Annotated in this window: 40 protein-coding genes, 1 pseudogene and 1 riboswitch (1 of these 42 cut by a window edge); of the genes and pseudogenes, 7 read left to right on the top strand and 34 right to left on the bottom strand. The window is 67.4% G+C overall.

The annotated features are described in order from the left end of the window. Positions 1–140, top strand: a pseudogene (locus tag VGU65_RS09000) (IS481 family transposase); the annotation flags it as partial. Here the strand turns inward: VGU65_RS09000 and VGU65_RS08995 are convergent. The 15 genes from VGU65_RS08995 to VGU65_RS08925 all read right to left on the bottom strand — a co-directional run bounded on the left by VGU65_RS08995 (position 129) and on the right by VGU65_RS08925 (position 13,593). Beyond that, the gene (locus VGU65_RS08995) at positions 129–536 is read right to left on the bottom strand and encodes a DUF418 domain-containing protein (protein WP_327474888.1); all 408 of its coding nucleotides are present in this window, start codon (positions 534–536) and stop codon (positions 129–131) included. The pseudogene VGU65_RS09000 and the gene VGU65_RS08995 overlap by 12 nt on opposite strands. A gap of 282 nt (positions 537–818) precedes the next feature. Further along, complete coding sequence (lpxK, locus tag VGU65_RS08990) at positions 819–1,802, bottom strand: tetraacyldisaccharide 4'-kinase (RefSeq protein ID WP_327474886.1); 984 nt, start codon at positions 1,800–1,802, stop codon at positions 819–821. 7 nt (positions 1,803–1,809) lie between these two features. Further along, complete coding sequence (gene msbA / locus VGU65_RS08985) at positions 1,810–3,582, bottom strand: lipid A export permease/ATP-binding protein MsbA (protein WP_327474884.1); 1,773 nt, start codon at positions 3,580–3,582, stop codon at positions 1,810–1,812. Beyond that, positions 3,579–4,007: an ExbD/TolR family protein gene (locus tag VGU65_RS08980; protein WP_327474882.1), complete on the bottom strand. Its 429-nt coding sequence runs from the start codon at positions 4,005–4,007 to the stop codon at positions 3,579–3,581. The genes msbA and VGU65_RS08980 overlap by 4 nt, the downstream gene beginning before the upstream one ends. A gap of 8 nt (positions 4,008–4,015) precedes the next feature. Next, entirely contained in the window at positions 4,016–4,657 is a 642-nt protein-coding gene (locus VGU65_RS08975) for a MotA/TolQ/ExbB proton channel family protein (protein WP_327474902.1), read from the bottom strand. A 112-nt stretch (positions 4,658–4,769) separates the two neighbouring features. Then, positions 4,770–7,061: a DNA internalization-related competence protein ComEC/Rec2 gene (locus VGU65_RS08970; RefSeq protein ID WP_327474900.1), complete on the bottom strand. Its 2,292-nt coding sequence runs from the start codon at positions 7,059–7,061 to the stop codon at positions 4,770–4,772. 117 nt (positions 7,062–7,178) lie between these two features. Further along, positions 7,179–7,883: a lipoprotein-releasing ABC transporter ATP-binding protein LolD gene (lolD, locus tag VGU65_RS08965; RefSeq protein ID WP_327474880.1), complete on the bottom strand. Its 705-nt coding sequence runs from the start codon at positions 7,881–7,883 to the stop codon at positions 7,179–7,181. After that, positions 7,876–9,120, bottom strand: coding sequence for a lipoprotein-releasing ABC transporter permease subunit (locus tag VGU65_RS08960; protein ID WP_327474878.1), 1,245 nt, complete (start codon positions 9,118–9,120; stop codon positions 7,876–7,878). Before VGU65_RS08960 ends, lolD begins: the two co-directional genes overlap by 8 nt. 114 nt (positions 9,121–9,234) lie before the next feature. Beyond that, on the bottom strand, positions 9,235–9,666 hold the full coding sequence (locus VGU65_RS08955) for a protein YgfX (RefSeq protein WP_327474875.1): 432 nt from the start codon (positions 9,664–9,666) through the stop codon (positions 9,235–9,237). Next, positions 9,638–9,877 (bottom strand): FAD assembly factor SdhE, encoded by a 240-nt coding sequence (locus VGU65_RS08950; protein ID WP_327474873.1) that lies wholly within the window; start codon positions 9,875–9,877, stop codon positions 9,638–9,640. Before VGU65_RS08950 ends, VGU65_RS08955 begins: the two co-directional genes overlap by 29 nt. A gap of 28 nt (positions 9,878–9,905) precedes the next feature. Further along, the gene (sdhB, locus tag VGU65_RS08945; protein ID WP_327474871.1) at positions 9,906–10,685 is read right to left on the bottom strand and encodes a succinate dehydrogenase iron-sulfur subunit; all 780 of its coding nucleotides are present in this window, start codon (positions 10,683–10,685) and stop codon (positions 9,906–9,908) included. Positions 10,686–10,762: 77 nt separating this feature from the next. After that, positions 10,763–12,550 carry a succinate dehydrogenase flavoprotein subunit gene (sdhA, locus tag VGU65_RS08940; protein WP_327474869.1) on the bottom strand — a complete coding sequence of 596 codons (1,788 nt, stop codon included), beginning with the start codon at positions 12,548–12,550 and terminating at the stop codon, positions 10,763–10,765. 5 nt (positions 12,551–12,555) lie between these two features. Beyond that, entirely contained in the window at positions 12,556–12,951 is a 396-nt protein-coding gene (sdhD, locus tag VGU65_RS08935; RefSeq protein WP_327474867.1) for a succinate dehydrogenase, hydrophobic membrane anchor protein, read from the bottom strand. Further along, complete coding sequence (gene sdhC, locus VGU65_RS08930; RefSeq protein ID WP_327474865.1) at positions 12,948–13,343, bottom strand: succinate dehydrogenase, cytochrome b556 subunit; 396 nt, start codon at positions 13,341–13,343, stop codon at positions 12,948–12,950. The genes sdhD and sdhC overlap by 4 nt, the downstream gene beginning before the upstream one ends. An 82-nt stretch (positions 13,344–13,425) precedes the next feature. Continuing rightward, positions 13,426–13,593 (bottom strand): DUF1674 domain-containing protein, encoded by a 168-nt coding sequence (locus VGU65_RS08925; RefSeq protein WP_327474863.1) that lies wholly within the window; start codon positions 13,591–13,593, stop codon positions 13,426–13,428. Positions 13,594–13,699: 106 nt separating this feature from the next. Between VGU65_RS08925 and ygfZ the strand changes: the two genes are divergently transcribed. Continuing rightward, on the top strand, positions 13,700–14,497 hold the full coding sequence (gene ygfZ / locus VGU65_RS08920; protein ID WP_327474861.1) for a CAF17-like 4Fe-4S cluster assembly/insertion protein YgfZ: 798 nt from the start codon (positions 13,700–13,702) through the stop codon (positions 14,495–14,497). A gap of 63 nt (positions 14,498–14,560) precedes the next feature. Here the strand turns inward: ygfZ and VGU65_RS08915 are convergent, their stop codons facing one another. The 11 genes from VGU65_RS08915 to cmk form a co-directional block, all read right to left on the bottom strand. Beyond that, entirely contained in the window at positions 14,561–14,953 is a 393-nt protein-coding gene (locus tag VGU65_RS08915) for a hypothetical protein (RefSeq protein ID WP_327474859.1), read from the bottom strand. Next, positions 14,950–15,291: a tRNA-binding protein gene (locus VGU65_RS08910; RefSeq protein ID WP_327474857.1), complete on the bottom strand. Its 342-nt coding sequence runs from the start codon at positions 15,289–15,291 to the stop codon at positions 14,950–14,952. Before VGU65_RS08910 ends, VGU65_RS08915 begins: the two co-directional genes overlap by 4 nt. Beyond that, complete coding sequence (locus tag VGU65_RS08905) at positions 15,288–16,577, bottom strand: NAD(P)/FAD-dependent oxidoreductase (protein ID WP_327474856.1); 1,290 nt, start codon at positions 16,575–16,577, stop codon at positions 15,288–15,290. Before VGU65_RS08905 ends, VGU65_RS08910 begins: the two co-directional genes overlap by 4 nt. Before the next feature lie 241 nt (positions 16,578–16,818). Then, entirely contained in the window at positions 16,819–17,691 is an 873-nt protein-coding gene (gene galU, locus VGU65_RS08900) for a UTP--glucose-1-phosphate uridylyltransferase GalU (protein WP_327474855.1), read from the bottom strand. Further along, on the bottom strand, positions 17,692–19,602 hold the full coding sequence (locus VGU65_RS08895; protein ID WP_327474853.1) for a polysaccharide biosynthesis protein: 1,911 nt from the start codon (positions 19,600–19,602) through the stop codon (positions 17,692–17,694). Next, positions 19,589–20,629 carry an MraY family glycosyltransferase gene (locus VGU65_RS08890; protein WP_327474851.1) on the bottom strand — a complete coding sequence of 347 codons (1,041 nt, stop codon included), beginning with the start codon at positions 20,627–20,629 and terminating at the stop codon, positions 19,589–19,591. Before VGU65_RS08890 ends, VGU65_RS08895 begins: the two co-directional genes overlap by 14 nt. Further along, positions 20,626–21,798, bottom strand: a complete 1,173-nt coding sequence (gene lapB / locus VGU65_RS08885) for a lipopolysaccharide assembly protein LapB (RefSeq protein ID WP_327474849.1) — start codon at positions 21,796–21,798, stop codon at positions 20,626–20,628. The genes VGU65_RS08890 and lapB overlap by 4 nt, the downstream gene beginning before the upstream one ends. Further along, positions 21,795–22,049, bottom strand: a complete 255-nt coding sequence (locus VGU65_RS08880; RefSeq protein ID WP_327474848.1) for a lipopolysaccharide assembly protein LapA domain-containing protein — start codon at positions 22,047–22,049, stop codon at positions 21,795–21,797. Before VGU65_RS08880 ends, lapB begins: the two co-directional genes overlap by 4 nt. 122 nt (positions 22,050–22,171) lie before the next feature. Next, positions 22,172–22,471, bottom strand: a complete 300-nt coding sequence (locus tag VGU65_RS08875) for an integration host factor subunit beta (RefSeq protein WP_327474847.1) — start codon at positions 22,469–22,471, stop codon at positions 22,172–22,174. A gap of 85 nt (positions 22,472–22,556) precedes the next feature. Next, positions 22,557–24,230 carry a 30S ribosomal protein S1 gene (rpsA, locus tag VGU65_RS08870; RefSeq protein ID WP_327474845.1) on the bottom strand — a complete coding sequence of 558 codons (1,674 nt, stop codon included), beginning with the start codon at positions 24,228–24,230 and terminating at the stop codon, positions 22,557–22,559. A 183-nt stretch (positions 24,231–24,413) separates the two neighbouring features. Beyond that, a complete protein-coding gene (gene cmk / locus VGU65_RS08865) occupies positions 24,414–25,097 on the bottom strand; it encodes a (d)CMP kinase (RefSeq protein ID WP_327474843.1) in 684 nt (227 codons plus the stop codon). Positions 25,098–25,209: 112 nt separating this feature from the next. Here cmk and VGU65_RS08860 point away from each other — a divergent pair, with 112 nt between their 5' ends. From VGU65_RS08860 to ykgO, 4 genes are all read left to right on the top strand, one after another. After that, positions 25,210–25,467 (top strand): acyl-CoA-binding protein, encoded by a 258-nt coding sequence (locus VGU65_RS08860; protein ID WP_327474841.1) that lies wholly within the window; start codon positions 25,210–25,212, stop codon positions 25,465–25,467. Between the two features lie 123 nt (positions 25,468–25,590). Further along, positions 25,591–27,603 carry an FAD-dependent oxidoreductase gene (locus VGU65_RS08855; protein ID WP_327474839.1) on the top strand — a complete coding sequence of 671 codons (2,013 nt, stop codon included), beginning with the start codon at positions 25,591–25,593 and terminating at the stop codon, positions 27,601–27,603. A 211-nt stretch (positions 27,604–27,814) separates the two neighbouring features. Further along, positions 27,815–28,723: a LysR substrate-binding domain-containing protein gene (locus tag VGU65_RS08850; RefSeq protein ID WP_327474837.1), complete on the top strand. Its 909-nt coding sequence runs from the start codon at positions 27,815–27,817 to the stop codon at positions 28,721–28,723. 63 nt (positions 28,724–28,786) lie between these two features. Continuing rightward, entirely contained in the window at positions 28,787–28,912 is a 126-nt protein-coding gene (gene ykgO, locus VGU65_RS08845) for a type B 50S ribosomal protein L36 (RefSeq protein ID WP_008215056.1), read from the top strand. A gap of 108 nt (positions 28,913–29,020) precedes the next feature. Here ykgO and greA read toward each other — a convergent pair whose 3' ends face one another. Genes greA through carA form a run of 3 tightly spaced genes read right to left on the bottom strand, consistent with a single transcriptional unit; the run spans position 29,021 to position 33,848 of the window. Further along, complete coding sequence (greA, locus tag VGU65_RS08840; protein ID WP_327474797.1) at positions 29,021–29,497, bottom strand: transcription elongation factor GreA; 477 nt, start codon at positions 29,495–29,497, stop codon at positions 29,021–29,023. Further along, positions 29,494–32,721 carry a carbamoyl-phosphate synthase large subunit gene (carB, locus tag VGU65_RS08835; RefSeq protein WP_327474795.1) on the bottom strand — a complete coding sequence of 1,076 codons (3,228 nt, stop codon included), beginning with the start codon at positions 32,719–32,721 and terminating at the stop codon, positions 29,494–29,496. Before carB ends, greA begins: the two co-directional genes overlap by 4 nt. Further along, on the bottom strand, positions 32,721–33,848 hold the full coding sequence (gene carA / locus VGU65_RS08830; protein WP_327474793.1) for a glutamine-hydrolyzing carbamoyl-phosphate synthase small subunit: 1,128 nt from the start codon (positions 33,846–33,848) through the stop codon (positions 32,721–32,723). Before carA ends, carB begins: the two co-directional genes overlap by 1 nt. 211 nt (positions 33,849–34,059) lie before the next feature. Here carA and VGU65_RS08825 point away from each other — a divergent pair, with 211 nt between their 5' ends. Then, the gene (locus VGU65_RS08825) at positions 34,060–34,755 is read left to right on the top strand and encodes a 2OG-Fe(II) oxygenase (RefSeq protein WP_327474791.1); all 696 of its coding nucleotides are present in this window, start codon (positions 34,060–34,062) and stop codon (positions 34,753–34,755) included. A gap of 2 nt (positions 34,756–34,757) precedes the next feature. Here VGU65_RS08825 and VGU65_RS08820 read toward each other — a convergent pair whose 3' ends face one another. From VGU65_RS08820 to grpE, 5 genes are all read right to left on the bottom strand, one after another. Continuing rightward, positions 34,758–35,756, bottom strand: a complete 999-nt coding sequence (locus VGU65_RS08820; RefSeq protein ID WP_327474789.1) for a sodium:calcium antiporter — start codon at positions 35,754–35,756, stop codon at positions 34,758–34,760. 58 nt (positions 35,757–35,814) lie between these two features. Then, positions 35,815–35,991, bottom strand: a riboswitch (yybP-ykoY riboswitch). 56 nt (positions 35,992–36,047) lie between these two features. Beyond that, on the bottom strand, positions 36,048–36,839 hold the full coding sequence (dapB, locus tag VGU65_RS08815) for a 4-hydroxy-tetrahydrodipicolinate reductase (protein ID WP_327474787.1): 792 nt from the start codon (positions 36,837–36,839) through the stop codon (positions 36,048–36,050). Between the two features lie 163 nt (positions 36,840–37,002). After that, complete coding sequence (dnaJ, locus tag VGU65_RS08810) at positions 37,003–38,133, bottom strand: molecular chaperone DnaJ (protein WP_327474785.1); 1,131 nt, start codon at positions 38,131–38,133, stop codon at positions 37,003–37,005. Between the two features lie 107 nt (positions 38,134–38,240). Next, positions 38,241–40,163, bottom strand: coding sequence for a molecular chaperone DnaK (gene dnaK, locus VGU65_RS08805; RefSeq protein ID WP_327474783.1), 1,923 nt, complete (start codon positions 40,161–40,163; stop codon positions 38,241–38,243). 126 nt (positions 40,164–40,289) lie between these two features. Continuing rightward, positions 40,290–40,769 carry the 3' portion of a nucleotide exchange factor GrpE gene (grpE, locus tag VGU65_RS08800; protein ID WP_327474782.1) on the bottom strand. Its footprint extends 42 nt past the window's final position, so 480 of the gene's 522 nt are visible here — the last part of the coding sequence; its start codon lies off the right edge, out of view; the stop codon is at positions 40,290–40,292.

Here is a 40,769-nt window from a genome sequence, read left to right as displayed (position 1 = left end):
ACGAGCACTCTGCCCAGCGCGCCGCCCATTGGCTGACCTGGCTACACCAGTACAACTGGCATCGGCCACACGCCAGCCTGGATTACCGGGCCCCAATCACCCGCATCACCATGAACAACCTGGTGGGTTTACACAGCTAGGGCGTACTCAGTAAGGATGTCGCCGTTCCAGATCAGCAGCAGATGGGCCAAGCCGATCACCAGCAATACGGCCAGACGCCGCACCAGAAGGCGCCGTCGCGAACCACTGCGTGACAGCCGCTCGGACTGGATGGCGAGGCCCACACCGAACAGGATGGAGAACAGCGCGAACGCCTTCATCTCGAGAAACGTCGAGATGAAGTGCCCGATTGCGCTGCCCAGCGGCGGCACGCGCGGCTGGTACGGAAGAAATTGCTGAAACAGCGAGATCCGGAACTCTTCCACCAGATTTACTGCAAGCACGCCAAACAAGGCGATGCCTCGAAGTATGTCGATGGCATGAATGCGATCCGTTGCCGTGACGGGCTGAATCGTTCCATGGATCGGTGAATGCACAGCCGTACTCCGATGACGCATCACGCACGATGTCTCGGCGAGGCTACATTAACCGAGATATCCACGCGTCTCGCCGCGGGGCGAGGGTGTGTGCTTTCGGATGTCCGCTTCGGGTCGAAAGCAGATGCGCCTGCCTTGCGTGCCAGGGGTGTTCAACGCCTTAGTGGGCGGTATGAGCGCCGCAGAATTCCATGGATCAAGGGTAAGCTGGTCGTGCAAAAGACACCGTATAGCTTACGAGCCGCCTCCACCCCCGTCGACCCGATCGCGACGTTCATCAGCCTAGATGCGTTCGCGACTCGCGCGGACGCGCCGGTCGAGTACTTCGAAGAATTCTTCCGGCAATTGCGCCTTGACCGGCACCCGCCACCACCCCGGCTGCGCGAAGCGCCGGCATTTGATGGCGTCCTTGTCGGTCATCAGCACCGGCAGTTCCTCGCCGAAGTGGAAGTCGGCGGGAGTGAAGGTGTGATGGTCGGGGAAAGCGTGCTCGATCGGCAGGATGCCGTAGGCGCGCAGGCTGTCGAAGAAGCGCGCGGGATGGCCGATGGCCGCCACCGCGTGGACGCGCTGCCCGGTGAAGGCGGTGAGCGACTGGCGGCTCTCGTCGACCAGCGAGCAGGCATCGCCGCCCACGAGCTTCATGGGGTAGGCGCCGGTGCGTTCGCCGCCGTTGCACACGCGGATGTCCGCGGTCGCTAGGCGCATCAGCGGTTCGCGCAACGGGCCGGCGGGCAACAAGTGGCCATTGCCGAAGCCGCGTACGGCGTCGATGACGCAGATTTCCACGTCGCGGGCCAGCCGGTAATGCTGCAGGCCATCGTCGGCGACGACCACGTCGCAACCGGCGTCGATCAACAGGCGCGCCGCGGCAGCGCGGTCGCGCCCCACCGCCACCGGAATGCCGTGCGCGCGGATCAGGCTGGGTTCGTCGCCCACCTGCAACGGGTTGGGCGAAGCGGTCAGCAGCACCGGCTCGCGCTGGCGTCCGCCGTAGCCGCGGCTGACCACGCCGGGCGCGAAGCCGCGCTCGCGCAGCGCCTGGGCCACGGCAATCGTCAACGGCGTCTTGCCCGTGCCGCCGACGGTGATGTTGCCGATCACCACCACCGGCACGGGCAGGCTCACGCTGCGCAGCCAGCCGCGCCGGTAGAGCGCCCGGCGCAGGCCGGTCACGCCGCCGTAGAGCCAGGACAGCGGGTAGGTCCACCAGGGCGTACGGCCCTCGCCGTACCAGGCATGCTCGAGTCGTTGTTCGAGCGCCACGGCGGCCTCAGCCCTCGTCCTGCTCGTGGAACTGCATGCGATGCAAGGCGGCGTACTGGCCGCCTCGGGCGATCAGTTCAGCGTGCGTCCCGCGCTCGACGATGCGCCCCTGGTCCATCACGGCGATCTGGTCGGCGTGCTCGATGGTGGACAGGCGATGGGCGATGACCAGCGTGGTGCGGTCGCGCATCAGGCGCTGCAGGGCCTGCTGGATCAACCGTTCCGATTCGGTGTCCAGCGCGCTGGTCGCTTCGTCCAACACCAGGATGGGCGCGTTCTTGAGGATCGCGCGGGCGATCGCCAGGCGTTGGCGCTGGCCGCCGGAGAGCATGTTGCCGCCCTGCCCGATCGGGCTATGGATGCCCTGCGGCATGCGCTGGATGAACTCCATCGCGTTGGCGGCCTCGGCGGCAGCGATGATCTCGCCCTCGCTGGCGCCGGCAAGTTCTCCGTAGGCGATGTTTTCCGCGATGCTGCCGTCGAACAGCACCACGCTCTGCCCCACCCAGCCGATCTGCGCGCGCAGCGAGGCGAGGGTGTACTCGCGGTAGTCGGCGCCATCGAGCACGATGCGCCCGGCGCTGGGTTCCAGGAAGCGCGGCAGCAGGCTGACCAGGCTGCTCTTGCCGCTGCCCGAGCGCCCGACCAGCGCCGTCACACTGCCCGGCGCACAGTGCAGGTCGACTCCGCGCAGGGCATCGGCTTCGCTGCGCGGGTAGCGCAGGCGCACGCCCTCGAAGCGGATGTCGCCGTGCGTATGCTCCAGCGCCATGCGCCCGTGGTCTTGCTCCGGCGGCATGTCGATGACTTCGAACAGGTCTTCGGCCGCGGAAATGCCGCGCTGGATGTTCGCCTGGACGTTCGCCAGCCGTTTCAGCGACGGCATCATGGCGCCCATGGCCGTGAGCACCGTGACGAACACGCCCGGCGAGATCGCGCCGATGACGTTCGGCCGCGTCGCCAGATACACCAGCAGGGCCAGTGCGAGCGCCGCCACGGTCTGGATCGCCGTGCTCGAACTGGCGCTGGTGGTGGCGATCTTCATGTTGAGGCGGCGCGCCCGATGGGACACCTCCGCGAAGCGGACGGCCTCGTGTTTCTGGCCGCCGTACACGCGCACTTCCCGGTGGGCGCTGACCGATTCGCCCACCGCGCCGGTCACCGAACCCATGGATCCCTGGATGCGCCGGCTGATCTGCCGGTAGCGCTTGCTGACGACCGTGGCCACCAGGGCGATGCCCGGGGCCATCATCAGCAGCGTGAGCGACAGGTAAGCGCTATTGCTCAGCATCACGTACAGCATGCCGATCACGGTGACGCCTTCGGTCACCACGATCTTCAGCGCATCGGTGGAAGCGGAGGCCACCTGTTCGCTGGTGTAGGTGATGCGCGAGATCTGCTGGCCGGAGGGCTCGCTGCCGAAGAACGCGGCCGGCAGGCGCAAGTAGGCCCTGAAGACGTCCGCCTGCATCGCCTGCACCACGTTGCGGCCCACGTAGGAGATGCCGTAGTTGCTGACGAAGGTGCCGACGCCGCGAACGAGGAAGATCGTGACGATCCATATCGGCATCCAGAAGATCAGATACGGGTCTTTCTTCGCGAACAGATCATCGATCATCGGCCGCAGGTACTGGGTGAACGCCGCCAGCGCGCCGCCATCGAGCGCCATGCCGACGATCGCGATGAGCCCGATCGGCCACCATCGCCGCGTGTAGCCGAGCAACCGCTTGTAGACCCGCAGGGTGTCGGCGTCCCAGAGGGCGACCTTGCGGGCCGTCAACGCGCGGCTTCCTGGCTGGGCGTGGTGGCGATCGACAGGTGCGTGAAGCCGAGCTGGCCCAGCGCGTCCATCGCGGTCACCACGTTCTGGTGGGGCGTCATGGCGTCGGCGCGCAGGGTGACCGGGCGGTCGTGGTCTTCACCGGCCACGCGGGCGATCGCCTGCTTGAGCGGATCGACCCCCTCGCCCATCACCTCGTCGCTGCCCACGTAGAAGCGGCCGTCGCGGTCGATCATCAGGGTGAGCGCCGGAGCCTGCATGTCGCGATCTTCGGCGCTGGCCTGCGGCAAGGTGACCTGCAGGCGCGAGTGCTGCACGAACGTCGTCGTCAGCACGAAAAACATCAGCAGCGTCAGCAGCACGTCGATCAACGAGATCACGTTGATCTCGAAATCGTCCTGCCGACGGTCGGAACCGATACGCATGCGTAGCCTCAGCCGGCGTTGGAAGCGGCGGCGGGCGCGCGGCGCGGGCGCGGCGCGGGCACGGCGGTGCCGGTCAGCTCGTCCAGCAGCGCGGTGGCCTGCTTCTCCATCTCGATGCAGTAACCGGCCACCTTGGAGCGGAAGTAGCGGTGCAGCACGTAGGCAGGGATCGCCACGATCAGGCCCGTGGCCGTACAGATCAGCGCCTCGCCGATGCCGCCGGCCATCTTGGTCGGGTCGGCCATGCCGCCGCCCATCACCTGCATGAACATGCGGATCAGGCCGATCACCGTGCCCAGCAGGCCCAGCAGCGGGCCGATCAGCGCGATGGTGCCCAGCGTGTTGAGGTAGCGCTCCATGCGGTGGACCACGTGGCGGCCGGTGTCCTCGATGCGCTCCTTGATCTGCTCGCGCGGGCGGTTGCGCACGGCGAGCGCGCCGGCCAGCAGCTCGCCCAGCGGCGAGCCGGCGGCGAGGGCGTCCAGGTGCTTGGGGTCGAGCTGGCCGCTGCGCGCCCACTGGCGCACTTCCTCGCCCAGGCCATCGGGCAGCACCGACTTGCGGCGAAGTGTCCACCAGCGCTCCAGCACGATCGCCAGGGCCGCCGCCGAGCACACCAGGATGGGCAGCATCGCCCAACCGCCAGCCATCAGAATTTCGAGCACTGCCAACTCCCGCTACGGCTACTTCCCAAGGGAAGGCGGCATCATAGCAGTCCCTTCACGGGGTTCCGCGGCGCGCTTGGCAGTTGCAAAACACTGTTCATTCACGCCAGTAGCGCGGTTCGCGCAGGCGCCAGCTGGCGGCCTCGACAGGTGGTCCGTCCGGTGGCGCATCGATCTGGATCGCGCCGCGCGCGGCGGTGTTCACCAAGGGAACCCCAGCGGCCCGATAGCGCTGGAGCACCAGCGGGTGTGGATGGCCAAAGCGGTTGTGCCAGCCGGCCGAGACCAGCGCCAGGATCGGCTGCAGCGCGGCGATGAACGCAGGATCGGAGGAATAGCGGCTGCCATGGTGCGGCACCACCAATACGGTCGGCCGCGCCGGTCCCACGGCCTCGCCCACCGCCGGTTCCGCCCCGCTGCCGATGTCGCCGGTAAGCAGCAGGCGCCCGCCGGCGCCATCCACCGCCAGCACGCAGGAGCGGTCGTTGCTCCGGGTGGTTGCACCGGCGACGGGCGAGAGCACGCGGAAACGCACGCCGTCCCAGGTCCACTCCATGCCCGCCTGGCAGGCCTGCATGGGCATCGGCATGCGCTGCGGCTCGCCGGCATAGCGCAAGGCCTGGGGATAGGCCCTCGCCACGGCCTCGGCGCCGCCGGCGTGGTCGTTGTCGGCGTGGCTGATCATCAGCAGGTCCAGCGTGTCGATGCCCAGCGCGTGCAGCGAAGGCACCACCACGGCTTGCCCCAGGTCGAATCCTGACGGATAGCGGGCGCCGGCGTCGTAGACCATGGCATGGTGCCGGGTGCGCACGATGACCGACAGCCCCTGCCCCACGTCCAGCACCCATGCCTGGAAGCCGCCCGATGTCGGCAGCCGCTGTGCCGGCCAGGCCAGCGGCAGGAACAGCAACAGGCCGAGTCCGCGCAATGGCAGGCCCCTTGGCGCAAACAGCCACAATGCGCCGACGGTGGCCAGCAGCAATGCCCACCCTTGCACCTCGGGCAGATACCAGTGCGCGCCCGGCCAGGTCGCCATCCGCTGCAGCAGCCACCATTGCGCGTGTGCGAGTGCAGCGGCCAGGTGCAGCACAGGGGTCGCCGCCGGCGGAAAGAGCAGCAGCAACAGCAGCCCGACGAGCGCCAACGGAACGATCACGAAGCTGACGAATGGCACCGCGATCAGGTTGGACAACGCCCCCACCAGCGACGCCTCGCCGAAAAACCACTGGGTCAACGGCAGCAGCGCCACCGTCATCACCACCTGGCCGCCCGACAATTCGTGCAGGAAACCGCGCCAGCCCCGCGGCCGCGTCGTAAGGCAGAGCATCAAAAAAGCCACGCCGACGAAGGACAACCAGAAGCCGGCCGCCAGCACGGCCAGCGGATCGGCCAGCAGGATGGCGACCAATGCCAGCGCCAGCGTCTGCGCTCCACCGACGGTCCGGCGGCTCCAGCGGGCCATGGCCACCACCGCGATCATCAGCAAGGTACGCACCGTCGGCAAGCTCATCCCCGCCAGCACGCCATAGGCCGAGGCCGCCAGCAGCGCGACGGCGGCCTGGGCAGGCAGACGCGGCAGCCGCAACGCCAGCCCAGGCCAGAGCAGGTACAGCAGGCGCGCAAGCCCTACGCCAAAGAGCGCAGCGACGCCGACGTGGAATCCGGAAATCGCGATCAGGTGCGGCACGCCGTTGGCGCGCGCGACCTCCCAGTCGTCCTGCTCCAGGCCGCGGGTGTCGCCGATCGAAAACGTCTGCAGCAGCGCCGCGTCATGCGGATCATGGACCCGCGCGGCGATGTCGGCGGCGATGCGTTCGCGCAGGCCGTCCACGCACGGGCGCGTGCGAAGCAGGCGGTTGTCCGGATGGTCCCGCACATAGCCCACTGCGGCAATGCGCCGTTCCAGCGCGCTTCGTTCGCCGTCGGCGCCGCCCGGATCGATCAGCCCGCGCGGTCGGCGCAGCCGGACACGCAGCTGCCACTGCGAGCAGGCCGGTACGTCGGGAGCCTCGTCGTACCAGCTGAGCCGCACGTGGCCATGCAGCGGCACCGTCTTGCCGTCCAGCATGGCGTGCTCGGCGTCGAGCACGAAACGCGTGGCATCGCTGCGGGCCAGCGGCAGCTCGACGACCGTACCGACGACATCGAAGTCACGTCCCTCGAGCTCGCGCGGCAGGCGCAGTTCCAGTGCCAGCGCGCCGCGCCAGATCGCCCACGCCGCACCGAGCAGGGCGATCGCCGGCAGGCCAAGCAGCGGCCAGCGTCGGCTGGCCAGGAGCGCGACCAGCCCCGGCAGCACGCCCCACGTCGCCGGCGGCAGCGAGGGCAACCACTGCACCGCCAGCACCCCGAGCAGAAGCGCGATGCCCACTCCCGCCGCACCGGGCATCCCTGCCGTGCGCATACGCCCTCCCATGGCCAGGCCCGCAGCCTAGCGTGGGTCCGGCCGCGGCAGGGCTGAAAGGCGTGTAGGGGTTTGCCGGTCCGCGAATGCCGCGCGAAGCGCTCAGCCCCGCGCCTGCAGCTCGCCGTTGTGCAGCTCCAGCGTGCGATCCATCTTCGCCGCCAGGCGGTGGTCGTGGGTGACCAGGATGAAGCTGGTGCCCACTTCGCGGTTGAGTTCCAGCATCAGCTCGTAGACCTGCGCCGCGTTGCCTTCGTCCAGGTTGCCGGTGGGCTCATCGCCGAGCACGCAGGCCGGGCGGGTGACCAAGGCGCGCGCCACCGCGCAGCGCTGGCGTTCGCCGCCGGAAAGTTCGGCCGGCTTGTGCTGCTCGCGCTTGCCCAGACCCACCCGGTCCAGCAGCACGCGCGCCTGGCGCTCGGCCTCGCCGATGGCCACGCCGCGGATCAACAGCGGCATGCAGACGTTCTCCAGCGCGGTGAACTCCGGCAGGAGGTGGTGGAACTGGTAGATGAAGCCCAGCGAGCGGTTGCGCACGCGCCCGCGTTCGGCGTCGGAAAGCTTGGAAAGGATGCGCCCTTCCACCTCCACCTCGCCGCGGCTCAGCGTGTCCAGGCCGCCGATGATGTGCAGCAGCGTGCTCTTGCCCGAGCCCGAGGCACCGACGATGGCGAGCGTTTCGCCCCGCCGGAGGCTGAAGTTGACGTTGGTGAGCACCTCGGTCTTCAGGTCGCCTTCCTCGTAGGTCTTGGCGATCCCGCTGGCGCGCAGCACGATGTTGTCGGTCATGGTGGAAGGCTTATTCATAGCGCAGCGCCTGCGCCGGCTGCGTGCGCGAGGCGCGCCACGCGGGATAGAGCGTCGCCAGCAGCGAGAAGGCGAAGGTGACCAGCGTCACCCAGCCCACGTCGCTGGCGACCAGCTTGCTGGGGACCTCGCTGATGTAATAGACGTCCGGCGAGAGGAACGTGATGCCGGTGAGGTGTTCGATCCACTTGACGATGACGGGAAGCTTCCACGACAGCAGCGAGCCGAAGCCTACGCCGAAGCCGATGCCCACCACGCCCACCAGCACGCCCTGCACCATGAACATGCCCATGATGCTCCGCGGCGTCGAACCCAGCGTGCGCAGGATCGCGATGTCGGCCTGCTTGTCGGTCACCAGCATCATCAGCATCGAGATCAGGTTGATCACCGCCACCAGGATGATCAGCGAGAGGATGATGAACATCACGTGCTTCTCCATCGAGATAGCGGAGAAGAAGTTGGCGTGGCTCTGCATCCAGGTCTGCACGACGTAGAGCTGGCCCAGGTCGTTGGCCAGCTCCCGGGCGACCGGGCCGGCGTTGAACATGTCGTCGAGCTTCAAACGCACGCCCGTGGGGCCATCGAGGCTGTCCAGCTTTTCCGCGTCGCGCATGTTGACCAGCGCGAGATTGGAGTCGAACTCCTGCATGCCCAACTCGAACACGCCCACCACATGGAAGCCGCGCAGGCGCGGCACGCTGCCCATCGGCGTGCCGCGGAACTGCGGCACGGCCATGGTCACGCGATCGCCGACCGTCACACCGAGCGTCAGGGCCAGTTCCTTGCCGAGCACGATGTTCCAGCTGTCGGGCGTGAGCTCGTCCAGGCTGCCTTCGACCATGTGCGTGTTGATGTCGGAAACCTTCGGCTCCTGGCTTGGCTCGATGCCGCGCACCAGTGCGCCGCTGGGGCGGCGCGCCTGCAGGAAGGCCTCCATTTCCACGTAGGGCGCGGCGCCCTTCACGTGCGGGTTGGCCTCGGCGATCTTCACCGCGCGCGGCCAGTCCCGAACCGCCTCGCCGGGCAAGCCGGAGACGGTGGCATGCGAGATGGCGCCGAGGATGCGCGTGCGCAGCTCGGAATCGAACCCGTTCATCACCGACATCACCGTGATCAGCGCGGTCACGCTGATCGCGATGCAGACGATGGAGACGGTCGAGATGAAGGAGATGAACTGGTTGCGGCGCTTGGCGCGCGTATAGCGCAGGCCGATGAACAGCTCGAGCGGTCGGAACATGGACGGTCGCTTTATCCGGTCTTGGGCGGGCCGCCCGAAGAAGCATTATCGGGGCAATTGGACACGGATGCGCGACGAAAGTGCTGCACCCGGCCGTGGACGCCAGGCTCCCCGTTACAGCCGGGCCGAAGATTCCGCCGGCCGCATGGCGGCCAGGCGCATGCGCAGGCGCCGACGCAGGTCCGCGTCGCTGTTGTCGGGGGCAAGCAGCAGGGCCTCCGTGCCCTGGGCGCTCTTCAGCCGCAGCAGGACGCAGGTGCCCAGGACGCGGAAGGAGGCCAGCACGGCCGGGCTTTCCTCGCGGGAGGCGCGATAGAGCGTCCAAGTTTCGCCGGCCAGGGCCACGCCCGTGACGGACGAGCGCAAGGCGCGCCGCAGCGCGATCGCTACCGCGGCGGTCGACGCCAGCGCCATCGGCAACTTCAGCGCCCACGGCGCCCCGCTGCCGGCGATTGCGACCAGCACCAGTACGCCGATCGCCAGCAGCAGCTGCAGCGGCCGCCGCGACGGCCGGTAGTCAAAGCCGATGGCGGGTGCGGATGTCATCGATGATCGCCTGCCAGTCGGCCCGCGGCGCCTGCGCGTGCCCCATGATCCAGTCCCACAGGTCCGGATCCTGGGTGTCGAGCAGCTCGTCGAAGGCCTCGCGCGTCGCCGGGTCTGCCTTGCCGTAACGCTCGTCCAGCCAGCCGCCCAGCAGCGCATCGAGTTCGCGGGTACCGCGGCGGGCACGCCAGCGCAGGCGGGAAAGGCTCATGGCGACGTCGGGCACGAAGAGCGCGCCCTTACGAGCGGCGCTCCACCATCAGTTTCTTGATCTCCGCGATCGCCTTGGCGGGGTTGAGGCCCTTCGGGCAGGTGCGCGCGCAGTTCATGATGGTGTGGCAACGGTAGAGCTTGAACGGGTCTTCCAGGTCGTCCAGGCGCTCACCGGTGGCCTCGTCGCGCGTATCGGCGATCCAGCGGTAGGCCTGCAGCAGGATGGCCGGCCCCAGGTAGCGGTCGCCGTTCCACCAGTAGCTGGGGCAGCTGGTCGAGCAGCAGGCGCACAGGATGCACTCGTAGTAGCCATCCAGTTGCTTGCGGTCTTCCGGCGACTGCAGGCGTTCGCGCGCCGGCGCCGGGCTCTGCGTGCGGATCCACGGCTTGATCGAGGCGTATTGCGCGTAGAAGTGCGTCAGGTCGGGCACCAGGTCCTTGACCACCGGCATGTGCGGCAGCGGATAGATCGCCACTTCGCCGCCCTTGCAGTCGTCGATGGCCTTGGTGCAGGCCAGCGTGTTGGTGCCCTCGATGTTCATCGCGCAGGAGCCGCAGATGCCTTCGCGGCAGGAACGGCGGAGCGTGAGCGTCGGGTCGATCTCGTTCTTGATCTTGAGCAGTGCGTCCAGAACCATCGGGCCGCACGAGGCCAGGTCCACCTCGTAGGTGTCGATGCGCGGGTTCTGGCCGTCGTCCGGGCTCCAGCGGTAGATCTTGAAGGTGCGCGGCTTCTTGGCGCCCTTCGCCGGGTAGTGCTTGCCGGACTGGATCTTGGAATTCTTCGGTAGCGTGAACTCTGCCACGGTGACCTCGCTTGGTCTGTGCGCTCATCCATGAGCGCGAAAATCAAAAAGCGGCCATCCATGGCCGCACTCTCGAATTAGTAAACGCGCTTCTTCGGCGGCACCACGTCGACCTCGTCGGTCAGCGTGTACATATGCACCGGGCGGAAGTCGAAGCTGGTCTGGCCGGACTCGTCCACCGTGACCAGGGTGTGCTTCATCCACTGCGCATCGTCGCGCTCGGGGAAGTCCTCGCGCGCATGGGCGCCGCGGCTTTCCAGGCGCTGTTCGGCCGCGTGCATGGTGGCCACCGCCTGCGCCAGCAGGTTGGACAGCTCCAGCGTCTCGATCAGGTCGGAGTTCCACACCAGCGAACGGTCGGTGACGCTGACGTCCTTGAACGATTCGTAGACCTCGGAGATGCGGCGCTTGCCCTCGGCCAGCGTCTCGCCGGTGCGGAACACGGCGGCGTCCTTCTGCATGGTGCGCTGCATCTCCGCGCGGATCTGCGCGGTCGGCTTGCTGCCCTTGGCGTTGCGCAGGCCGTCGAAGCGGGCCAGCGCCTTGTCCAGGATGCTAGCGGGCACGTCCTGATGTAGCGACCCGGGCTTGATCAGCTCGGCGCAACGGCCGGCCACGGCGCGGCCGAACACCACCAGGTCCAGCAGCGAGTTGGAGCCCAGGCGGTTGGCGCCGTGCACCGATACGCAGGCCGCCTCGCCGATGGCGAACAGGCCCGGCACCACGGCGTCGACGTCGTCGCCCTTCTTCTGCACCACTTCGCCGTGGTAGTTGGTCGGGATGCCGCCCATGTTGTAGTGCACGGTCGGAATGACCGGGATCGGCTCGCGGGTCACGTCCACGCCGGCGAAGATGCGCGCCGACTCGGCGATGCCCGGCAGGCGCTCGTGGATCACGTCCGCGCCCAGGTGCATCAGATTGAGATGGATGTGGTCCTTGTGCTCGCCGACGCCGCGACCTTCGCGGATTTCGATAGTCATCGCGCGGCTGACCACGTCGCGCGAGGCCAGGTCCTTGGCGCTGGGCGCGTAGCGCTCCATGAAGCGCTCGCCCTCGGAATTGGTGAGGTAGCCGCCCTCGCCGCGCACGCCCTCGGTGATCAGGCAGCCGGCGCCGTAGATGCCGGTCGGGTGGAACTGCACGAACTCCATGTCCTGCAGCGCCAGGCCCGCACGCAGCACCATGCCGCCGCCGTCGCCCGTGCAGGTGTGCGCGGAGGTGGCGCTGAAGTAGGCACGGCCGTAGCCGCCGGTGGCCAGCACCACGGCGTGGCCGCGGAAGAAGTGCAGCGTGCCCTCGTTCAGGTCCAGCGCGAGCACGCCGCGGCAGACGCCCTGCTCGTCGAAGATCAGGTCGATCGCGAAATATTCGATGAAGAACGCCGCGTCATGCGCCAGCGCCTGCTGGTAGAGCGTGTGCAGGATCGCGTGGCCGGTGCGGTCGGCGGCGGCGCAGGTGCGCTGCGCGGTGCCCTTGCCGTAGTGCGTGGTCATGCCGCCGAACGGGCGCTGGTAGATCTTGCCCTCCTCGGTACGCGAGAAGGGCACGCCGTAGTGCTCCAGCTCGATGATCGCCGCCGGGGCCTCCTTGCACATGTACTCGATCGCATCCTGGTCGCCGAGCCAGTCGGAGCCCTTGATGGTGTCGTAGTAGTGGAAGCGCCAATCGTCCTCACCCATGTTGCCGAGGGCCGCGGAGATGCCGCCCTGCGCCGCCACGGTGTGCGAGCGGGTGGGGAAGACCTTGGTGATGCAGGCGGCCTTCAAGCCCTTCTCGGCCAGTCCGAAGGTGGCGCGCAGGCCCGCGCCGCCGGCGCCGACCACGATCACGTCGTACTTGTGTTGCTGAACCTTGTAGGCTTCCATCGAACTTAAGCTCCCAGGGCGATGCGCAGCACCGCGAGCAAGCCCGCCAGGGCGGCGAGCACGGCAACGAACTTGATCGCGATCAGCAACGCCGCTTCCTTCCAGCGGGTGTGCACGTAGTCCTCGATCACTACCTGCAGGCCGAGCACGGCGTGCCAGAACGCGGTGACCACGAAGGCGATCAGCAGCACGGCGTTCCACGGACGCGCGACCAGCTCGCGAGCGGTGGCGTAGTCGGCGTGCAGCACGCGCAGCACCAGCGAGACCAGCCAGATACCCAGGCCGACGAGCGCGACGGCGGTGACGCGCTGCACCCACCAGTGGCTCACGCCGTGCTGGGCCGAGCCCAGGCCGCGGGCCTTCTTCAGCGGGTTGCGGTACTCCTTCGGATAGGCGCTCATGCCCCGGCCCCCATTTTCAGCACCCAGGCCCACACCAGCGCCGTCAACAGTAGGCTGACGATGATCGAGGCCCAGCTCGAGCGCACGAACTGCACGATCTCGTAGCCGTAGCCGCCATCCTGCACCAGGTGCCGGATACCGTTGCATAGGTGATAGAACAACGACCAGCTCCAGCCGATCATCAGGATGATGCCGATGGGGCTTGCGACGAAGGCGGTGAAATGGCCGAAGCGCTCTTCCCCGCCGGCCAGCGCGATGAGCCCCCAGGCGACCAGCAGCAGACCCACGGACAAGGCGATGCCGGTGGCGCGATGCAGGATGGAGGTGACCATCTGCACCTGCCATCGATAGACGGAGAGGTGGGGTGAAAGCGGTCGTCGCGTGTCTGCCATGGCGGCTATCCGTGTAGTGGAATCGCTGGTGCCCGATCGCCCGCTTCCCATGCCCGTGCCGGCTCGCGCCGCCATGGGCGGATCAGAAGTCGATGCAGCGTCCGTTCTTTTCCCAGTCGCCGTAGCGGGTGGGATCCGGCGCCGGACGCTCCGTCCGTACCTCGCCCTGAGCCGGCCGCGCGGGCACGGCAGCTTGCTCCGCAGACGCGGAAGCAGGGGCAGGTTCGGTTTGGGAGGAGGTCTCGGACATAAGTAAAGCCGCGGAAGCGTAATACGCGCTGACCGCGCAGCACAACCTTGACCGCCGAGCGAAAACCTGTCCGCACCTTGCCTTCACGGGCGCGTTCCCTTATCTCATGCGCATGCCAAGCACCTACAACGCCGAGCTGGTCTCCCTCGAAGGCGCGGACGCGATCGCATTCGCGCAAGCGCAATTCAGCAGCAATCTCGCCTCGCTCGCCGATGGCCAATGGCAGTTCAGCGCCTGGCTCGATGCACAGGGGCGTGTGCGTGCGCTGTTCCACCTGGTGCGGCTGGATGGGCAGCGCTTGCGGTTGCTGCTGCGTGGCGGAGAAGCCCAGGCGCTGGCCGCCGAACTGCAGCGCTACGTGTTCCGCGCCAAGGTGCACGTGGCCGCCCTGCCGGTGCGGCAGCTGTCGACCACGACGGCCATGGCTGTGCATGCCGTCGCCGCGCAGGAGGACACCCTTGTACTGGGATGCGGCTCACATGGCCTGAAGCTGGCCAACCAAGCGGACGACGAGTGGCGCCTGCCGCAGCTTCGCGCCGGCTGGCCGTGGCTTCCGCCGGGCGGCGCCGATGGCTTGCTGCCGGCCTGGCTGGATCTGGGTAAGCTGGGTGCCACGGCGCTGGACAAGGGTTGCTACCCGGGCCAGGAAATCGTCGCACGCATGCACTATCGCGGCGGCAGCAAGCGGCACCTGCATCACCTGCGGCTGTCGCGCGCGCTGGCGCCGGGGGACGTACTGGAAGTGGACGGTCAGCCCGCGATCCAGTTGCTGGACGTGGTGGCGACGGATGGGGCAGCCGAGGCACTGGCGGTCGTGCATGACGACACGCAGGCGGACCTGGCTACCGGTGTGGAGGCGATGCACGGGAGCGGGGCCGTGCTCGTGCAAGCGGTCGCCACCTGAAGACCCTGCCCGCTTCGACTGCCGAAAGCGACCCCAGCCGCAGCAGCGTCCCCGTGTAGCCGTTCAACCCAGACGCCTGGCGTAGACATGCTGGCTCTTCTGCCGCACGTAACCCAGCCTCTCGGAGAACGGATGCGCGGCTTGGCGCTGCACGTTCGAACGTACGACCCCCACTCCGAGCCCCGCTCCCTGCCCAGGCCTCGGCGGCAGCGACCAATGCCCCACGCTATCCCGGCGGTTCGCACCGTCGACCACCAGGCCCAGGCGCCGCTCGGCAGCGATCCAGTCCGCCAGGCGTCCCTCTCCGTCGATCACGCGCACGCAATGGCGCGGGTCGCCGATGAGGCCGCCCAGCCGCGCGGCCATGGCCGTCGCGTCCACCGGATACTGCAGCTCGCCCGACAGCCGCGCGATCCGCCCCGCATCGGAGGTGCGCACCGCACGCGGCGCGTTCACGCCAGCCGCGCGCCGTTGGGCACCGGCCGCTCCACCGTGGTGACGACTACGCCAGCATCGGTGTGGAACCCGGTCAGCAGGAACTGCGAGCGGAAGGGTCCGATCTGCTTTTCGGGAAAGTTGAGCACGCCCACGATCTGCCTGCCGAGCAGTTGCTCGGGCGAATACAGCGCGGCGATCTGCGCGCTGGTCTTGCGCTCGCCGTAGGGGCCGAAGTCGGCCCACACCTTCCACGCCGGCTTGCGCGCCTCGGGAAAGGGTTCCACGCGCACGATGGTGCCGGCCACGATCAACACCTTCTCGAAGTCAGCCCAGCTGATCTCTTGCACGTCCGTCATCCTTCCAGCCTTGTCTTGAACCAATCCTGCAACTCCGCCCGCCAGTAGCTCGCCTGCGCGGCCAGGAAACCCAGCGGCCGGTGGGTCGATGCCAGGCCATAGTCGGCAAACTCGCGCCAGGCCGGATCGCCCTCGGCAATCGCCGCCGCCAGCAGCTCGCCCGCCGCGCAGGTCGAACTGAGGCCATGGCCGCCGAAGGCCTGCGCCCACCACAGGCCGTCCCCGCGTCCGCCGATCTGCGGCATCTGGTGGCGGGCGTAGCTCATCAGGCCCGACCAGGCGTAGTCGACGCGCACCTGCTCGAGCTGCGGGAACACGCGCAGCAGGTCGCGCCGCAGCAGCCGCTGCACCCCACGCGGGGAGCGGTCGAGCACCGAGATTCGACCACCCCAGAGCAGCCGCGTATCCGGCAACGGCCGGTAGTAGTCGAAGGCGAAGCGTGTGTCGTAGATGGCCGCGCGCGTGGCCAGGCAATCGGCCAGGCGATCGCCCAGCGGCTCGGTCACCATCACGTAGGTGGCGATGGGCAACACCGCGCGATCGATGCTGCGCTCCAGGCCCGCCAGGTAGCCTCCACACGCCAGTACCACCTGCTCGGCAAGCACTTCGCCCGAAGTGGTCCGCACACGCCAGCGATCGCCGACGCGCTGCAGATGGCGTACGCCGCTGTGTTCGTGGATGCGCACGCCCTGCCCCGCCGCGGCGGCAGCCAGGCCGATGGCATAGTTGAGCGGGTGCAGGTGCAGCGCGTCGCGTTCGAACAAGCCGTCGTGGTAGCGCGTACTGTGGATGCGCTCTCGCAGCTCGGCTTCCGGCAACCACTCCCAGTCCACGCCGTAGTGCTTGGCCAGCAACTGCCGGCGCGCGCGCAGAACCCCGGGATCGCGGAACCAATTGGCCCAGATCACGCCTTCGTCCACCGCATCGCAAGCGATCGCGTAGTCGGCGATCCGTCGACGGATGCGGTGCACGCCGTCGATCGTGCGCCGGAACAAGGCCCGCGCTCGCGCCTCGCCGAGTTGCCCGAGCAAGGCCTGCTCACCCAGCGAAAAGCCCGCGAACACGAAGCCGCCATTGCGCCCTGAGGCGCCATGGCCGATCTGCTCGCGCTCCAGCAGCAGCACGTCCGACACGCCACGCTCGGCCAGCCCCAATGCGGTGTTGAGGCCAGCGAAACCGCCGCCGACCACCACCACGCGCGCCTCCGTCGCGCCCTCGAGCGGCGCATACGGTGCGTACGGCATGGCCGTGGCGCGGTAGTAGGAAATGGCGGGCGACTGCGTCATGGCTAGGGCACGTCGGGCGACGACCGAGCATATCGCAGGCGTGCGGCCTCATTCGACGGGGGTTTCTTCCGCATGCGCCGGGCCATCGTTCGTGCGCCATTGCAGGGCTGACCGCCCATGCCCGCCCGAAAACGCCGATCCCCCCTAGGTGCCTGCGCCGTCCCTGCCCGCCATGGGAACTGAAACGAGTGCCTGGCCGCGGGAGCGCTCTTCCCCTGGGGGGAAGAGCGCAAGTCGAGCGTTAAAGCTGCGCGGCAAACTCGCGTACGACCGGCGCGAGCTTGGGATCCTGCATGGCCATGTGCATGGTGGCGCGCACCAGGCCGGCCTTGTTGCCGCAATCGAAGCGGGTGCCTTCGAAACGGTACGCAAGCACCTTGCCGTGCTCGGTCAACAAGGCCTCGATGGCGTCGGTGAGCTGGATCTCACCGCCGGCGCCGGGTTCGGTCTGCTCCAGCAACTCGAAGATGCGCCCGGGCAGCACGTAGCGCCCGACCACCGCCAGGTTGGACGGCGCATCGGCCGGCTTGGGCTTTTCCACCATGTAGCGGATTCGCGCGCTTCGCTGGTCGATCGGCTCGGCGTCGACGATGCCGTACTTGTCGGTCTGGTCGTGCGGTACTTCTTCGACCGCGATGACGCCGGCATTTTCCGCCTCGGCCAGCGCTGCCATCTGCCCCAGCGCACCCTTGCCTCGATTCCAGATCAGGTCGTCGGGGAGGATGATGCCGAACGGCTCGTTGCCGACCACCGGCTTGGCGCAGAGCACCGCGTGCCCCAGGCCGTGGGCCTCCGGCTGGGTGACGAAGACAGCGCGCACGTTGGACGGCAGGGTGCCCTGCACCAGGGCAAGCAGTTCGTCCTTGCCCTTTTCCTCCAGCTTGGCTTCCAGTTCGTACGCCTTGTCGAAATAGTCGGCAATGGCGTGCTTGTAGCGGTTGGTGACGAACACCAGAGTGTCGGCACCGGCGTCCACCGCTTCATCGACTGCGTACTGGATCAGGGGCTTGTCCAGCACCGGCAGCATTTCCTTGGCGACCACCTTGGTGGCCGGCAGGAAACGCGTGCCCAACCCGGCCACGGGAAACACCACTTTGCGCAACGGCTTGGTCACTCACTTCTCTCCTGTCTCGATACGAGCGGGTTCGATACGCCGGATCGACACCACGTTGTCCGGCTGCGCCGTATCGCTCCAGCGAAACGACGGCAACAGGCTGGAAACGCACCGGCGCAGCTCGTCCTCGTCGTAGTCCGCGGTGGCTTCGGCGGCCTTGTTGACGAGGGCCTGCAGCAGCTCCCAGGACACTTCGCGGTGCTGCGCGAGAAAGATCTTCGCGTGCGCGGTGGCGCTGTAGTTTTCCAGCTGATGGAACAGTTCCTCGAACAACTTCTCGCCGGCGCGCAGGCCGGTGTAGATGATCGGCACTTCGGTCCCCGGCTTCTTTCCCGCCAGGCGGATCATTTGTTCGGCAAGATCACGGATCTTCACCGGCTCACCCATGTCCAGCGCGAAAATCTCGCCGCCTTGGCCCAGGCAGGCTGCCTGCAGGATCAGCTGGCAAGCCTCGGGAATCGTCATGAAGTAGCGGGTGATTTCCGGGTGCGTGATGGTGACGGGACCGCCGTCGCGAATCTGCTGGCGGAACAGCGGCACGACCGACCCGGCCGAGTCGAGCACGTTGCCGAACCGCACCGTGATGAAGTGGGTATTCGACTGGGCGTTGAGGTTCTGGCAGTAGATTTCCGCCACGCGCTTGCAGGCGCCCATCACGCTGGTGGGATTGACCGCCTTGTCGGTGGAGATCAGCACGAAGCACTCGACCTGGAACTCGTTGGCCAGATCCGCCACCGTGCGGGTACCCAGCACATTGTTGCGGAACGCGGCGCGCAGCTGCTTCTGCAGCATCGGAACGTGCTTGTACGCGGCCGCGTGGAAGACCACCTGCGGCCTACTCTCGGCGAAGGCCTTGTGCATCGCCATGCGGTCGCCGCAGTCACACAGCACGCACTCCAGCAGCAATTCGGGATAATCGCTGCGCAGCTCCTTGCCGATGCGATAGAGGTTGTACTCGCTCTGCTCCACGATGGTCAGCGCGTGCGCACCCAATCGGGCGACCTGGCGACAAAGTTCCGAACCGATCGAGCCGCCGCCGCCGGTGACCAGCACGCGCCGGCCGGTCAGGGTTTCGCGGATAGCAGTCCAGTCCAGTTCGACGGCATCGCGGCCGAGCAGGTCTTCGATTGCGACTTCCTTTATTTCGTTGAACTGGGCGCGGCCGGCGACGACGTCTTCCAACCTCGGCACCGTGCGGTATGGCAGGCCGGTCTGGTCGCACAGTTCCACTACGCGGCGCATCTCGCCCGTGGTGGCGGCAGGCAAGGCGATCAGCAGCATTTCGGCCGCAGCCTCGCGTGCCAGCTCAGGCAGTTGGTCGATGCTGCCCAGCACCGGGTGGCCGTTGATCGAGGCACCCCGAAGGCTGGTCTTGTCGTCGACGAAGCCAATGACGCTGTAGGTGCCGTCCCGGCGCAAGTCGCGTGAAAGCGCCTCGCCCGCGCGGTCTGCGCCGACGATCAACACGCGCCTGGAGGAGCGTGCACTGAACAGGTCCAGCCGGCTGTCCTTCCAGAACCGGTAGGCAAGGCGCGGCACGCCCAGCAGGAGAGTCAACGCCACCGGGTAGAGCAGTAGCACCGATCGCGGCACGCCTTCCAGGCGCTCGTATACGAACAGCGCCAGGGCGATGCCGAGCGCGCCACCTACCGCAGCTTTGAGGATGTTCCACAGGTCCGGCAGGCTGGCGAAGCGCCATACGCCCTTGTACAAGCCCGTCCAGGTGAAGATGAGCCCCTGGATCGCCAGCACGATGGGAAACTCGAGCGCATCGAAGCTGCTCCCCTGGCCCGGCGCGGTGGCATAGCGCAGTGCCTTGGCGATCCACCAGGCGAAGCCGGCCATCGCCAGGTCGTGTGCGACCACGGCGAAACGCGGGTGGATGAGTCCGATCCATTTACGGGGTGACATGACGGTCCTTCTGCGATGCACGCCGCACGCACCGGCGCTTGATGACGATCCATGTTGCGCCCGCTGCCGTATAGACGGCGAGACAGGCCGGCAATGCCACGGCGGGATGGACCCTGGCAGCGAACGCCACGGGGGCGGCGAAAAGTAGGTTCCAACATAGGTACCACCCAGCCGCGCGCCTGTGCGTGCGGCCGGATCGTACCAGCCACTGGTAGAGATGCTCGCGGTGCGGAGCGTACCAGCGCCTCCCGTGTAGGAAGCGGTTCAGCAAAGTCAAACTGGCATCGGCGACAAAGCTCGAACCCAGGATGAGGGCCGGCCAGAGCAGCATCGGCTGGACGCGCCACAACATGGCCGCCAGCGCGAACAGGAGCAGACCCACGCTGCCGCTTCCCACGTCGCCCATGAAGATGCGCGCGGGAGGGCGGTTGTAGAACCAGAAGCCCAGGCAGGCCGCCGCGACGGCGAAGCTGGCACCGGCCAGTGCGGGCTGCGCCACGCTCGCGGCCAGGCAGCCCATCCCGGCGGCCACCACGATGCCCTGTTGCGCCAGCAGAGCGTCGATGCCGTCCATGAAGTTGTGCAGGTTGATGCTCCAGCCACCCGCCAGCACCAGCAGCGGCCACCACCACCAGGAGAGGTCCGTACCGGCCAGCAGGGCCGCGCCGAACAGCCCGGTCGCCAGCAGCTGCACGCCGAGTCGTGGCCATTGCCGCAAGGGCCGGTGATCGTCCCACCAGCCGATCGCAGCCACCAGCAGCAGGGCAATTGTCAGCGCCGCCACCACCTGCATGGGCCACGCCCCAGGCAGTCCGCGGAGCGCACCCGGCAACACGACCACACAGGCCGCCACGATGCCGATGCCGCCTCCGCGCGGCGTGGGCAGCGTGTGCGAGCGGCGTTGGCCCGGCTGGTCCAGCATGCCGCGCCGCCGCGCATAGGAAATCGCGATCCGCACCACCACCACCGCGAGCACCAGCGCGGCCAGGCTCCATCCCAGCAACGAGGCGGGCTCGGCGCGACTCACTCGTTGGCGACACCGTGGATGGGCCGGATCGTGCTCCAGCTCTTGCAGCTGGGACACTGCCAATGATGGGCCTTGGCACCGAAGCCGCAACGGCTGCAGCGATACATTGCCTGGCCTTCGAGCAGCTTGCGCGTGAGGTCACGCAGGATCAGGAAGTTCTCCCGCGCCTCGCCCTCGATCTTGTCCATGGTCGCATCGATCAGGGCCATCAGCCCGCGCACCGAAGGCCGCTGGCGCAACTGCGAAGTCAGGAAATCGATGCCGGCGCGTTCGCCATCGCGCTGGTTGTAGAGCTTCGTCAATGCGAGCACCGGCGAGATGCCGTGGTAGCGGGCGAGGATGTCACGCAGGAAATGCTCGGCGCGCTCCATCTGGCCGATGCGCGCGTAGCTGTTGAGCAGCGGCGGCAGGATCTCCGGCACGAAGGCGATGTCCGCGCCCACCGCCGCCTCGTACGCCGCGACCGCCTCGGCATGCTCGCCGGCCTCGGCATGCAGGCGGCCGGTAAGCATGAAGGCACGCACGCAGTCGTCCTGGCACTCGAAGGCTTGCCGCAGATAGCCGCGCGCCTCGGCCAACGCGCCGTGCTGGCGGGCCTGCTCGGCCAGCTCGCAGTAGAACTGGGCGATCATGGGCGACTCGTCGTCGCCGGTCATGACTTCCAGGCGGCGCGCGTGGTCGATCGCCTTGTGCCAGTCGCGCTCGTGCTGATAGATCGCCACCAGGTGACGCAATGCCGAAGGGGCGTGCGCATTCATCGCCACGAGGTCGGAGAACAGCGCTTCGGCGCGGTCGAGCAGGCCCGCGCGCATGTAGTCCTCGCCCAGCTCGAGCAGGGCGACTGTCTTCATCGCCTCGGTCAGGCCCGGGCGGGAAACCAGGTGTTGGTGCAGGCGGATCGCGCGATCCACCTCGCCGCGGCGGCGAAACAGATTGCCCAGCGCAAGGTGGGTTTCCACCGTGTCCCGGTTGTATTCGGCCAGCTTGAGGAAGACCTCGATCGCCTTGTCCTGCTCTTCGTTGAGCAGGTAGTTGAGGCCGCGGAAGTAATCGGAGGAAAGCTCGCTGACCCGCATGCCGGAGCGATGCACCGCTGCCCGGCGGGCCGCGAACCATCCGCTGGCGAAAGCGGCCGGCACCAGCAGAACCAGCACATAGAGAATGTTCATGCGCTGGCCGGCGTCTTCCTGCTGGACCGGTGCCGTCGCAGTACGCGCCGATGACGCAGGCTCATGCCCAGCCAGGCCGTGAGCCCGCCCAGCAGCCAGCCGATCACCAGCGCGACCAGCAGGCCGGCCCCCTTGGGCAGCGCCACCCTGGCGAAGGCCAGGTCGTAGCTCACCGGATCGGCGTTGAGCGCGCCGACGATCACGCCGGCGACCACGAAGAGCGCGAGGATAAGCAAGGCAATCAATCGCATCGCGCGACTTTACCCGAATCGGCTCGAACCGGCGACCGCACGCGGGCGACAAAAAAAGGCAGAACGGCTCGCGCCGCCTGCCTCGAAACACGCCAGGAGCCGTAACCCCTGTCGCGGCGCAATCAGGCCAGTTCGGCCATCAGCGCCAGATTGACGCGCTCGCGCAGCTCCTTGCCCGGCTTGAAATGCGGCACGTGCTTGCCCGGCAGGGCCACGGCCTCGCCGGTCTTGGGATTGCGCCCCATGCGCGGCGGCCGGTAGTGCAGCGCGAAGCTGCCAAAACCGCGGACCTCGATACGCTCGCCCTCGGCCAGTGCATGGCTCATCTGCTCGATCACGCTCTTGACTGCGAGTTCGACGTCGCCAAACGCAAGGTGGGTCTGGCGCCTCGCCAGCGCCTCGATCAGTTCGGATTTGGTCATGGGTCCCCAATGTCCGTGACGTTAAACGGCGGGGCGGCTTGGCGCCGCCCCGCTTCGTACCTCAAGTCATTGTAATCCTAAAGGATTACTCAGACTTGTTGAGCTGCTCCTTGAGCAGCGCGCCCAGCTTGGTGGTGCCGCCGGAAGCGGAGCCGTATTCGGCCATCGCGTCATGCAGCTCTTCCTCGTCCTTGGCGCGGATCGAGAGCGCCAGCTGGCGCCCCTTGCGGTCCATGCCGGTGAACTTGGCTTCCACCTTGTCGCCGACCTTCAGGTGCTGGGTCGCATCGTCGATGCGTTCCTTGGCGATGTCGTTGGCGCGCAGATAACCCTCCACGCCCTCGCCCAGGTCGATCACCGCACCCTTGGCGTCCACTTCCTTCACCGTGCCGTTGACGATCGTGCCGCGCGGATTGTTGGCCATGAACTGGCCGAACGGGTCCTGCTCCATCTGCTTGATGCCCAGCGAAATGCGCTCGCGCTCAGGATCGACCGCCAGCACCACCGCCTCGATCTCGTCGCCTTTCTTGAAGTTGCGCACGAGGTCTTCGCCGGACGCCTGCCAGGAGATGTCGGAAAGGTGGACCAGGCCGTCGATGCCGCCTTCCAGGCCGATGAAGATGCCGAAGTCGGTGATCGACTTGATCTGGCCCGACACCTTGTCGTTCTTCTTGTGCATGGCCGCAAACGCTTCCCACGGATTGGAACGCGTCTGCTTGATGCCCAGCGAGATGCGGCGACGCTCTTCGTCCACGTCCAGCACCATCACTTCGGTCTCGTCGCCGACCTGCACCACCTTGGCCGGATTGACGTTCTTGTTGGTCCAGTCCATCTCGGACACGTGCACCAGCCCCTCGACGCCCGGCTCGATCTCGACGAAGCAGCCATAATCAGTGACGTTGGAGACCTTGCCGAAGATGCGGCTGCCGACCGGATAGCGACGGGAGATAGCGACCCACGGGTCGTCGCCCAGCTGCTTGAGGCCCAGCGACACGCGGTTGCGCTCGCGGTCGTACTTGAGCACGCGCACGTCCAGCTCATCGCCAACGTTGACCACCTCGGACGGGTGACGCACGCGCTTCCACGCCATGTCGGTGATGTGCAGCAGGCCGTCGATGCCGCCCAGGTCCACGAACGCGCCGTAGTCGGTGAGGTTCTTGACCGTGCCCTTGACCACCGCACCCTCGGTCAGGCGCTCCAGCAGCTTCTCACGCTCCTCGGAGAACTCGGTCTCGACGACGGCGCGGCGGCTGACCACCACGTTGTTGCGCTTGCGGTCCAGCTTGATGATCTTGAACTCGAGGTCCTTGCCCTCGAGGTAGACCGGGTCGCGGACCGGGCGCACGTCGACCAGCGAGCCCGGCAGGAACGCGCGGACGTCCTTGATGTCGACGGTGAAGCCGCCCTTGACCTTGCCGGATATCTTGCCGGTGATGGTCTCTTCCTTGTCGAAGGCCTGCTCGAGGTCGTCCCACACCATCGAACGCTTGGCCTTCTCGCGGGAGAGCTTGGTCTCGCCGAAGCCGTCTTCCAGGGCGTCGAGGGCAACCTTCACCTCGTCGCCTACCTGCACTTCCAGCGTGCCCTCTTCGTCCTTGAACTGCTCGATCGGGACGATGCCTTCGCTCTTGAGGCCGGCGTTGATCACGACGACGTCGTTGCGGATTTCCACAACGATGCCGGTGACGATGGCACCCGGCTTCAGCTTGGCGATGGCCTGCTGGCTCTGTTCAAACAGCTCGGCAAAACTTTCAGTCATGTTGATTCCAGAAATGAGAAAAGGCCGAAAGCCCTTTGTGCGCGCCGTCGGATGAAATGCGCACGGGCTGACCGGCCCACCGGTTGTGGGTGTCGCAGAAAACGCGCCCTATGACGGACCGCCCTGTCGGCACCGTTACCAAAACCCCCGCCGCGGCGGAGGCGCCTAAAGCCGCGTGCAGCCTTATCGGGGCTGCACGACGGCAAGTACTTTCGCGACGACGTCCTCGATGGGCATGCCGGTGGTATCCACCAGAACCGCATCCTCGGCCGGGCGAAGCGGAGCGACCGCACGCGACGCATCCCGCTCGTCACGCGCCTCGATCTCGCGCTGAAGGGCACCAAGTGTAACGTTCAGCCCCTTTTCCTTCAACTGCTTATAGCGCCTTTTCGCCCGTTCGGCGGCGCTCGCCGTGAGGAACACCTTGAACGGGGCGTCCGGAAAGATCACCGTGCCCATGTCGCGCCCATCGGCGACCAGGCCCGGAGCTCTGCGGAAACCCAGTTGCAGGTCGACCAGCGCCTGCCGCACGGAAGGGATGGAGGCGATCGCCGAAGCGGCGGCGCCGGCTGTCTCGGTGCGCAGTTCGTCCGTGGCGTCATGGCCGTTGACGATCACCCGAGTGTCGCCGCCGCCGGCAGCGGCCTGGAAGCGGATCTTCGTGCACCGGGCGCAACGGGTCACCGCCTCGGCATCGGAGAGATCCAGCCCTTCGGCCCCCGCCGCGTAGCCGACAGCCCGGTACAGGGCTCCCGAATCGAGCAATCGCCAGCCCAGATGCTCGGCGACCAGGCGGCTGATGGTGCCCTTGCCCGAACCGGACGGCCCGTCGATGGTCAGGACTGGCACCGGCTGCGTGCGGCTCATGAGGCTCCCCGGCATCTGCAAAAGCACGCATGGTACCGCGTAGGGCACCCCACGTTGACCACCCCCAGGCTGCGTGCTATCAAGCCGCGCCCCCGCCTTGCAGTGCCCCGCCATGACCGATCTTCGCCGCGAGTTCGAACAGGCCGCCGAGGATGTCAAGCGACTTGGCACCCGGCCGGACAACGACACATTGCTCAAGCTCTACGCGCTGTACAAGCAGGGCTCGCAGGGCGACGTACGGAGCGGCCTGCCGGGCTTCTTCGACTTCGTGGGCACCGCAAAGCACGAGGCCTGGGCGCAACTGTCCGGGATACCGCGGGAAGAAGCCATGCGCCGCTACATAGCGCTTGTGCGGCAACTCCTGGCCTGACGCGCCCACACCGCCCCTGCTTGCCGGGCCTGCAAGGCGACCGGGGGCGGCTGGGTGCGATCGCCGCTTGCTTTCCTCCATCCCGCCCGGCACATTCATACGATCGTTTGAACGGACGCCGGCATGCCCTACCCGCACCTGTTTGCCCCACTGGATCTGGGCCACGTGACTCTGCCCAACCGTATCCTGATGGGCTCGATGCACACCGGGCTGGAAGATCGCGCAGCCGACTACGACAAGCTCGCAGCCTATTTCGCCGAACGTGCCCGCGGCGGCGTCGCGCTCATGGTCACCGGCGGCATTGCCCCAAGCATCGAAGGCTGGCTCAAGCCTTTCGGCGGACGCCTGTCGATGCCCTGGCACGTCGGCCGGCACCGCAAAGTGACTGGCGCCGTGCATGCCGAGGGCGGACGCATCTGCCTGCAGATCCTGCATGCGGGCCGCTACGGCTACCACCCCTTGTTGGTGGCGCCCTCGAAACTGAAGTCGCCGATTACGCCGTTCACGCCGCGAGCCCTTTCCAGCCGCGGCGTGGTACGGACCATCGGCGATTTCGTGCGTTGCGCGAAGCTCGCCCGCGAGGCTGGCTACGACGGCGTGGAAGTCATGGGCTCGGAGGGCTACCTGATCAACCAGTTTCTCGCCGCGCGCACCAACCAGCGCCAGGACACCTGGGGCGGCGATGCCACGCAGCGCATGCGCCTGGCGATCGAGATCGTGCGGCGCACCCGCGAGGCGGTGGGCCGTGACTTCATCATTATCTACCGGCTTTCCATGCTGGAACTGGTCGAGGGCGGCCAGTCCTGGGACGAGATCGTCGCGCTCGCCAAGGCCATCGAGGCGGCCGGCGCCAGCATCATCAACACCGGCATCGGATGGCACGAGGCGCGCGTGCCGACCATCGTCACCTCGGTCCCGCGCGCGGGCTTTGCCTGGGTCACCCGGCGGCTCAAGGGCGAAGTGAGCCTGCCGCTGGTGGCCACCAACCGCATCAACATGCCAGAGGTGGCCGAGCGCGTGCTCGCCGATGGCGAGGCCGACATGGTTTCGATGGCGCGGCCGCTGCTGGCCGACCCGGCATGGGCAGCCAAGGCGCGTGCCGGCCGCAGCGCGTCGATCAACACCTGCATCGCCTGCAACCAGGCCTGCCTGGACCACGTATTCCAGAACAGGCGCGCCAGTTGCCTGGTCAATCCGCGTGCCTGCCATGAAACCGAATGGGTCATCGCCCCGGCGGCAACATCCAGGCGCATCGCGGTGGTCGGCGCAGGCCCCGCCGGCCTGGCCTGCGCGACTACGGCAGCCGAACGCGGGCATGCGGTAACGCTGTTCGAACAGTCCGACGGTATCGGCGGCCAGTTCAACTACGCCAAGCGCATTCCCGGCAAGGAGGAGTTCCACGAGACCCTGCGCTACTACCGCAATCGTCTTGAGGAGATGCGCGTTGACGTCCGGCTGGCCACGCGAGCAGATCCGGCCTCGCTGGTGGGCTTCGATGAAGTGGTCGTAGCCTGCGGCGTGGTGCCCCGGCCGGTGCGATTCCCCGGCAGCGACGATCCGCGCGTGCTCGGCTACCTCGACGTGCTAGCGCATGACCGGCCGGTCGGTGCGCGGGTGGCGATCATCGGCGCGGGCGGCATCGGCTTCGACGTGGCCGAATTCCTGGCCCAGCGGCCGCCCTCGCCTACCCTGGCCCCGGTTTGCTGGGCGCATGAATGGGGCGTTGACCGCTCCCTCGCTTCCCGCGGCGGCTTGCTGCCGCCCGTGCCCGAGGCACCGGCGCGGCAAATCTGGCTATTGCAACGAAGCGAAGGCCGCCCGGGCGCCCGCCTCAACAAGACCACTGGCTGGGTGCACCGTGCCTCGCTGAAGGCCAAGCTGGTGCAGATGCTCGGCGGTGTGCAGTACGTGCGGTTCGACGACGAGGGCCTGCACATTCTGCTGGCAGGCCAGGCACAGGTGCTGCCGGTCGACAATGTGGTGGTTTGCGCCGGTCAGGAACCCAATGGCGCGCTCGCACAAGCCCTACGGCAATCGGGAAGGAGCCCGCACGTGATCGGCGGAGCCGATGTCGCTGCCGAGCTCGACGCCAAGCGCGCGATCGCCCAGGGCACGCAGCTGGCCATGTCCCTGTAGAACCTGGCCGGAAAATAAAGCGCCCCGCGAACGACGCGTCGGTATCGGCTCTGGGGGAGGAGGACCGGATACCGCGGGGATAGCGTCGCTGCGGGGCGAGGGTCACAGCCACCCGGGGGGAGGGGATGGTGGCTGGACGAGGCAAACGATACGCTCGCCCCAGACCGATATCCAATATATATTTGCTGATCAACTTATTCGTGTTTCGACTATGTTTGACTTGCGCCAGCTCCGCTATTTCGTCGCGGTGGCGGAGGAGCTGAGCTTCACCCGCGCCGCCCAGCGCCTGCACATCTCCCAGCCCCCGCTCTCGCAACAGATCCAGGCGCTGGAGCAGGACCTGGGCACGCGCCTGTTCGATCGCGACAAGCGCAACGTGGCGCTGACCGAACCGGGGCGGATCCTGCTGGAGCAGGCGCGACAGATCCTGGCAAAGGCCGAGGAAGCACGCAGCCATGTCAGCGACGCGGCAGCCGGCTTCAGCGGCGTCCTGCGCCTTGCCTACACCATCTCGGTGACCTTCCATCGTGCACTGCCGCAGACCCTGCTGCGCTTCGGGCAGTACGCGCCGAAGGTGCGGATGCAGCTGCATGAGATGTACAGCGAGCCGCAATTCACGGCTCTGCGTGCCGACCAGATCGACGTCGGCTTCGTGCGCGACGAGCCGCGCCATGAATCGGACGCCCGCGTGCTACGCATCGACGTGATCGATTACGAGCCCCTGCTGCTGGCCGTACCCAGCGGCCACCCGCTGGCCCGGCTGGACAGCGTGCAGTTCGGCGAACTGGCCAACGAGGCCTTCGTGAGCCAGCCCCGCGAACTGGCCGCGACCCTGTATGACCGGCTGGTGCAACTGGCGGGCAAGGCGGGGTTCCATCCGCTGATCCGCCAGCAGGCCCAGCAGATCAATGGCCTGCTGGCGCTCGTCGCCGCCGGCATCGGGCTCGCGCTGGTGCCGGCCAGCATGCGCGTGGTGCAGCTGGGCGGCGTCAGCTACGTTTCGCTGGAAGACCCGGACGCCTACCTGCTGCTGGCGGTCGCCAGCCGGAGGGACAACCCGTCCCCGGTGCTGGCCAAGTTCCTGCAGATCGTCAAGGGCGTGGAAGATGCGGACTTGTGAAGAGGCCAAACCGCAGCTACACTTAGCGGCTTGAATTTCCCAGAATTGTTCCAGGAGCCTGCCGTGAAGGTGCTTTCCTCTCTGAAGTCCGCCAAGCAGCGGCACCGTGACTGCAAGGTCGTGCGCCGCCGCGGCAAGGTCTTCGTGATCTGCAAGAGCAACCCGCGTTTCAAGGCGCGCCAGCGCTGAGCCGACGGGTTCGACGAAAAAAAGGCCGCTTGATGCGGCCTTTTTTATTGCCTGCGATCGGCGTCCACGGGCTGGGCAGGGCTGCCTACCTTGCCCGCCCGCTGGCGGTCACTCGTAGCGCACGCCGGTGATCTCGTAGCGCTTGACGCCGTTGGGCGCCTTGAACTCGAAGCTGTCGCCCTCGCTCTTGCCGATCAGCGCGCGGGCGATCGGAGAAGACACCGCGATCAGCCGCTGCTTGATGTCCGCCTCCAGGTCGCCCACGATCTGGTAGGTCACCGGCTCGCCCGAATCCTCGTCCTCCAGGTCCACGGTCGCGCCGAAGACCACCTTGCTGCCGGCACCGAGCTTGGACACGTCGATCACCTCGGCGGTCGACAGCGCGGCCTCCAGCTCGCCGATGCGCCCCTCGATGAAACTCTGCTGTTCTCGCGCCGCGTGGTACTCGGCGTTCTCCTTCAGGTCGCCGTGCGCGCGGGCCTCGGCGATCGCCGCAATGATTCGCGGACGTTCGATGGACTTCAGGCGCTCCAGCTCGCCGCGCAGGCGCTCCGAACCGATCTTGGTGATGGGGGCGCGACTCATGCGCTCAGCTCCTTGTGCAGTTCCTGCAGGCTGTGCACGTCGCCCTCGCCGTGGAAATCCAGCGAATGGACCAGCGCACGCGCACCTGCCACGGTGGTGGAATAGGTAACGCGATGCTGCAGCGCCTCGCGCCGGATCGAGAACGAATCGGCGATGGCCTGCTTGCCCTCGGTCGTGTTCACGATGTAGCCGATCTCGCCGTTCTTGATCAGGTCGACGATGTGCGGCCGCCCTTCGAGCACCTTGTTGACCCGCTCGCAGGCCACGCCGTGCTCGTCCAGGTAGGCCGCGGTGCCGCTGGTGGCCACCAGGCGGAAACCGCGCGCCAGCACTTCCTTTGCCACCGGCAGCAATCGCGCCTTGTCCGCGTCACGCACGGACAGGAACACCTTGCCCGCCTTGGGCGTCTTGATGCCCGCCGCCTCGTGGCCCCGCGCGAAGGCAGCACCGAAGTTGCGGCCCACGCCCATCACCTCGCCGGTGGAGCGCATCTCCGGCCCGAGGATCGGATCGACGTTCTGGAATTTCAGGAACGGGAAAATCGCCTCCTTCACGGAGAAGTAGGCGGGAATCACCTCGCGCGTGGCGCCCTGCCCGCTGAGCGTGCGGCCCGCCATGCAGCGGGCCGCGATCTTGGCCAGCGGCACGCCGGTTGCCTTGGAGACGAACGGCACCGTGCGCGAGGCACGCGGGTTCACTTCCAGGATGTAGACGGTGTCGCCCTGGATCGCGAACTGCGTGTTCATCAGGCCGACGACCTTGAGCTCCTTGGCCATCGCGGCGACCTGGCGGCGCAGCTCGTCCTGGATGTCCGCGGAGAGCGAATACGGCGGCAGCGAGCAGGAGGAATCGCCCGAGTGCACGCCGGCCTCCTCGATGTGCTCCATGATGCCGCCGACCAGCACGTTGCCTTCGCCGTCGGCGATGATGTCCACGTCCACCTCGACCGCGTGGTCGAGGAAGCGGTCCAGCAGCACCGGCGAATCGTTGGACACCTGCACCGCCTCGCGGATGTAGCGCGAGAGGTCGGCGTCGTCGTAGACCACTTCCATGGCGCGCCCGCCCAGGACGTAGCTCGGCCGCACCACCAGCGGATAGCCGATCTCGCGGGCGAGCGCCAGCGCCTCGTCGGCGTTGCGCGCGGTGCGGTTGGGCGGCTGGCGCAGGCCAAGCTTCACGATCATCTGCTGGAAGCGCTCGCGGTCCTCGGCCAGGTCGATCGAGTCGGGCGAGGTGCCGATCACCGGCACGCCGGCGGCCTCCAGCGCGCGCGCGAGCTTGAGCGGGGTCTGGCCGCCGTACTGCACGATCACGCCCTTGGGCTTCTCCAGCTCGACGATCTCCAGCACGTCCTCGAGCGTAAGCGGTTCGAAGTACAGGCGGTCGGAAGTGTCGTAGTCGGTGGAGACGGTTTCCGGGTTGCAGTTGACCATGATGGTCTCGAACCCGTCCTCGCGCAGCGCCAGCGCCGCGTGCACGCAGCAATAGTCGAACTCGATGCCCTGGCCGATGCGATTGGGGCCGCCGCCGAGCACGATGATCTTCTCGCGGTCGGTCGGATTGGCCTCGCACTCTTCCTCGTAGGTCGAGTACATGTAGGCGGTGCCGGTGGAGAACTCGGCCGCGCAGGAATCCACGCGCTTGTACACCGGGCGAACGCCGAACGTGTGGCGTAGGTGGCGCACGGCCGCCTCGTCGGTGCTGAGCAGTTGCGCGATGCGCGCGTCGGCGAAGCCCATGCGCTTGAGTTCGCGCATGCGCGAGGCGTTGAGCGCGGTCAGGCCTTGGCTCCTGACCTCCTTCTCGGCCAGGACGATGTCCTCGAAGGCCGCCAGGAACCAGGGGTCGACGCGGCTGAGCTCATATATCTCCTCCAGCGACAGTCCGGCCCGGAACGCGTCGGCCAGATAGAACACGCGATCGGGGCGAGGTTCGCGCAGCTCACGCTTGAGCGTGGCCAGGCCCGCATCGCCGCCGAAGTCGACGCCGGTCGGGTTGAGCCCGGTCTTGCCGATCTCCAGCCCGCGCAACGCCTTCTGCAAGGATTCGTGGAAGGTGCGGCCCATCGCCATCACCTCGCCCACCGACTTCATCTGGGTAGTCAGGCGCGCGTCGGCAGACGGGAACTTCTCGAAGGCGAAGCGCGGGATCTTGGTGACCACGTAGTCGATGGTCGGCTCGAACGAGGCCGGCGTGAGGCCGCCGGTGATGTCGTTCTTGAGCTCGTCCAGCGTGTAGCCGACGGCCAGCTTGGCGGCGACCTTCGCAATCGGGAAGCCGGTCGCCTTGGAGGCCAGCGCCGAGGAGCGCGACACGCGCGGGTTCATCTCGATCACCACCACGCGGCCATTCTCGGCGTTGATGCCAAACTGGACGTTGGAACCGCCGGTGTCCACGCCGATCTTGCGCAGCACGGCGATGGAGGCGTCGCGCAGGCGCTGGTATTCCTTGTCGGTGAGCGTCTGCGCCGGCGCCACGGTGATGGAATCCCCGGTGTGCACGCCCATCGGGTCCAGGTTCTCGATGGAGCAGACGATGATGCAGTTGTCCGCCTTGTCGCGAACCACCTCCATCTCGAATTCCTTCCAGCCCAACACCGACTCCTCGACCAGGACTTCGTGCACCGGCGAAAGCTCGAGGCCCCGCTTGATGATCTCCTCGAACTCCTCGACGTTGTAGGCGATGCCGCCGCCGGAGCCGCCCAGCGTGAAGCTCGGGCGGATGATGGTGGGAAAGCCCACCTTGGCCTGGATCTCGACCGCCTGCTCGTAGCTGCGGGCCACTTCCGCCTTCGGGCATTCCAGGCCGATGTCGGCCATGGCCTGCTTGAACAGCTCGCGGTCCTCGGCCATGCGGATGGCATCGCGCGAAGCGCCGATCAGCTCGACGTCGTACTTCTCGAGCACGCCGTTGTCCGCCAGGTCCAGCGCGCAGTTGAGCGCGGTCTGGCCGCCCATGGTCGGCAGCACCGCGTCGGGGCGCTCCTTGGCGATGATGCGTTCGACCGTCTGCCAGTTGATCGGCTCGATGTAGACCGCGTCGGCCATCTCCGGATCGGTCATGATGGTGGCCGGGTTGGAGTTGACCAGGACGACCCGGTAACCCTCTTCCCGCAGTGCCTTGCAGGCCTGCGCGCCGGAGTAGTCGAACTCGCAGGCCTGACCGATCACGATCGGGCCCGCGCCGATGATCAGCACGCTCTTGATGTCGGTGCGCTTGGGCATTAGCGGGCCTCCTGCATGAGCTGCGCGAAGCGCGCGAAGAGATAGCCGACGTCGGTCGGTCCCGGGGATGCCTCGGGATGGCCCTGGAAGCAGAACGCCGGGCGGTCGGTGAGCGCGAAGCCCTGCAGCGAGCCATCGAACAGCGAGGTATGGGTAACCCGCACGTTGGCCGGCAGCGTCGCCGGGTCCACCGCGAAACCGTGGTTCTGGCTGGTGATCAGCACGCGACCATCGTCGAGGTCCTTCACCGGGTGGTTGGCTCCGTGGTGGCCGAACTTCATCTTGATGGTCCTGCCGCCAAGGGCCAGGCCCATCAGCTGATGGCCCAGGCAGATGCCGAACAGCGGGATCTTCGCGTCGAGAAAGGCGCGCGTCGCTTCGATCGCGTAGTCGCAGGCCGCCGGGTCGCCGGGGCCATTGGACAGAAACACGCCGTCGGGCCGCATCGCCAGCACCTCGGAGGCGGGAGTCTGCGCCGGCACCACAGTAACGTCGCAGCCTGCCTCGGCGAGCAGGCGCAGGATCTGCAGCTTGGTGCCGTAGTCGTAGGCGACCACCTTGTGGCGCAGTGCGGGCTGCCGGAACGCAGCACGGTCCAGGTCGTACACGCCCTCGGTCCAGCGGTAGGGCTCGCGCACGCTGACCACCTTGGCCAGGTCCATGCCGTTCAGGCCGGGGAAGGCCCGCGCCTTGGCCAGCGCGACCTCCGCATCGATGCCCTCGCCAGCCAGGATGCAGCCGTTCTGGGCACCCTTGTCGCGCAGGATGCGGGTAAGCCGGCGCGTGTCGATGCCGGCGATCGCCACGATGCCCTGGCGGGCAAGGTACTCGGGCAGGCTCTCGGTGCTGCGCCAGTTGCTCGGCCGCCGCGGCACGTCGCGCACGATCAGGCCGGCGGCCTGCACGCGCGTGGATTCGGCGTCGGGCGCATTCACGCCGGTGTTGCCGACGTGCGGGTAGGTGAGGGTGACGATCTGGCGGGCGTAGGAAGGATCGGTGAGGATCTCCTGATAGCCCGTCATCGCCGTGTTGAAAACCACCTCGCCGACGGTTTCGCCAGTCGCGCCCACGGCGTAGCCGTGGAACACGCTGCCGTTTTCGAGGGCAAGCAGAGCGGAAATGGGCATGGGGCCGCCTTTAGGTGCAGCAAAGTCCGCAAGCCGCATGGAAGCAGGCTTGTGGACCTTGGGGTCGGAAGAAGACTTGGGCGGGACGCAATGATAGGCGCGGGGGGCCTTGCTGTCCACCGCACCGGAGCGTGAACAGGGCGTCCAGCCGTGCGCCTGGATGCTGCAGGTGCGCGCTAAACTTGCCCTCGTCACGTTCCCGCGGCCGTCCATGAACGCCACTGTCCTGCTCGATCCCGCCCGCCTCGACCGTCCCGATACGGACGTGCGGCTGGAACCGTTTCCGTTCCTGATCGCCCACGGCCAGCTACCCGACGATGCGCGCCATGAACTGGATCGGGATTTCCCCCGCTACGCCAGCGCAGGCTTCTTTCCCTACGATCCGGCTGATTGCGGCCCTTCGATCAACACACTGGTGGCCAACCTCACCGCACCGGCCTTTGCCCGCACCATCGGGGCGCGCCTGGGCATCGAGGACCTGAGCCAGTACCCGACGCTGGTCACCCTGTGCCGCCACCTCAACAGGCGCCACGGCACCATCCACACCGACAGCCGGTCCAAGGTCGCCACGGCGCTGATCTATCTCAACAACCAGTGGCCGGACACCAGCGACGGCTGCCTGCGTTTCCTGCGCCGGATCGACGATATCGACGACCTGGTCGCGCCCGAACTCACGCCGCTGTACGGCGAGTTCGCCGTGTTCAAGCGTTGCGACAATTCCTTCCACGGCCACCTGCCCTACGAGGGCGAGCGGCGCGTGATCCAGGTCGCCTGGCTCACCAGCGAGGAAGAGAAGCTGCGCAAGACGCGCCGCGGCAAGTTCGCACGCGGCTTCAAGAAACTGCTCGGCACGCTGGATCGCAAGTTCGGTGCCGGGCGCGACCGCAACGCCGCGCACCGCGACTGATTTCAGACCAAGCGCCACGCCATGAAGACGGCGAATACGCCGTACAGCAGCCCGACCGGCACCATCCAGCGCGCGTTGACCTGGCCGCGCCGGAACAGCCACCACAGATAGGCCACCGCCAACGTCGTCAGCACGCCGGCGACCACCAACGGAAGATCGAACAGCCAGGGCGTGAAGAACAACGCCAGCGAGCTCGGGATCGTGGCCTGGATCATCATGGCACCGGAGATGTTCGCCAGCGCGAGCCGCTCCTTGCCCTGGCGCACCCAGATCAACGCATTGACCGTTTCGGGCAGTTCGGTTGCCACGGGGCTCAGCACGAGTGCAACCAGATGCGCCGACAGCCCCATCGCAAGGCCTATCGCTTCGATCTGCGCCACGAAGATGCGCGAGGCAACGGCAATCACCCCCAGCGCCAATACGCTTTGCGCCAACACGCGCCACATGGCCGGATCGGGCACGCCCGGATGGATCTTCAGAGGCTCCAGTGCCTCGTCTTCGGGCGCGGCCTCGCCGCTGCGAAGCTCGCGCCATACGTACAACCCATAGGCGGCAAGAAACAGCACGCCCAGCCAGGGCTTCCACGCGAACGCCACCAGCCCCAGCGCACACTTGACCACGAAGATCGATAGAAACCACCGCTGGTCGCGCGCGAGCCGCGCGCTGTCGACCTTGACCACGGCGCTGGGTCGCCGCAACCGGCGCCGGTTGCTCCACAACGCGATGCCCACCACCGCATAGGCGATCGTGCCGAGCACCAGGGGGCCGCCGAGCGCGGCGCCCACGCCGATGCCACGCTGTTCCGGCGTGCGCCCGAGCACCACCGCAATGAACGTGACGGCGCTTTCGGGCAACGCGGTACCGAGAGCGGCCAGCACCGTGCCGGTGGCGGTGGCATCGAGCCGGAACTTGCGGCCCAGCCATTCGATGCCATTGACGAAATACTCGCAGGCAGCGTAGATCGCGCCGGCCGAGAGCAGGAACCACAGCGTGGTGAGCATCGATACGTTTCCGGCCGGGCGAGCTAGAAAACCTTGGCGCGACGATGCGGCCCGCCCGGCAAGGGTTCGAGCACATCGTGGCCAAAGGTCTCGCCGGGCAACGCAGGCCAGTTTGTGGCGCTGCGGCCATCCACGCCATGGAGCATTCGCTCCAAGTCTGTTGACGCGGATTCCTCAGGGGAACGAAGGCGCGGCCCTCGCGGGGTGAGGATGGCTACTCCCCAATGACAATCCGCGCATGGTAGCGGCGCCACGGCGGCGCAACAAGCGCGGACCGGCGTGCCGGATGCCTTAGGCGAGGCGTTGCGCCAGCAGCGCGTCCAGGCCGTATGCGCCGGGCGGCTGGCTGCACAGCCAGTGCGACGCCTCGATGGCGCCGCGCGCGAAGATCGCCCGGTCGGTGGCACGGTGCCCCAGTTCCACGCGTTCACCCTGACCGATCAGCAGAGCGCTGTGCTCGCCCACGATGTCGCCGCCGCGGACCACCGCGAAACCGATGCTGCCGGGCCGGCGCGCACCTTCACGGCCACCGGTCACGCCCACGCGCTCCAGATGGGTGCCGCGCGCGGCGGCCGCTGCCTCGCCCAGCGAGATCGCTGTGCCCGAAGGCGCATCGAGCTTGCGGCCGTGGTGGGCCTCGACGATCTCCAGGTCCCAGTCCGGCAACGCGGCGGCAGCCTCGCGCAACAGCCGCGTGAGCACCGCCACGCCGAGGCTGAAGTTGCTCGCGTGCATCACCGGGATGTGCGCGGCCGCTTCGGACAATCGACCGCCGAGCGCCGCATCGATGCCGGTGGTGCCGCTGACCAGCGCGATGCCGTGCGCCAGGCAATGCTCGAGCGCCGAGGCGAGCCCGGCCGGCCCGCTGAAGTCGATCACCACGTCGAGCGTCTCGGATGGCCAGTCGGCGCGCAGACAGGGTGTGGCGCGGTCGTGGTAAGCGCGTTCGCCCAGTTGCGGCATGCCCGGCGCCGTCACGGCCGCCACCACCTCGAAGCGGCCATCGTCCCGCAACAGATCGAGCAACACGCGGCCCATGCGGCCGGTGGCGCCGTTGACGGCGAGGCGGAGCGGTCGATGCATGGCGGGGTCCGTATTTGAGAGGAGCTAGCGTAGCAGCGCCGGTAGGCCAGGCGCCGAGCCGGGTGGCATGCGGCAGCTCGCCCCGAGTGGCAAAGGCGCCCTCCCCGCTTATGGGGAAGGCGCCCGCAGAGCATGATGGCCTCGCCCGGAGCGGCTGGCCGTGTTACGAGGTGACCCGCGAGAGGAAATCCTTCACGCCATCGACCCAGCTCTTGGCCCGCGGCGTATGCGCATCCGGCTCGCCCTCGGCAAAGGTGGCCTCCAGCTTCTCCAGCAGTTCGCGCTGCTCGCGGGTCAGGCGCACCGGGGTTTCCACCATGACGCGGCAGATCAGGTCGCCGACGCGGCCAGAGCGCACCGACTTGACGCCGCGCCCGCGCAGGCGGAAGGTCTGTCCGGTCTGGGTTTCCGGCGGGATCGACACCGCCACTTCGCCCTCCAGCGTAGGCACCTTGAGCTCGGCGCCAAGCGCGGCCTGGGCGAAGCGGATCGGCACCTCGCAATGCAGGTCGTTGCCGTCGCGCTGGAAGATCGCGTGCTCGCGCACACGAACGTCGACGTACAGATCGCCCGGTTCGACGCCGCTAGGGCCGGCTTCACCCTGCCCCGCCAGGCGGATGCGGTCGCCGTTGTCCACGCCGGCCGGAATGCGCACCGACAGCGTACGCCGCTCCTCCAGCAGGCCCTCGCCATGGCAGGCCTTGCAGGACTTCTCGATGGTCTGGCCACTGCCGCCGCAATGCGGGCAGGCCTGCTGGATCGAGAAGATGCCGTTCTGCATGCGCACACGGCCGTGGCCATGGCAGGTCTTGCACTGCACCGTCTTGCCGTCGGCCGAACCGGACCCGTTGCAGTGGTGGCAATTGACCTGGGTGGGAATCTCGATGGTCTTCTCGACGCCGAAGACCGCCTCTTCCAGGTCCAGCTCCATCACATAGCGCAGGTCCGCGCCACGACGCGGGCGGCCACGGCCACCCATGCCGAAGATGTCACCGAAGATGTCCCCGAAGATGTCGCCCATGTCGCCGAAGCCACCGCGGCCGCCGCCCATGCCGCCCTCGAAGGCGGCATGGCCGTGCTGGTCGTACATGGCGCGCTTTTGCGGATCGGCCAGGACCTCGTAGGCCTCTTTGGCCTCCTTGAATTTTTCCTGCGCAGCGGGATCGTCCGGACAGCGGTCCGGGTGGTATTTCATCGCCAGACGGCGGAAGGATTTTTTCAGCTCGACTTCGGTGACGGTGCGCTCGACGCCGAGCACCTCGTAGTAATCGCGCTTGCCCGTTGCTGCATTCATGACTTTCGACTGCCCCTGCTCCAATCCTGTGCCGGCCCCTCAAGAAACAGCCCGCGCGGCATGATAGCCGGCGCGGGCTGTTTCATTGCGGCACCGGCTGCCGACGATTACTTCTTCTCGTCCTTGACTTCGGTGAACTCGGCATCGACCACGTCGTCGGGCTGCGCCGATCCACCGCCCGGGGCTGCCTGCGGACCACCCTCGGGGCCGGCGCCGCCACCCTGCGCCGCGGCGTAGAGCGCCTGCGCGACCTGCTCGAGCTTCTGCATCTTGGCCTCGATCTGGGCCTTGTCGTCGCTGTCCTTGACCTTCTCCAGGTCCGACAGCGCCTCCTCGATCCCGCCGATCTGCGCAGCGACCTTGCCGCCGTGCTCCTTCAATGCGCTGCGGGTGGCGTGCACCAGCTGGTCGGCCTTGTTGCGGGTGGCGACCAGTTCGTGGAACTTGCGGTCTTCTTCCTTGTTTGCCTCGGCGTCCGCAACCATGCGCTGGATCTCGTCCTCGGACAGGCCCGAGCCGGCCTTGATCTCGATCTTCTGTTCCTTGCCGGTCTTCTTGTCCTTGGCCGACACGTGCAGGATGCCGTTGGCGTCGATGTCGAAGGTGACCTCGATCTGCGGCATGCCGCGCGGCGCCGGGTCGATGCCCGACAGATCGAAGCGGCCAAGGGATTTGTTCGCGCTGGCGCGCTCGCGCTCGCCCTGCAGCACGTGCACGGTCACCGCGGTCTGATTGTCGTCGGCGGTGGAGAAGGTCTGCGCGGCCTTGGTCGGCACGGTGGTGTTCTTCTCGATCAGCTTGGTCATCACGCCGCCCATCGTCTCGATGCCGAGCGACAGCGGGGTGACGTCCAGCAGCAGCACGTCCTTCACCGAGCCGCCCAGCACGCCGCCCTGGATCGCCGCGCCCACGGCCACGGCCTCGTCCGGGTTGACGTCCTTGCGCGGCTCCTTGCCGAAGAAGTCCTTGACCGACTCCTGCACCTTGGGCATGCGGGTCTGGCCGCCGACGAGGATCACCTCGTTGATGTCGGACACGCGCAGACCGGCGTCGTTGAGCGCGATGCGGCACGGCTCGATGGTGCGCTTGACCAGGTCCTCGACCAGCGCTTCGAGCTTGGCGCGGGTGAGCTTGATGTTGAGGTGCTTCGGACCGGAGGCATCGGCCGTCACGTACGGCAGGTTCACCTCGGTCTGGTGCGCGGAGGACAGCTCGATCTTGGCGCGCTCCGCCGCGTCCTTCAGGCGCTGCAGGGCCAGCGGGTCCTTGCGCAGGTCGATGCCCTGGTCCTTCTGGAACTCGTCGACCAGGTAGTCGATGACGCGCTTGTCGAAGTCCTCGCCGCCGAGGAACGTATCGCCGTTGGTGGCCAGCACCTCGAACTGCTTCTCGCCGTCGACTTCGGCGATCTCGATGATCGATACGTCGAAGGTGCCGCCGCCCAGGTCATACACCGCGATCTTGCGGTCGCCGCCCTTCTTGTCCAGGCCATAGGCCAGCGCGGCCGCGGTGGGCTCGTTGATGATGCGCTTGACCTCCAGGCCCGCGATGCGCCCGGCGTCCTTGGTCGCCTGGCGCTGGCTGTCGTTGAAGTAGGCAGGCACCGTGATCACCGCCTCGGTGACCGGCTCGCCGAGGTAGTCCTCGGCGGTCTTCTTCATCTTCATCAGCACCTTGGCCGAGATCTCTTGCGGCGCCATCTTCTTGCCGTCGGAGGTCTGCACCCAGGCGTCGCCGTTGTCGTGCGCCACGATGCCGTAGGGCACGATGTGCAGGTCCTTCTGGACCTCGGCATCGGTGAACTTGCGGCCGATCAGGCGCTTGACCGCGTAGAAGGTGTTCTTCGGGTTGGTCACGCTCTGGCGCTTGGCCGGCGCGCCCACCAGGACTTCGTTGTCCTTGGTGAAGGCGACGATGGACGGCGTGGTGCGGTCGCCCTCGGCGTTCTCGATCACTTTGGCGTTGCTGCCGTCCATCACGGCGACGCAGGAATTGGTCGTGCCCAGGTCGATGCCGATGATCTTGCCCATACTCTTCCACTCCAATTGTTTTCTAGGCGGCCCCCGCGGCCGCGATGGTTTTCCAGATGGAGGCCTGCAGACGGCGATTCAATGCCGGCGGGGCTTCCGATATGTCGCGTTCAGTGCGGTGCCCGGTCAATCCCTGGCGACAGCGACCAGCGCCGGCCGCAGCAGCCGGTCGTTCAGCACGTAGCCCTTCTGCAGCACGTTGACCACGGTGCCGGCCGCCTTGCCCGGCGCCTCGACCATGCTCACGGCGTGGTGGCGCTCGGGATCCAGCGGCTGGCCCACGGGATCGACCTGCACCAGGCCTTGGGACTCGGCGACCTTCAACAGCGCCTTCAGCGTGAGGGCCAGGCCTTCGCGCACGGCGGCAACGTCGCCGCCCTCGATGGCCAGGCCGCGCTCCAGGCTGTCGTAGACCGGCAGCAGTTCGTTGAGCAACTTCTCGTTGGCGAAGCGACGGGCCTGCTCCAGGTCGCGATGCAGTCGACGGCGCTGGTTCTCCAGCTCGGCGTGCTCGCGCAATACGCTCTCGCGCAGCTCGGCATTGCTTGCCTCCAGCTCGGCGATGCGGGCCTGCAAGGCGTCAAGCCCGGGTGCGTCGGATGAACC

Origin of the sequence: Frateuria sp. (genome assembly GCF_035943815.1) — a bacterium.
In the GTDB taxonomy this organism is placed as follows: Bacteria; Pseudomonadota; Gammaproteobacteria; order Xanthomonadales; family Rhodanobacteraceae; genus Frateuria_A.
The sequence above is the reverse complement of the archived record's forward strand: the minus strand, read 5'-3'. Positions and strand labels throughout refer to the sequence as shown.

What these genes read in the sequence shown, in the direction of transcription:
- VGU65_RS08860 (WP_327474841.1), top strand. Translation starts at nt 25,210, where the DNA reads ATGACCGATCTTCGCCGCGAGTTCGAACAGGCCGCCGAGGATGTCAAG.
- VGU65_RS08820 (WP_327474789.1), bottom strand. Translation starts at nt 35,756, where the DNA reads ATGCTCACCACGCTGTGGTTCCTGCTCTCGGCCGGCGCGATCTACGCT.
- sdhA (WP_327474869.1), bottom strand. Translation starts at nt 12,550, where the DNA reads ATGGAAGCCTACAAGGTTCAGCAACACAAGTACGACGTGATCGTGGTC.
- VGU65_RS08970 (WP_327474900.1), bottom strand. Translation starts at nt 7,061, where the DNA reads ATGCCCGGTGCGGCGGGAGTGGGCATCGCGCTTCTGCTCGGGGTGCTG.
- dnaJ (WP_327474785.1), bottom strand. Translation starts at nt 38,133, where the DNA reads ATGAATGCAGCAACGGGCAAGCGCGATTACTACGAGGTGCTCGGCGTC.
- VGU65_RS08955 (WP_327474875.1), bottom strand. Translation starts at nt 9,666, where the DNA reads ATGACATCCGCACCCGCCATCGGCTTTGACTACCGGCCGTCGCGGCGG.
- lolD (WP_327474880.1), bottom strand. Translation starts at nt 7,883, where the DNA reads ATGAATAAGCCTTCCACCATGACCGACAACATCGTGCTGCGCGCCAGC.
- VGU65_RS08950 (WP_327474873.1), bottom strand. Translation starts at nt 9,877, where the DNA reads ATGAGCCTTTCCCGCCTGCGCTGGCGTGCCCGCCGCGGTACCCGCGAA.
- VGU65_RS08975 (WP_327474902.1), bottom strand. Translation starts at nt 4,657, where the DNA reads ATGGCTGGCGGTTGGGCGATGCTGCCCATCCTGGTGTGCTCGGCGGCG.
- ygfZ (WP_327474861.1), top strand. Translation starts at nt 13,700, where the DNA reads ATGCGCATGCCAAGCACCTACAACGCCGAGCTGGTCTCCCTCGAAGGC.
- VGU65_RS08825 (WP_327474791.1), top strand. Translation starts at nt 34,060, where the DNA reads ATGAACGCCACTGTCCTGCTCGATCCCGCCCGCCTCGACCGTCCCGAT.
- VGU65_RS08925 (WP_327474863.1), bottom strand. Translation starts at nt 13,593, where the DNA reads ATGTCCGAGACCTCCTCCCAAACCGAACCTGCCCCTGCTTCCGCGTCT.
- VGU65_RS08905 (WP_327474856.1), bottom strand. Translation starts at nt 16,577, where the DNA reads ATGACGCAGTCGCCCGCCATTTCCTACTACCGCGCCACGGCCATGCCG.
- VGU65_RS08855 (WP_327474839.1), top strand. Translation starts at nt 25,591, where the DNA reads ATGCCCTACCCGCACCTGTTTGCCCCACTGGATCTGGGCCACGTGACT.
- rpsA (WP_327474845.1), bottom strand. Translation starts at nt 24,230, where the DNA reads ATGACTGAAAGTTTTGCCGAGCTGTTTGAACAGAGCCAGCAGGCCATC.
- cmk (WP_327474843.1), bottom strand. Translation starts at nt 25,097, where the DNA reads ATGAGCCGCACGCAGCCGGTGCCAGTCCTGACCATCGACGGGCCGTCC.
- carB (WP_327474795.1), bottom strand. Translation starts at nt 32,721, where the DNA reads ATGCCCAAGCGCACCGACATCAAGAGCGTGCTGATCATCGGCGCGGGC.
- dnaK (WP_327474783.1), bottom strand. Translation starts at nt 40,163, where the DNA reads ATGGGCAAGATCATCGGCATCGACCTGGGCACGACCAATTCCTGCGTC.
- VGU65_RS08895 (WP_327474853.1), bottom strand. Translation starts at nt 19,602, where the DNA reads ATGTCACCCCGTAAATGGATCGGACTCATCCACCCGCGTTTCGCCGTG.
- greA (WP_327474797.1), bottom strand. Translation starts at nt 29,497, where the DNA reads ATGAGTCGCGCCCCCATCACCAAGATCGGTTCGGAGCGCCTGCGCGGC.
- sdhD (WP_327474867.1), bottom strand. Translation starts at nt 12,951, where the DNA reads ATGAGCGCCTATCCGAAGGAGTACCGCAACCCGCTGAAGAAGGCCCGC.
- VGU65_RS08980 (WP_327474882.1), bottom strand. Translation starts at nt 4,007, where the DNA reads ATGCGTATCGGTTCCGACCGTCGGCAGGACGATTTCGAGATCAACGTG.
- VGU65_RS08850 (WP_327474837.1), top strand. Translation starts at nt 27,815, where the DNA reads ATGTTTGACTTGCGCCAGCTCCGCTATTTCGTCGCGGTGGCGGAGGAG.
- dapB (WP_327474787.1), bottom strand. Translation starts at nt 36,839, where the DNA reads ATGCATCGACCGCTCCGCCTCGCCGTCAACGGCGCCACCGGCCGCATG.
- carA (WP_327474793.1), bottom strand. Translation starts at nt 33,848, where the DNA reads ATGCCCATTTCCGCTCTGCTTGCCCTCGAAAACGGCAGCGTGTTCCAC.
- VGU65_RS08910 (WP_327474857.1), bottom strand. Translation starts at nt 15,291, where the DNA reads ATGACGGACGTGCAAGAGATCAGCTGGGCTGACTTCGAGAAGGTGTTG.
- sdhC (WP_327474865.1), bottom strand. Translation starts at nt 13,343, where the DNA reads ATGGCAGACACGCGACGACCGCTTTCACCCCACCTCTCCGTCTATCGA.
- lapB (WP_327474849.1), bottom strand. Translation starts at nt 21,798, where the DNA reads ATGAACATTCTCTATGTGCTGGTTCTGCTGGTGCCGGCCGCTTTCGCC.
- VGU65_RS08960 (WP_327474878.1), bottom strand. Translation starts at nt 9,120, where the DNA reads ATGTTCCGACCGCTCGAGCTGTTCATCGGCCTGCGCTATACGCGCGCC.
- VGU65_RS08880 (WP_327474848.1), bottom strand. Translation starts at nt 22,049, where the DNA reads ATGCGATTGATTGCCTTGCTTATCCTCGCGCTCTTCGTGGTCGCCGGC.
- VGU65_RS08875 (WP_327474847.1), bottom strand. Translation starts at nt 22,471, where the DNA reads ATGACCAAATCCGAACTGATCGAGGCGCTGGCGAGGCGCCAGACCCAC.